The sequence below is a fragment of the Polaromonas sp. genome, from assembly GCF_030680935.1.
GTDB lineage: Bacteria > Pseudomonadota > Gammaproteobacteria > Burkholderiales > Burkholderiaceae_C > Polaromonas.
On the sequence record NZ_JAUXUP010000014.1, the window covers coordinates 1 to 56095 of the forward strand.

Here is a 56095-nt window from a genome sequence, read left to right on the forward strand (position 1 = left end):
GTGCTGTCGCGGCTGCCTACCCAGCGTGCCAGCCAGGTCGGCGAGCTGTTGCCGCACCGCTGGCAGCCGACATTTACCGTCGCCTGATTACCCAGTGCTCGGCGCGCCTGCGCGTCAATGTGTGTTCGCCGCGTGCTTACGACGCCTCAGCTCCAAACGCGACTCATCTTTCGCCCACAATGTGCCCAAATCTTCCGCGGATAGGGCGGATGCGAAAGCCATGCTGGAATTGGCTCTATTGTCTAGTCGTCTGGAGGCTCCTAGTGCCACCAGTTTGGCTTGGTACTGATACAGAATGTTAGCGACTGTGCTCGCATCCAGCCGCTTAAACCTCCAGCGGCCGGCCACTCCGGCTGGCCCTAGACGCATCAGTAGAGCCAGGCGCGTCATCCACAAGGCTCCTTCATCCAGAAGCTTGTCAAGGACAGGTGAGCCTGGCGCGTCACTGGGTAGATAGGAGGCAATCCTACGGCGCAGATCGATGCTCCGCATACTGGGTCTCATATGCGGAACCATTGTCTCCGTGGTCTCCCAGATTCCAAAGGTGCCGCCGTGCCCTAGCATCATCTGGCAGCGCAGGGCGCTGTCGACATCGAGATGCTGCAATCTTTCTAGAGGGAAGAGCGTCAGGGCTTGGCCAAGGGAAGAGTCTTGGTCAAGTGAGGACGGCATAGGCAATTTGTCGGGTGCATTCATACCAATTCCATCATGTCGGGGAGGGAACCCAATGGCAGGCCGGGCACGTAGTGCTCGCCAGTGGAAATTACATGCGCCCAGTTCCTGCGTGCTGCCAAGCTTTGGTTCAGGTCAAATTTGCGTAGGGCCATGAGGTTGTTTTTGAGTTCGATGTCAAAGTGCTCCTCGATCCATGTCTCAATCGGAAGGAAACCCTGCAGTGCCCGCAGTTCCTCCGCTCGCATGGCAATACCGTCCATCGATTCGGGCAGCAGAACCGCATGCTCGACGCACAGCATGCAGCGCTGCACATCACAGGCCCTACCCTCAGTAGCCTTAATGTGAGATGGCGGGTGGCTAGGGTCCTTGCAAGCGACCTTCATGCGGCTCTTCGGCAGGGTTCTTGCCTGAGCAAGAGTCTCTTCCTGTTCAGGCGTTACTTTTCCATAGCGGTACAAATGGGTGAGAATGGTCAAGTCGACCCGGCCCACCTCCAGTTCGTCCACCAGAATGTTGAGGAATCGCCTCGCGGCGTCGCTGGCCTCCTGGTTGAGAATGTTAGTGTTCGTATAACCACTGGCAGTGTCGAGCCGAGCATGGTTAAGGGCTTTTTTGACATGGAGCATGTTGCCATTGCCGGACCGGTATACGTAATCCGCAAACCACACCCGGAAGTGGTTCGCCACCACATGGGGAACAGCCGCAAGCAGTACTTCCGTATTCGCTTCCCGTCGTGCATTGGCGGCGAGCCGTTGCGTGTTAAGCAAGTGAACAACCTCGGCTAAATATACTGTCCCCACTCCGTTACTACTGCCAGTCATTCTGGATTGCAAGGTGAGCCAATTTACCTTAGAGAAGCGGTCGACAAACAGCCAGACGCTGCGTACTCCCTGCTCCAAAGACTTGACTTGCGCAAACAGTGCCGAGCGGACTTCGAAGTCCGCATCGTTCATTTCTTCATATTTGAGTTTCGCTTGGTCGAGTTGCTGCTTGAGTAATTCACGCAGCGGAGCGACACGCTTTAGATACGTTTTGATCAGATGACCGGGACCATCCAGGGTCTTCCATTGCCCGGTCACAAATTGCTCATTGCCGCCCGAGCGTTCTTTTTCTCCGACCAGATCGTAGGTTTCCGCGCTAAGTACGAAGCGGCGGTGAGGGTCGTTGGCGTTATCTTTAAAGTGGTCGATCAATATTCTTTTGGTTACGTCCAGGCGCCTCAACGTCGACGGGTTCCATCCGGTGTTCAACAGGCATTGATGCCACACCGCTTCTGCATCCCAGTGGGTTGGAAAGACGGATTCCCGCACAGACAATTTGAAGCTTCGCTTGGAATTGAGCGCCCACGGAGCGATACGATCTTGCAAATCACTAGGTGCGGGCAGTACCTTGCCGGTTTCTTTCTGGATGTGGCGCATGTACCTCACGTTCCGCCACAGTCCGGCTTCTTGTGGGTCGTCTGGTTCTGTGTCGCTTTGACTAAGCCGATCGGACTGCTCCCACCGCTCCAGAACTTTGCGGCAGGTACTCCTGATTGCAAACCGCACGGCGTTGCGTTGCTCTTGCGGCGGAATATGCTTTTGTACGTCCGGGTTCTCGGGCGATTCCCAATAGGTTTGGGGCTCACCAAGGGCCATGCGGGTGGTGTCCACGAGGCCTCGAAATGCTCCGAAGGCTTGACGAATAATCGCGCTGCGATATGCAAATTCGCTATGAACGTGTGTCAGGAGGCGGACATCGTCGACCCGTGTAAAGGGCTGTCCGGTCGTCGCTGCTGCTGCCTCTACTGCATCGAGCAACCGCCACCAGTCGCGAAGTGCGTTCATGTAGCGATTGACGGTTGCTTTGGCGGCATACAGAAGGGCTTCTTGAATGGCCGGAACCAGTTGGCGAATTAGTTCCGGTCGCCCTGTAAACGGAATGAATTTTGATCCACCTCCTTTTCTATTTTTTGTCACACTCTGTCCCGTGGCCAAGGGGTATAGATTGACTTCACAAGGTTCTTTCTGATGTTGCGTCCAGAACACTAATGGATCGCCAGATTCCGGGGAGTCGACTCGGATCGGGGCTGCCAGCGTGACGCCAGCGTGCTCCTTAAGGTGGTCCTTGTTGTATGTGCGGATGCTCACTCGTTGTTCGCCATGTCAAATGTCTTCTTCACTGAGCTTCTGCATATAGTTTTCATGGAAGTTCATGTTCACGCCCAGTCGGTCCGACACCCATTGCAGGTAGATCATGGTGGTCTCGCTTGAGACGTGCCTGAGTTGGCGCTGGACCGTCAATTCGATGAATCCCTCGATGTCTAGCGCCAAAATCTTGAGCACTGAGGGATTTAACTTGTTGTTGATGACGGATTCCAAAAATCCCTTTTGCTCTTCCAGGTGCTTCCACACCGTGCTACAGGCCCAAAAATCTCGCGCCAAGTGAGGTGACCATCCACGCGGGCACTGGGCGCTTTTTCTCGTCCAGAAATCATAGATTTGTTGCCCTGTGTAGCGATCTCCAGTGACGGGATTGAGGAACAAATGGACTGCGTTGTTTCGCAGGAATTCTGCTTCACGGACGTTTTTTGCCTTGCGCAGTGCAATCGTCAGCGCCTTGGGTCGAACCTTTTGACGGTACTCGTGCAGCTTGAGCGCCATTGGCATCGGCAGAAGAATGTCGCCCTCCGGGCCAATCTTGTCGCCATGAACTTTACCGTGGCCGCGCCCCTTGGTCCCGTACCGCAGCCTTACGCTGACGGCCTGATCTTTCAGCGGTCGGTCTTGGTTGACAACATCCCACTCGTCGGGATTAAGTGGCAGGGTGTCGAAACGCCATGCAGCGGCTTCTGCCCGGCGCACGGCGGTTTCTAGGATGAGATCAGCAATGAGCCCCTCAACCGCGCATTTTTCACTGACCCGAGTCAGCCATGCGCCAATGTCCTTTTCATCTGGAAGCCCAATCCGTCGCTTGCCTTCCCTGATTTTTCCGCGTCTGGCCTCCACAATCTTGATTTTCTGAGCGCCGCTGCTCCCACGACTGTCGACCGCGAACGACTTACGCACCTTTGGGATATGAAACGGTTCGCGCAGCCCTTTATCAACCGCCCACTGTAAGAACATGCAAGCGACTTCAACTCGTGAGTTAACAGTTTTTGCCGCTAGTCCAGCGTTGTCTCGCGACCAACTTCCCGCGCTCATTTCTCCCTGGTAGCTTTGAATTAGGTCGATTCTGTAATCGGCATGGAGGGGTTTTTTGCCACGAGCTTGGCAATATTCAAGATAGTTGACCAGCCAATGCGCGTAGTTGTGCATGGTTGCTTCGGTTGGCGGCATGGTTGAAGCTTGCTCAAGCCCGCGTGTCCCGACGCTCCACTCACCTAAGCCCAGATCAATGAGAAAGTGATTGGCGATCCGGTGGTAGCCGGGACGGCTGTCCATGATGAAGGGGAGGTGGGCGACCCGCCCGAAACCTCTTCCCTCAAGAAATTCTTGATTGGGATAGACCACCCGAAAAGCATAGTCGATAGAGTGTGTTGGAATTTCCATGTAGTCTGATGCTACATGGAACTATATTTAAATCAAGCGCTAATTGAACAGCTCTGTAGCGCCCGCGTTGTCCCCGCCCAGAATCACATAGTTGACCTTGCGGATGTCCATCAGTCGGGTGCCGCCTGAATAACTGATGGCACTCTGCACGTCTTCTTCCATCTCGCGCAAGGTGTCCTTGAGCGTGCCCTTGACCGGCTCCAGAATGCGTTTGCCCTCCACGTGTTTGTACTCGCCCTTGTTGAAGTCCGAAGCGCTGCCGTAATACTCCTTGAAGAGGCGGCCATCAACCTCCACGGTCTGGCCAGGGCTTTCTTCGAGGCCGGCCAGCATGGAGCCAATCATCACCATGGTGGCGCCAAAACGGATGGACTTGGCAATGTCGCCGTGTTCGCGGATACCGCCGTCAGCAATGATGGGTTTGGTCGCCACGCGCGCGCACCACTTGAGCGCCGACAGTTGCCAGCCACCCGTGCCAAAACCGGTTTTCATGCGGGTGATGCAGACCTTGCCCGGACCGATGCCAACCTTGGTGGCGTCCGCGCCCCAGTTTTCCAGGTCGATGATGGCCTCGGGCGTGCCCACATTGCCGGCAATCACAAAGGAGGAGGGGAGTTTTTCCTTGAGGTAGGCAATCATGCGCTGCACCGTGTCGGCATGGCCATGGGCAATGTCGATGGTGATGTAGTCTGGCACCAGGCCCTCGGCCACCAGTTGGTCCACTGTGGCGTAGTCGGCTTTTTTGACACCCAGTGAGATCGACGAGTAAACCCCGTGCCTGGTCATGCTTTTGACGAAGGCCAGGTTGTCCAGGTCAAAGCGGTGCATCACGTAGAAATAGCCGTGGTGCGCCATCCAGACGCAGATATCTTCGTTGATCACGGTTTTCATGTTCGCAGGCACCACCGGTATACGGAAGTGGCGGCTGCCCAGCGTGACGCCGGCGTCGCATTCAGAGCGGCTTTCCACGCGGCATTTGCGCGGGAGCAGCAAGACATTGTCGTAGTCGAAGATTTCCATGAATCCCAAGCCTTTTCAAACTGTTGATGAACAGAAGGCACTTGGACTGGACCGGTTTCTGGCTGCAGGGACTGCAGAAACACAAAACCGGGCGCAATTGCTTGGGCCCGGTGACTGATTCTAAGCGCTCTGCGGGCCGGCGCGCAGCCCCGATGGATATAGCCGCTATATGCAATGGCTGATGCGGGACTACCTCCCAGCGCAGCGCGATTGCGCTGCGGCAACAATGCGGCCTTGGGCGTCCTCCACCCAGCCGATCACGCGGACCCGGTCGGTGTTCATTCCGGGCGGAATGTCCATCGAGCGCGACTCGATGAAGTTAACCTGCTCTGTTTTTGATAGCTGCCTGCGCCCGTCCCATATGGGCTGAATAAGATTTCTAACCAGATTCCTGGCGACGGGCGTGCCTTCGGTGCCGGCAGGAATGGTTTCGACCAGCGCCAGCCAGGCGCTCCAGGGCTGCCCCGCTGCATTCGATGGCAGTTGTTTGTACGCGATCGAGGCGCCGATGTAGCCAGTGACTGGCAGGCCGTGCGCCACCCGCAGTTGGCCCTTACCGCCCGCCACCGTTGTCCTGCGGCTGCTGGCGCCTGCGGGTGGCGCTGCGCCCAGAGCTTGCAGGCGTTTGAGGCCGTCCCGAGTTGCCACGGCGGACAGCGGCGCGTCCTCGCCCTGGGTACCGGGCAACACCCAGTCTAGCGCCAGCTCGCGCGGACCTGCCCGCAAAGTCGCCGGATCGATCCAGCAATCGCGGCAATCGGCATTGATGAAGCGCTCCACCAGGGCGACAGGCCGGCTTTGGCCATCGCTAGCGCAGGATGATTGGGCGCGCGCCACGCCGGAAACACCGATACCAACAGCCAGAAGGTAGCCAGATAGCCATCCAGGCCAGGACGGGCCAAAACCTGTAATCATGAAAGTCCCGAAGAGTCCAAATCCTGCTGATGCTCGCTGAAGCTGCAAGCAGGTGAGACTTTAAGGGATTTCCATCCGCAGCCACCATGCGCCGGCCAGCATGAGCAAGCCTATCCATCCGGTGGTGAAGCCCATGAGCAAGGCAGTGCGTCGGCCCGAGCGTGTCAATTCGAGGAACGAGGTCTTCATGCCCAGGGCCGCCACACCTACAGTGAGGCAGGCTTGTGACGCCTGGCCCAGGCCTGTCTGCAGCGGGCGGGGCAGCCAGCCTAGCGAATGCATGACCGCCAAGGCGAGAAAAAGCAGCACAAATCCAGGCACCAGGGGCGGCCGGCCCGACGCTGGCAGCGCGGCACCGCCCGGCTGGCGAAAGGCCAGCGCCACACCCATGACAACCACAGCCAGCAGACTCACCCTGAGCAACTTGACGACGGACGCCGCATCCCCCGCCTGATTTCCGAGTGCATACCCGGCGACGACCACCTGTGCCACATCGTGAATACTGCCGCCGATGAACAGGCCGGCGAGGGCGGGCGGCAGATGCAGAAAGCTGGCAACCAGGGGGTAGGTCAGCATCGCCACCGTGGACAGCAAGGTGGCCAGCACCACCACAGACAGGGTCTCGCGTTCCCGCTCTGTGCTTTGCGGCAGTACGGCGGCAATCGCCATGGCGGCAGAGGCGCCGCAGATCGCGGTGGCGCCGCCCGCGAGCACACCCAGGGTGGCCGGCAGGCGCAGACGGCGCGCCATCGCCACGCCCGCAAGTAAAGTGGTGGCGGCGCCTATCACGGTGATGAAAACGGTGGGCCATCCCAGCGCGGCAATCTGGCTCAGGGTGATGCGTGCACCCAGCAGACCCACACCCAGGCGCAAAAGCGTGCCCGCGCAAAAGCGGACGCCAGGCGCCGTGCGGACTTCCGCGTGCAGGTAGTGCAGGGCCGTGCCAAAGAGCAGCGCGTACAACATCGGCGTGCCGCCATGCAGACTGGCAACAAAGCCCGCCGCCAGCGCGATCAGCGCGCACAGACCGGCCCCAGGCAAGGCCAACCCCCAGCTTTGCCAGGCGGGCATGCGCATCAGGTGCAGCATCATCGTGCGCATGCCGCGGCCGTCCTACTTGTCGACAAAAGCGCGTTCGATGACGTAGTGGCCCGGATGGCTCATGTTGCCCTCGGCCAGTCCCAGCTTGTCCAGAAACGCTCGCGTGTCCTTGAGCATGGCCGGGCTGCCGCATAACATGAAGCGGTCGCGCGCCGGGTCCAACGCGGGAAGCCCTGCCTCCCGGCACAGCTGACCCGTTTCCAGCAATGTCGGGATGCGCCCTCGATGACGAAAGGCTTCGCGCGTGACGGTGGGGTAGTAGACAAGCTGCCGCGTGACTTGCTCGCCAAACCATTCGTTGCGCGGCAGGTCGGTGGTGATCAGGCCGGCATAGGCCAGCTCGCTCACCTGGCGGCAGCCGTGCACCAGCACGACTTTTTCAAATTGCTCATAAACCTCGGGGTCACGGACCATGCTCATGAAGGGTGCCAGCCCGGTGCCGGTGCCCAGCAGGTACAGCGTGCGGCCGGGAAGGAGGTTCTGTGTCAGCAGCGTGCCCGAAGCCTTGCGCCCGACAAGGACAGCATCGCCCGGCCGGATGTGTTGCAGTCGGGAGGTCAGGGGCCCGTCAGCCACCTTGATGCTGAGAAATTCGAGCGTTTCTTCGTAGTGAGGGCTCACCATGCTGTAGGCGCGCATCAAGGGTCGCCCGTCCACATTCAGCCCGATCATGGTGAACTGCCCGCTTTGGTAACGAAAGCCCGGGTCCCGGGTACATGTGAAGGAAAACAGCCGGTCCGTCCAGTGGTGCACCGTCAGGACTTTGGCCTCGAAGAAGTTGCTCATAGGGAGCCTCCCGATGAAAGTTCGTACAGATAGGGCCAGGGGTAAATGCCGCGGTCGTGGCCGTCGCTGAACGCCAGGTTCAGCCCTTTGTCGCCCACGGGCTCGATCGCCACCAGGCGCATCGCCGGGTCGGCCTGGGTGGGAAGTGTGCCGCTGCGCCGCCGCTGCTCGCAGCCGCCGCAGCGACACTGCAATCGCAGCAAGCCGTGCGAGAGGTGGCCCACGCTGCCATCCGGCCAGGCGATTTCGAGCACCCCGCTGCTGCGGTGGTCGGTGATGTCGGAGGGGTAGATGTGGTGCATGGTTGTGGAGCCCGGGAAGCCACAACCCGAAAAGGCCGAAGCGTCTGGCGGGCCGTTTGCACGGTTAAATCAGTTCACCAACGCCTCTGGCATCAACATCGACCGCAAAACCTTCCAGACCACCGCTGTCGAGTTCGTTGCCCATGGCCGCCAGGCTTTCTTCGCGGATCAGGTTGCGCAGCTTGTGCAGCACTTGCGTGAAGGCCACAGAAGACATCATCTCGGCTGTGCGCGGTCGCGGCAAAGGGATTTCGATCTCGGCCTTGATGCGACCGGGGCGGGCCGTCATCACGTACACGCGGTCTGACAGAAAGATGGCTTCTTCGATGTCGTGCGTAATGAACAACACCGACAGCCGCATGCGCTGCCACATGTTGGTGAGGATCTGTTGCATCACCACACGGGTCTGCGAATCGAGAGCCCCGAAAGGCTCGTCCATCAACATCACCTGCGGGCTGGTGGCCAGCGCACGCACGATGCCCACGCGCTGCTTCATGCCGCCGGAGAGCTGATCGGGGTAGTGGTTCTCGAAGGCCAGCAAACCCGCCAGTCCGAGCAAGGTGCGCGCCGTGGTCTCGCGCTTGTTCTGTGCCATGTTTTGCATCTTCAGACCGAACTCGACGTTCTTGCGCACCGACATCCACGGGAACAGCGAGTACTGCTGGAACACCACACCGCGGTCTGAACCGGGGCCGGTGATCTTGCGCCCGTCGAGCAACACGTCACCCTGCGTGGCCTGGCTGAAACCCGCCACGACATTGAGCAGGGTGGATTTTCCGCAGCCCGAAGGCCCGATGATTGAGACGAACTCGCCGGGTCCAACATGCAGCGAAACATCGTTGACCGCGTGAACACGCTGCTGCGCGCTGCCAAAGACCATGCTGAGGTTTCGCACCTCGATATGGCCGCTGCTGTGGGTGGGGTTCATGAACGACCTCCGAGCTTCGAAAATTCAAGCCAGGGCATGAGAAGTTTGCCCGCGATACGAATGAGCCAGCTGCACAGCAGGCCCAGCACCCCGATGGTGATCATCCCCAGCACGATGTCGGCGTAGGCGATCAGCGAATAGGCTTCCCAGGTGAAATATCCGATCCCGAACTGGCCCGAGATCATCTCGGCTGCAATCAGCGATACCCAGGCCACACCCATGCCAACGGCCAGACCGGTGAAGATCTGCGGCGCGGCGCCGGGCAGCACCACGTGCCACATGATTTGCCGCTCCTGGGCACCCAGGCACTGGCCGGCGCGCAGCAGCACCGAGTCCACCGCCTGTACGCCGCTGACGGTGTTGAGCAGGATGGGAAAAAAGGCGCCTATGAAAGTGATGAAGACGATGCTCACCTCGTTGTCGGGCCACAGCATGATGGAGATCGGCACCCACGCGATGGCTGGGATGGGCCGCAATGCCTCCATTGCGGGAAACAGCAGCTCATGCATCCGGCGGTAGCGTCCAATCACAAGGCCGATCGCGATGCCGAGCACGCCGGCCAGCGCAAAACCGATGAAGATACGGCGCAAGCTCATGCCCACGTTGGTGATGAATTTGCCGTTGCTTCCCGCCTGCACGACCGATTGCCACACATCTGCAGGGGTGGGGATGTTGGCGAAGCGGATGTAGAAATCAACCCTGTAGGTCGTGACGAGATGCCAGAACAACACCATGCCTGCGAGCGAGCACACCGCCAGCACGGCCGCAATGCCCTGGCGCCGAACCCAATCGCCCAGCCATGCAGCAGCGCTGTTTGGCGCTACGACCAGACGGGCGCGGGGTTCGTGCCCGGTTGCCGGCTGTTTGATCACCTCGCTGAGGTGGTTCGGCGGCTCGGTCGTAACGCGGGTGACAAAGGCTTCTGCGTCGTCGACGCGGCGCAGCGGGGCAATGGACATGGTGGGCTCCGGCAAGCTGATCAGAAGGGAGCCGACGCGATCGTCAGGGCTTCGCTATAGCTGGCGAGCTTGCCGCCGATCTTGGCCGCGTGGCTTTCGGCGTCTTTCTTGAGCAGGAAAGGCACTATGACCGGTTTCTTGCTGTCGCTGGCGTTGATGGCATAGAAGGCTTTGTCGGCAAACACCTTGATACCCAGTGCGTGGTCAATCAGGTAAGCCACCCGGATCTTCTTGCCCGCACTTTCAAGCTTGGTGATGGCGCCCAGTGTGCAAAGCGGCGAGGCGTGCGGCTGCACCCCGGCGCCTTCTACCCATACTTCGCCAGCTTCCTTGGGGCGCGCGACGAGGGTCTTGCACAGCTTGTCAGAGCCAGTGATGTCGAACGACGCCATCGACTGCTTTTGCGCGTCGTAGTCGAGCTTGACCTGCTTGAATGCCTCACGCACATAGGTTTCGTTGACCCAGGCGTTGATGTCGAGCGGCTTCACGCGCTTGAGCTCGGTGAGCACGCCGTGGCCGATCTTGATCGTGTCGAGCCAGCGCGGCTTGATGGTCGGATCGAGCGTGTGAATGCCACCCGGGCCGAGGTAGAGATAGGCCACTTCCTTTTCGATCTTGGTCCATTCTTCCACCTTGGTCACTGCGCGTACCGGGTCGGCCTTGAGCCATGCGTTGGCTTCCATCAGCGCGCGGATGTACGCAACCACCACCTCGGGATACTTCTCGCCGAAGTCCTTGCGCACGATCACGCCGTGGAAGGTGGGCACGTTGGTCTGCACGCCGTCGAAGATCTTGCGTGCAAAGCCACGGTAGGGCAGCAGATCGGCGAAGGGTACGAAGTCGGCGTGCGCGTCGATCTTCTTTTCCTGCAGGTTGGTGGTGCCGACCTCGGGGCTCTGACTCACCAGGCTGAAGAAGTCGGGCGGCAGATTGCGTGACTGCAGCGCCTGCAACACCATGCCGTGCGCGGCCGAACCGAAGGGCACGGAGACGAGCTTGCCCTTGAGGTCGGCGAACTCGTAGTACGGCGAATCCTTGTGCACCACGATGCCATTGCCCGAGCCAAAGGCGTTGTAGGCAATGGTGGCGATCAGCTGGGTCTCGTTGCCCGGCTGTGACTGGCCGGTGGCGCCGGCCACCAACAGCGGGTAGTCACCCATCATGCCGATGTGGATCTTGTTGGCCATCATGCCGTTGATGATGGGCGGGCCCGAGGTGGCGTTTTGCCAGTCAAGCTTGAATTCGATGTCTTTGTACTTGCCGGTTTTGGGCAGGTATCTTTCGATAAGCTGCATTTCCTTGAGCACTACCCCACCGGTGACGGTGTTGGTGGTGGTGTTCTGGGTGCCAATGCCGATGGTCACCACCTGTTTGGCCTGTGCCGCCGCCAGGCCAGGCAGCAGCGCAAGGGCCAGAAGGAGGGTGGGCCGCCAGTGCGGCTTCGGGAGCTTGGCGTGAAAGGACGAAAGGGCAGAAATGTAAGAAGTCATCATGATCTCCAGGCTGGGTTCACAAGTGCTCGGGTTCGGTACCGCAAGATCGGTACCACGTCTGTCTCCTTCGGCAAATCAGGCGCTCTCGGTAAGCTGCGCTCTTTTGTCCTGTCGGTTTGCCCAGTCGTCGGCGTCGGGCAGTGGTTCCCGCGACTGGGTAATCAAAGGCCATTTCGCGGCCAGTTCCGTGTTCAATGCCAGGTACTCCAGCTGACCGGCGGGCAGGTCTTTTTCCTCAAGAATGGCCTCGACCGGACATTCCGGGATGCAGACACCGCAATCAATGCAGACCTGTGGGTCGATCACCAGGAAGTTCGGCCCCTCATGAAAACACTCCACGGGGCAGACAGCCACGCAGTCGGTGTATTTGCAGCGTATGCAGGCTTCGGTGACAACGTGTGTCATGGCAGGGCTCCCGTGACAATGGCTCCGCTCATCTGGATACTGGCCAGGGCCAGCTTGGCGAGCTTGCGGACATCGGGGTCGCTGTCGTGGAGGGTGCGCTCCAGGTGGGTGATCGCGCGGGGGTCTCCCACTTCGCCCAGAGCGATCACCGCTTCCTTGCGCAGGTTGCTCACGCCATGCTGCAGGGCCTGGCAGAGCACCTCGACACCGCCCCTGGCCTTGAGTTTGCCCAGGCTGCGGGCCGCCTTGACCCGAACCTGCCAGTATTCATCGTCCATCGCACGCACCAGATCGGGAACGCCCAGCGCAGAGCCCAGTTTGGCAAAGGTGGTGGCGGCTTCCTCGCGGACTTGCCAGGCAGGATCAGCAAGGGCCCGGCTCAGGGCCGGGTGGACGCTGATTTCGGACGACTCGCCGGCATAACCCAGCGCGCCTACAGCCACGCGTCGCACGTCCGGATCAGGGTCATGCACCGCAGCCTGCGTCAGGGCACCGATGGCCTGCGGATTCTTCAGGTAACCCAGCACGCCGACCGCAGCAAGCCTGACCAGCGCTTCTTCGTGTTGCAGGGACTGCAGGGCCGGATCAAAAGCTTCGTTGACCCGCAAGGCCCGCACGGCATGCAGCGCGGCGGCACGGACGCCGGGGTCGCTGTCAACGAGATAAGGCAGCAGTGGCGTGGCTGAAGCGGCTTGCTTCAACTCGGCCAGGGTGTAGGCGACGGCGTCTCGCACTTCGGCAGAACTGTCCTTGAGCAGAGGCACCAGTTTCACCAGTACTTCGGCTTCCTCGAAACCTTCCAGCGCCTTCGCGGCTTCCAGCCGGACTTGCGCATCGGTATCAGCGAGGGCTTCTGTGAGCAGCGGCGCAACGTCGTCTTCCTCGTCGGTGTAAGGCAGGTCGATCACGGCGATACGGCGTACGCCGGCATCGGGGCTGCGCAAACGCTCGTGGATGCTGGCGGGGATCGTCATGGCGTTCATGTCAGGACCTCACCGCACCAGATAAGGGATGTTGACGTGTACCGCGCCGGTGGGGCAGTCCTTTTCGCAGGGCATGCAGTACCAGCATTCATCGAACTTCATGAAGGCCTTGTTCTTCACCAGGTCGATGGCCAGAACGTCCAGCGGGCAGACGTCGACGCAGACCGTACAGCCCTTGTCGGCAATACATTTTTCTTCGTCAACAACAACGGGGGCCTGGGTGCGGGTGATGGCGATGGTCATGGGTGTTTCTCCTGGGGTGTGGTTCAGGCGGCCTGGGCAGGACGGGCGACGCGCAGGCGTTGATAGGCGGACTTTTCCTGTTCGTTGAGCTCGACCACATAGGGCTCGATGGCACGTTTTCGGAAGACGGCGTTGCCTTTTGCGTCGCTGGTGACGTTGGTGTGGCAAAACCAGTTTTCGTCGTCTTTTTCCGGATGGTCCACACACAGGTGGTACAGGCCCCAGCGGCTTTCGGTGCGAAACAGGGACGCGCGAGCCGCAAGCTCCGCGCAGTCGCGGATGGTGTGGGCTTCCATGGCACGCATCAGCTCGTGCGGGTCGGCGGCGATCATGGAATCGAGGTCTTCACGGATCTCGTCGAAGCGCTGCAGGCCGATTTCCATCTTGCGCGTGACCTTGGGCGGTTGCAGGTAATCGTTGACGATGCGGCGGGTCTTGTATTCCACCTGGAAGGGTGTCAGACCCTCGGCGCGGGACAGCGGCGCGAGAACGCGTTCGCGTTCGGCCTGAACCTTGTCCTGCTCGAAGCGTGGCTGCTCGATACCCGAGACATAGTCCGCTGCGTTTTCTCCGCAGAACTTGCCGTAGACAAAAGCGCCCAGCATGTAGTTGTGCGGAATGCTGGCGCAGTCGCCAGCGGCGTAGAGACCTGGTATGGAGCATTCGCCCTTTTCGTTGGTCCAGATGCCTGAGGCGCTGTGGCCGCTGCAAAAGCCGATCTCCGAAATGTGCATTTCGATCATGCTCTTGCGGTAGTCTGTGCCCCGACCTTCATGAAAGCGCCCGCGGCTGGGGCGCTCGTTGGTGTGCAGGATGTGCTCGATCTCCGAGATGGTTTCTTCGGCCAGGTGGTCGAGCTTGAGGAACACGGGGCCTTTGCCACCTTCGAGTTCATTGAAGAACTCCATCATCATCTGGCCGCTCCAGTAGTCGCACTCGATGAAACGTTCGCCGGCATTGTTCGAGGTATAGCCGCCGAACGGACCCGTCACATAGGCGCAAGCGGGGCCGTTGTAGTCCTTGATCAGGGGGTTGATCTGGAAGCACTCGAGGTTGGTGAGCTCGGCGCCCGCGTGGTAGGCCATGACATGGCCTTCACCACTGTTGGTAGGGTTTTCGTAGGTGCCGAACAGGTAGCCCGAAGCCGGCAGTCCCAGCCGGCCGGCAGCACCGGTGCAGATCACCACCGATTTGGCCTTGATGACGTAAAAATCGGCGGTGCGGCAGTCGAAACCCATGACACCGGCGACCTCACCAGACGGGCCGGTGAGCAGGCGCGTCATGACCACGCGGTTGGTAATCTCGACACGTGCCCGCTTGAGTTGTCGATACAACACGCGTTTCATGTGGTGGCCCTCCGGCATGGGCAGCACGTAGCTGCCCAGATGGTGAACCTTGCGTACCGCGTAGTCGCCGGTTTCATCCTTCTCAAACTTGATGCCCCATTTGTCGAGTTCTTCGATCATGGCGAAGCTGTTGGCGGCGTAGGCGTACACACCTTTCTGGTCCACCACGCCATCGTTGGCAACGGTGATTTCCTTGGTGTATTGTTCCGGGGTCGCATGGCCGGGAATGACGGCGTTGTTCAGCCCGTCCATGCCCATGGAGATGGCACCGCTGCGCTTGACGTTGGCTTTGTCTATCAGCAGGACCCGCAATTTCGGGTTCTTCTCCTTGGCTTTGACCGCCGCCATGGGACCACCTGTCCCTCCACCGACCACCACGATGTCGTACTCGAGTTCAATCGTTTTCATAGTTGCCTTTCGATTTCAAACGTGTTGGACAGGAACGCGGTCAACGCGAACCCGGTACTGGAAGGCGTCGCCGCGGTAATACAGGTGCTCGTAGTCCACGGGCGTACCGTCGCTGGTGTGGGTGGTGCGCTCGATGACCAGCACGGGTGAACCTTCCTCCACGCGAAGCTGCGCGGCAAGGGTGTCGTCCGCCAGGGTTGAACCGATCTGAAGATCAGCATGACCCAGCGACAGGCCGTAGTCGTTTTCGAGAATCACGAACACATCGCGGGTGGCGAGGTCTTCCTTGGCCAGCCGGTTGCCGAGTGCGGTCGGCAGGTAGGTGACGTCCAGCGAAATCGGTTCGCGGTTGAGGAAGCGCAGCCGCTGCAGTTCGGTGACGCGCGCTCTTTTTGGCAACTGGAGCCGCTCTTGTACCTGTGCAGTCGGCGTTACCGTGCGAATCGAGACAACACGTGCAAAGGTCTCGTAGCCCATCTGGCGCATGGCCTCGCCAAAGCCCTGCAGCCGGCCCAGGTCCTGGAAGGCTTTGGGTTTGGAGACAAAAGTGCCCTTGCCATGCATGCGAAAAATCAGGCCTTCGTTCTGCAAGTCGTTCAGCGCCTGGCGCACCGTGATGCGGCTCACATTGAAGAGCGCCATCATTTCGCTCTCTGAGGGCATCTGCTGATGCGGCTGGTAGCTGCCGTCAAGAATGCGTGCCCGCAGGATGTCCTTGATTTGTGCGTACAGCGGCGTCGGCGATTGGGGTTGCATGACTGCCTCTGTTGCGGTTAGCGAGCTCTCCGGAACCGCGTGCAGAGGGGTGTTGCGAGGCCTGGCATTCATGTGGGGGCACCAACTTGTTATGACAAGTTATGCTGAGCAAAAGGCATGCCAGCAAAAAAAGAGGTACAGATGCCTTGAAATGCCCAAAAAGGATGAAAGGCGACCGAAATTGCGCCACACCGGTGCGACTGCTCTCAATCATGGTGCGCGCGTTCCTGCCGTGGTGACCCAGGCCCGGCTTCACTCGGGCCTGTTCTTTCTACAATGGCGCATGTCTCCAGAAGTCCCCAGCTCCCCTCTCTTGCAAAACCTCAACCCGGAGCAACTCGCAGCAGTCACCTTGCCGGCCACCCATGCACTGATTCTGGCGGGCGCGGGGTCCGGCAAGACACGGGTGCTGACGACCCGGATCGCCTGGCTGCTGCAAAACGGCTACGTCTCGCCGGGCGGCATTCTGGCGGTGACCTTCACCAACAAGGCTGCCAAAGAAATGTTGACACGCCTGACCAGCATGCTGCCGGTCAATGCGCGCGGCATGTGGATAGGCACTTTCCACGGCCTGTGCAACCGGTTTTTGCGCGCGCATTACAAGCTCGCCAATTTGCCCTCCACCTTCCAGATCCTGGACACACAGGACCAGCTCTCGGCCATCAAACGCCTGTGCAAGCAGTTCAACATCGACGACGAGCGTTTCCCACCCAAGCAGCTGATGTGGTTCATCGCCGGCTGCAAGGAAGATGGCCAGCGCGCGAAAGACGTGGTGGTCTGCGATGAAGAGACGCGCAAGAAGGCCGAGATTTATGCGCTCTACGAAGAGCAGTGCCAGCGCGAGGGCGTGGTTGATTTTGGTGAACTGATGCTGCGCAGCTACGAACTGCTGCGTGACAACCTTCCGGTGCGTGAGCATTACCAGCGGCGTTTCCGGCACATCCTGATCGACGAGTTCCAGGACACCAACAAGCTGCAATACGCCTGGATCAAGATGCTGGCCGGGCAGGGTGACGATGCGGCTGCCGGGCCGGGCGTCATGCCGGGCGGCTCGGTGATCGCTGTGGGCGATGATGACCAGAGCATTTACGCATTTCGTGGCGCGCGCGTCGGCAACATGGCGGACTTTGTTCGCGAGTTCGGCGTGCAGCACCAGATCAAGCTGGAGCGCAATTACCGCAGCTTCGGCAACATCCTCGACTCGGCCAACGAGCTGATCAGCCACAACAGCAAACGACTGGGCAAGAACCTGCGCACTGAGGCAGGTCCCGGCGAGCCGGTGCGGGTGTTCGAAGCCACCTCCGACTTTGCCGAGGCCCAATGGTTTGTTGACGAGGTACGGCAACTGGTGCGCGACGGCACAGTGCGCAAGGAAATTGCGCTGCTCTACCGCAGCAATGCGCAAAGCCGGGTCATGGAAACGGCGCTCTTTAACCACGGCATCCCGTACCGGGTGTATGGCGGTCTGCGATTTTTTGAGCGGGCCGAGATCAAACATGCGCTGGCCTATCTGCGGCTGATCGACAATCCCAACGACGACACCAGCTTCATGCGGATCGTGAATTTTCCGCCGCGCGGCATAGGCGCGCGCAGCATCGAGCAGTTGCAGGACATCGCGCGCGCCTCAGGTTGTTCATTACACGACGCGGTGAGCGCCGTGCCCGGCAAGGCCGGCGCCAACCTGGGGGCTTTTGTTGCCAAACTCGATGTGCTGCGGGAGCAGACGCCGGGACTGAGCCTGCGCGAGATCATCGAGCTGGTGCTGCAACACAGCGGCCTTGAAGAACATTACAAACTTGAAAAAGAAGGCCAGGACCGGCTGGAGAATCTGGGCGAGCTGGTCAATGCGGCCGAGTCTTTTGTCAGCATGGAAGGCTTTGGCCGCGATGCGGTGGCGCTGCCGGTCGATGAACTCGGCGCAGCCCTGTCGCAATCACCCGCCAGCCAGGGGCTGGACCCGTCGGCGCCGCTGGGTGATGAACCTTTGCCGGAACTGCTCGCGCCCGACCAGGAAACCGGCGAGACGCTTTCACCATTGGCAGCCTTCCTGACGCATGCCGCGCTGGAATCTGGCGACAACCAGGCGCAGGCCGGGCAGGATGCGGTGCAACTGATGACCGTGCATTCTTCCAAGGGCCTGGAGTTTGACTGCGTGTTCATCACCGGTCTCGAGGACGGCATTTTTCCGCACGAAAATTCGCTCAGCGACGCCGGCGGCATTGAAGAAGAACGCCGGCTGATGTATGTCGCCATCACGCGTGCGCGCCAGCGCCTGTACCTGAGTCATTCGCAGACCCGCATGTTGCACGGCCAGACGCGTTACCACCCCAGAAGCCGCTTCTTCAGTGAGTTGCCCGAGGCGGCCCTGAAGTGGTTGACGCCGAAAAACCAGGGCTTTGGCCCGGCCTACGGCGGCAGTTCCAGTGCCTGGGGTGCTACGAATTCAGGAGCTGGTCGCGCAAGCGGTGATTGGGCCAAGGCCGCTTTTGCCTCAAAGAGTCTGGGCGGGGACCGGTTTCCCAACCCGGCGGTGCCGGTGCAGCGCGAGGCGCCCGCGCACGGCCTCAAAAGCGGCATGAACGTGTTTCACAACAAGTTTGGCGAGGGCCGGGTCATGATGCTTGAAGGCAGCGGCGATGACGCCAGGGCGCAGATCAACTTCACGCGGCACGGTGTGAAATGGCTGGCCCTGAGCGTTGCCAAGCTGACCCCTGTGGTCTGACCCGGTCAGCGCAGCAACTTGCCGTCGCGGCCAATCACGGTGACTTCCACAAATTTCGAGCCCACGCGGTTGTCGGGCGAAAAACTCACCTTGAAACCGCCGACGTCGTAGCTGTTCATTTTTTCGAGCTGGCTGATCACCTTCGAACGTGTCGGATCGGCGCCGCTGCGGCGAATGGCCTCGACCAGAATTTTCGCCGCAATAAACGACTCCATGCTGGCATAGGACACCACTTTTTCCGGCTGGTACTTGGCCATCAGCGTCTGGAATTCACGCGCCACCGGCGCCAGAGTCGAGTAGGGGTAGGGCATGACCTGGGAAATACCGATGCCGCGGGCATTGTCCTCCCCCGCGTTTTTCAGAAGCTCCTTGAAATTGACGACCGAGATACTGAACAGGCGCGCCTTGCTGCCCTGGACCCGCATCTTCTTGATGAAGGCGGCAGAGGCCCGGTTCACCGCGACCATGATGATGGCGTCCGGATTGGCAGGTGCGATGGCGGCCACCGCGGCATCGATGTCTTCAGGCTTGGTCCGGTCATAAGCCCCTTTGGCCACTGCCTGCATGCCCAGTTTTTGCAGCGCAGTTTCGGCCCCCGCGAGTCCGCTTTTTCCGAAAGGATCGTCCTGGTACATCACCGCGAATCGCCGCAGGCCGATGGATTGCAAATGCTCCACCATGCGCGCCGTCTCGTCGGTGTAGCTGGCGCGGATGTGGAAGATATGCGGGTTCATCGGCTCGCGCAGATCCTGCGCGCCGGTATAAGGCGCGAGCAGCGCTATGCCGGCATCCTCCAGCACCTTGTTCTTGTTGAGGGCCAGCACATTGCCGGTACCGACAAAGCCGAACAGCGCCAGCGGCTTGTCTTCGGCGAGCAATTGGCGCGTCAGTGCCAGGGTTTGGTCTGGTTTGTAGCTGTCGTCCTTGAGGACCACGCGAATTTTGCGACCGTAGATGCCGCCGTTGTCGTTGACATGGGCGAAGTATGCCGCGGCGCCCGCCACGTATTCGTTGCCGGTGCCGGCTATCGTGCCTGTCAGTGGGGCGACCTGGCCAATCACCAGGTCCTCGCGTCCGGGTGCGGCCTGGCTTGGCAGTACGCTGGCGCCCAGGCTCAGGGCCAGGACGAAGGATTGAAACTTTTTCTTGAACATGAAACGCTCCTCGTTTTCCGGGTGGATTGGTCGTTCTGCATTGCAGAACATTGTTTTTCTTCCCACCCCGATTGTGGGAGAGTGGGCAGAGGTTCACCTTATGGAATTCCCGTGTTTCATTGGTGGATTTGTCGCTCAAGCGACAAGCTTGAGTACAATGACATAATTCCGCAATGCAGAACGTACAGTCATGACCCGCACCGCTCCCGCCACTTCACCCCTTCGTGCCCATCCGAAAACCGCCAAGCCAGTGGTTGCCAAGGAAGACCGGCACTTCGTGACGGCATTGGCGCGCGGGCTCGACGTGCTCAGCGCTTTTCGTTCGCGCGACCGCACTTTGGGTAATCAGGAGCTTGCACGGCGCTGCGGCTTGCCCAAATCAACCATTTCCCGCCTGACCTACACCTTGACCAAGCAGGGCTACCTGGAGCATGCCCACGATGGCAACGGCAATGCGGGCTACCGGCTCGGCAGCGCGGTACTGGCGCTGGGCAGCGCCATGCTCGCGCGCATGGACATGCGCCAGCTCGCGCGGCCGCTCATGCAGGAACTGGCCGACAGCTCCCAGGCCATGGTGTCTCTGGGTATACGCGACCGTTTGAGCATGATTTATGTGGAAAATTGCCGCAGTGAGTCCGCGCTGACTTTGAGTCTGGATGTGGGCTCACGCATTCCGCTGGCCACCACTGCAATGGGGCGGGCCTATCTGGCCGGCTGCAGCGACAGCGAACGCCATGTGTTGATGGAGCGTATTCGAAGCCAGGACGAAAAAGCCTGGCCTCAGACCCGGGCTGAGCTGGAGCTGTCGCTGGCGCACCACCGCCAGCACGGCTGCTGCAGCTCATTTGGCGAGTGGCAAAAGGACGTGAATGCCATCGCTGCGGCTTTTCGACCTGCGGGCGGGCGGGCGGTGATGGTCATCAATTGCGGCGGGCCGGGATTCAAGCTGTCGCCGGAATTTCTGATGGCGCAGGTCCGACCGCAGCTGGTGGCGCTGGTCAAAAAACTGCAAAACGCTTCCGGCGACGGTTTTTAGAAGCACGCGCACTGATGCATCGGATCGCGACCGGCCTGCAAAGTCGTGACTTAGTGCCGCATCCAGCTGGCGTTTTGTGGCGTTAATACAATCGGCAGCAACGCCGACTTACGGAGAACCCGCGATGAACTTCAAGCCTTTTTTCCTTGCCCTGGCGGCCTGCGCCTCTTTGGCCCATGCCGTTGATTCGCCAGGCGCCATTCCCAACATGCCACGCACCTCGGTCAGCGACCGGCTGGCCACCGCCCGCACAGCCATTGCGGCCAAGGACTGGAGCCGCGCGATGTCCGAGCTGACTGCAGCCGCGCGGGAAGAGCCGCGCAACGCAGACGTACACAACCTGCTAGGGTACAGCTACAGAAAGCGCGCCACGCCTGACATCACCAAGGCCTTCGAGCACTATTACACAGCGCTGAAAATTGATCCCCGCCACAAGGGTGCGCACGAGTACATCGGTGAGGCCTATCTGATGGAAAAGCGCCCGCTGGAGGCCGAGAAACATCTGGCAGAGCTGGAAAAAATCTGTGGCAACAAGACCTGCGAAGAATACGCCGACCTGAGCAAGTCAATCGCTGACTTCAAGGCAAAGAACTGAGCGGTATCTTACTGGTGCTGCGAGGGTACGGCAGCACCTGCTGGCCTGCCTCGCAGAGGCTGTGAAGATCTCGCAGCGAGCGGGTCAGCTTGCTTTGAGGAGCGGAGCCCTACAACCGTACGATGCGCACTGCAGAGGCCGGATCGGTTCGCCCGGTAGACAGATTCCCAGCCTCTCAATACGTCATCTTGCCGCTGCCATCCTTGTTGCCTTTTCTGCCGGCAATCTGCCAGGTGGTGCGCTGATCAATCAGGCGGGCCAGAAACTCCAGCTCTTCGTCGGTGTGGTTCAGTGCCTGAGCCGGCGTCAGGAAGACCCCGTTTTTGGCCTCTGCGTCGGCCCAGAAGGCCTGGTGGTAGTCGGCTTGCGAAACCAGCTTCTGCTTGCCCGCGTCCATATCGACTGTGCCGTAGCAGTTGCAGAAATAGTTGCGGTTGTCCCGCTCTGCAAAAATTTCGGCGTACACCCCGGTGCCGCGTATGCCGGCAGTCAGCGTGGGCATGACGATCGCGCGGTTGACCCCCTTGCCCCATACACTGGCCACCGCCCCGGTGAGCAGTCGCAACAGGCTGACCGCGTTCAGGGTTGCGCCGCGTTCCACCGCCAGGCGCGAGTTTTGCCGCACCTGAAACGACGAGTTGCCAATCACAAACACCAGGTTGCTGCCGGGCCCGGTCTGGATGTCGTCGCCGGTCTGGATCGACTGCAGCGGATCAAGCCGCGCGCCATTGAGCAGGGCGTCGCCGGTGAGTTGCACAATGTTGCTGCGCTGTTGCGCCATCGCGGCTGGCAGCCCGCCCATGGCCAGCCAGGCAGCGGCCGCCTTGAGCGCATCGCGCCGCTGGTACCACAGGATCTCTTTTTCCGACCGGCTTGTGAGTAGGTGCGCTGTCATGGCGTGTCTCCTGGAGTGATAACGTTGCCGTCGGTGTCGTCGGGGGGGGTGGCATCAAAACTGCCTGTGAAAGTGAAATAGATCGAGGTTGAAAACATCGCCGCCATCAACAGCGCTGCCGGCATGACCAGTGCGGCGGCGGCTTCGGGGCTCGCCAGCATGCCGGCCAGCATGCTCACCACCAGGCCGACGACGACAAGCACCACCATCCAGGCCAGACCAAACAGCGTATAGGCCCCGGCGTTTTTGAAACACACCACGGCACTGAAAAACAGGCTTTTGACCGGCGTCACACCGTGCCAGTGCACCAGTGCAGGCGCGTGCCAGAACAGCACCGACACCGGGAGGTACATCAGCATGACAACCAGCATTACACCCTGCATTTCGGGGGCGAGGGCGCTTTCCCGGCTGACCGGAACGTCAAGGAAAAGCGGCACGATGGACACAATCAGCAGGCACGCGGCTGCATACAGAAAACCCAGCACCAGCATGGCGCGCGCGCGCTGTTGCCCGGCACGGAAGGCGCTGACAAGAATCGCCGGCATCGGAAATTTTCCTTTGGTAGCCTCCTGCGTGGCGGCCATCAGCCCCAGTGTGGCGGCGGGCACGATGGCCAGCGCCAGTACCACGCCGATGTAAGGAATCAGCGAGGCCAGTGTGGCCGCTGCCATGTACATGAAAAACAGACCGGCCAGCGCCAGCGGCTGTTTGAGGAAGGTTTGGATGCCGAGCTTGACCCATGTGATGCCGGTGCGTGCGGGGACGATGTTGAGTTTCATGGCGTGAGGTGCATATTGGGGGAATCAGATCAGCCTGGGTTCCATGGAGAGGAGAAAAAAGACTGACTCGGTGAACAATTTAACGCCGTGCCACGCAGTGTGCTTTAAAACGCACATGCGGGGCAACTTTCGGGCCTGGGCGGTATCGGCAACAACAATTGCATCAGACCGGCACACGGCTCGCATGGTTGACGCGCTGTCTGAGCACCTGCTCAAAATGGCCGGGATCATGCGCCTGCAACAGCGCTGCTTCGCGCGGCAGATGCTGGTCCCACAGGCGTGACAGCCAGAAACGCAGGGCTCCGGCGCGCAGCATGGCCGGCAACAGGCTGCGCTCTTGTGCAATCAGGGGCCGCACCGCCTGGTAGGCGCCCAGGAAGGCCTGGGTCCGTGCCATGTCCTGGGCACCAGTGGACAAGTCCACACACCAGTCGTTGAGGGCAACCCCGATGTCAAACAACCAGCTGTCCCAACCGGCAAAGTAAAAGTCAAAAAAACCGGTCAGGCGCAGTGAATCACCTGCCTCCTCAAACATCACGTTGTCACGAAACAGGTCGGCATGGACCGGGCCGCGCGGCAGCGCCCGATAGCTTGACGAGGCCGCCACATGGTTCTGGTAGGCCAGCTCGGACTGCATCAGGCGGGCCTGGTCCGGTTCCAGGTAAGGCAGCACCACGGGTACGGTCTCGTTCCACCAGGGCAGGGCGCGCAGATTGGCCTGCTGGCGCGGATAGTCGCTCCCGGCCAGATGCATGCGCGCCAGCATGTCGCCGACAGCGGCGCAGTGTGCGACGGTGGGCGCCAGTTCGCTGCGGCCCTGCAGGCGGTCCACCACAGCGGCAGGTTTGCCCTTGAGCATGTGCACAATATCGCCGCCAGACCCTGGCGCCGCGTGCGGGGCGGGCACCGGAATACCGTTTTGTGCCAGGTGTTTCATCAGGTGCAGATAAAACGGCAACTGCTCGAAAGTCAGGCGTTCAAACAGCGTCAGGACGTAGCGACCCTGGTCGGTATCGACAAAATAATTGGTGTTTTCGATGCCACCCGAACAGGCTGCGATGTGCTGCAACTGCCCCAGGCCGAGCGACTGCAAAAGCGGGGCGGCCTCGGCGAGCGAGACTTCGGTGTAAACGGCCATGCCAGAAACTAAAAACCTGAGGCGGCGGGTGCGCGACGCAGCTTAAAACTTGAGCACATTCCAGACGCGCTTGCCGCTGCTGCCGGCGCCCGAAGTAGACGGGGCCGTGCCGCCGCCTTTGGTGCCATCAGCGGGCAGCACTTCATAGGCCGGTACATTGGCTTTGGGTTGCACGGTGATGCTCTGGGTTTCTCCGCCCACACGCACCTCGTCGATACGCGAGCCGGCATCTTCAGTGCGGATGCGCTGGATGCTGGGTTCTGGCCGGCTGCTCACCGGGTTGTCGCGCGGCGTGATGGCGGGCGCTGGTACAGCGGCCGCTGTCGGAGCCGGGGCTGCCGTCTGGGAATAAGCCGGGGCACAGGCCAGTACTGCGGCGGCGCCAGCGAGCAGGAAGGAGCAAATAGGGTGTTGCATGGCTGCATTGTAGGGGGCTGGCCCGGCCGTGGATACACCCGCCAAAACGGAGACAATGGCCCCGATGAGCACAGACAAAAAAACACTCTTGCTGGTGGACGGCTCCAGCTACCTGTACCGCGCATTTCACGCCATGCCGGACTTGCGTGCCAACCCGGGCGATCCACAGAGCCCGGCCACCGGCGCGATACGCGGCATGGTCAACATGATGCAGAAGCTGCGCAAGGACGTGCGTGCCGATTACGCCGTTTGCGTGTTTGACGCCAAGGGTCCGACCTTTCGCGATGCGCTGTACCCCGCCTACAAGGCCCAGCGCTCACCCATGCCGGACGACCTGCGCAGCCAGGTCGAACCGATTCATGAGGTGGTGCAATTGCTCGGCTGGAAAGTGCTGGCTGTTCCCGGCGTCGAAGCCGATGACGTGATCGGCACGCTGGCCTGTATCGCCTCAGCGCAGCGCATCGAAGTCATCATTTCCAGCGGCGACAAGGACCTGAGCCAGCTGGTCGATGAACACATCACCGTCATCGACACCATGAACGACCGGCGCCGCGACCTGGCCGGTGTGGAGGCCGAGTTTGGCGTGCCGCCGCGCCTGATGGTCGACTACCAGGCCCTGGTGGGTGATGCGGTGGACAACGTGCCCGGTGTGCCCAAGGTCGGTCCCAAAACGGCGGTCAAGTGGCTGCTGGAGTACGGCTCGCTCGACGCTCTGGTGGCGCGGGCGGGAGAGATCAAGGGTGTGGTGGGTGACAACCTGCGGCAAAGCCTGGACTGGCTGCCCAAGGGACGCGAGCTGCTGACCATCAAGAAAGACTGCGACCTGACGGCTTACGTCGATGGCCTGCCTGCTATGGAATCGATAGCTATTGGCGCACAGCAGACGGGGTCTTTGAAGGAGTTTTATGAGAAGTACGGGTTCAAGGGGCTGGTCAGGAGCCTGGAGGCGCAGGACGCGCCGGCCGAGCTGCCAGCGGGCCCGGACAGCCACCGGGCAGACATCACCCGGCCTGCGACCAAGCCAGGCGAGCCGGGCCTGTTTGACGAGCCGGAATTTCTGTCCACGCCCCTGGCCGAGCGGGCCAGCAACCTGCGTTATGACACCGTCCTGACCTGGGAAATGTTTGATACATGGCTCACCAAAATTGAAGGCGCCGAGCTCGTCGCGCTCGACACCGAAACCACCTCACTCGACGAGATGCAGGCGCAGATCGTTGGCCTGAGCTTCAGCGTCGAGCCTGGCGAAGCGGCCTACATCCCTTTGACCCATGACTACCCCGACGCCCCGGCCCAGTTGCCGCGTGACGAGGTGCTGGCGCGCCTCAAGCCCTGGCTGGAAAACCCGGCCAAAGCCAAGCTGGGACAACACGTCAAATACGACCGCCATGTGTTTGCCAACCACGGCATCGAGGTGCAGGGTTACAGCCATGACACCATGCTGCAGAGTTATGTGCTCGAAGTGAACAAGCCGCACGGCCTGGCCAGCCTGGCCGAGCGCCATGTGGGACGCAGCGGCATCAACTACGAAGACCTGTGCGGCAAGGGCGCGCATCAGATCAAGTTCAACCAGGTCGATATCGCCAAGGCGGCCGAATACTCGTGCGAAGACTCGGACCAGACGCTGGATGTACACCGCGTGCTCTGGCCGCAGCTGCAGGCCAATGACAAGTTGCGTTTCATCTACGAGCTGGAAATGCAGAGCAGCGAGGCGCTGTACCGCATCGAACGCAACGGCGTGTTGATCGACGCGCCCATGCTGGCCACGCAGAGCCACGAACTGGGCCAGCGCATCCTGCAACTCGAAGCCGAGGCCTACGAGATCGCGGGCCAGCCCTTCAACCTCGGAAGCCCCAAGCAGCTCGGAGAAATCTTCTTTGACAAGCTGGGCATGCCGGTGGTCAAAAAAACGCCCAGCGGCGCGCGCAGCACCGACGAGGAAGTGCTGGAAAAACTGGCTGAAGACTACCCGCTGCCCGCCAAACTGCTGGAGCACCGCTCGCTCAGCAAGCTCAAGGGCACCTACACCGACAAGCTGGCGCAATTGGCCCTTCCGAGAACCGGCAGGGTGCACACACATTACGCCCAGGCTGTGGCCGTGACAGGGCGCCTGTCCAGCAATGACCCGAACCTGCAGAACATCCCGGTGCGCACGCCGGAGGGCCGGCGTGTCCGCGAAGCCTTTGTGGCGCCCGCCGGCAGCGTGATCGCCAGTGCCGACTACTCCCAGATTGAGCTGCGCATCATGGCCCACCTGAGTGGAGATGAAGCGCTGTTGCGCGCTTTTACCGATGGTCTGGATGTGCACCGCGCCACCGCCGCCGAGGTGTTCGGCGTCGCGGTCGATCAGGTCAGCAGTGAGCAGCGGCGTTATGCCAAGGTCATCAACTTCGGGCTGATTTACGGCATGAGCAGTTTTGGCCTGGCGCGCAACCTCGGCATCGAAACCAAGGCCGCAGCCGCGTATATCGACAAATATTTTCAGCGTTACCCCGGCGTCAAAAACTACATGGAGCAGACCGTGGTTTTTGCGCAGGCGCACCACTTTGTCGAGACCGTTTTTGGCCGGCGCCTTTACCTGGCCGAGATCAACGGTGGCAACGGTCCGCGCAAAAAAGCCGCAGAGCGGCAGGCCATCAACGCGCCCATGCAGGGCACAGCGGCAGATCTGATCAAGCTCAGCATGGTCAAGGTGCAGAACGTGCTTGATGCTGAAAAACGCGCCACCAAAATGATCATGCAGGTGCATGATGAGCTGGTGTTTGAAGTGCCCGAGGCCGAGGTCGAATGGGTGCGAACCGAGATTCCACGCTTGATGGCCGGCGTGGCCGAGCTCAAGGTGCCGCTTCTCGCAGAGATAGGCATGGGCGCCAACTGGGAAAAAGCCCACTGATCCCGGCCCGGTACCAGCCCCGGCACCCGCAGGAATTTCTGCGGGCGCATAAACTCAACTGTCCGTCCACACCCTGAGAGAAATCCCCATGCTTAACAGTGACCAGAAATCCGAATTTGACTCGCTGCTCCCTGGCCAAAGCACCGAAAGGGGTTCCACCCGGCGTACTGCCCTGAAGGCTGCCCTCGGTATCGGTTATGCCGCCACCGCTTTACCCATCATGGCGCAGACCGCCATCAAAACTCCGACCGACGACCTGAGGGCAGGGGAGACCACGTTTGAAGTCAATGGCTTCAAGGTGCCGGCCTATTACGCCGCGCCCGCTGGCAAGACCGACCTGCCGGTGATTTTGGTGATCCAGGAAATATTGGGTGTGCACGAATACATTGCCGACACCGCCCGGCGTTTTGCCAAGGCCGGTTACTTGGCGATTGCGCCAGAGCTTTTTGCCCGCCAGGGAGACCCGTCCGAATACGGTGAGATGGCCAAACTTATGGCGGAAGTGGTCTCCAAAGTGCCGGATGCGCAAGTCATGGCCGACCTGGACGGCGCCGTCAAATGGGCGGGCGCCAATGGCGGCAATACCGCCAAAGTAGGTGTCACCGGCTTTTGCTGGGGCGGCCGCATCACCTGGCTGTATGCAGCGCACAGCACCAGCGTCAAGGCCGGTGTGGCCTGGTACGGCCGCCTGGTGGGCGACAGCAGCCCGCTGACACCCAAACACCCGGTGGAGATTGCACCGATTCTCAATGCACCGGTGCTGGGCCTGTACGGCGGTCAGGACGGCGGTATCCCGCTTGACACGGTTGATAAGATGAAAGCTGCGCTTGCCAGCGGAAGTGCTGCGGCCAAGGTATCGCAATTTGTGGTGTACCCTGATGCCCCGCACGCTTTCCATGCCGACTACCGCCCCAGCTACCGCAAGGAAGCGGCAGAAGACGGCTGGAAACGCGCCGTGGCGTGGTTCAAGGCCAACGGCGTCGCTTGATGTAAACAAGCGGCGACGCTTTTGATCTGGCCGCCCCACAGCAATGTGCGGCGGCTTTTTACCGTCCTTGAGCGAAATTTGTATAACCTTATTGGGCCTCAGCCCTTATAGAACGGGCGTAAACAGCTATGACATTGATAGCAATTTTGACCGGCACCCTGGCCGCTGGCATTGGCAGCGTGTGGCTGGCGGCGCTGCTCAGCTTTGGTCTGCTGGCGCGCTACACCACCCACATGCTGAGTCTGGCCGCCGGGGCCCTGCTCGCCACCGCCTTCATGCACCTGCTGCCCGAAGCTTTTGAAAGTCAGGCTGGCGCGCAGGAGTTATTTGCAACCTTGCTGGTGGGGCTGGTGTTTTTCTTCCTGCTCGACAAAGCCGAGCTGTACCACCACGGTCACGAGCACCATGACCACCACGGCCCCGGTGCTCACAACGGCCACCATGACCACAGCCACGCCGGCAAGTCGGGGAGCTGGGCGGTGTTGACTGGCGACAGCGTGCATGCCTTCGGCGACGGTATTCTGATTGCCTCGGCCTTTGTGGCGGACATGCGCTTGGGTGTTATCACCGCGCTGGCAGTGCTGGCGCATGAGATACCGCACCATATGGGCGATCTGGTGGTGCTGCGCGCCACGTCCAGCAACCAGCGCGCGGCGCTGGTCAAAGTGTCGCTGGCGGGGGCGGTCACCGCGCTGGGCGGCTTGATTGGCTACGCGCTGGTGGACATGCTGCACGACTGGCTTCCCTATTTTCTGGTGGTCGCGTCCAGCAGTTTTGTCTATGTGGCGCTGGCCGATTTGATTCCGCAGCTGCAAAAGCGCTTGAGTGCCGGCGAAACCGTGGCGCAGATTGCCTGGCTGGGGGTCGGTATTGGCCTGGTCACTCTGGTCAGCGCGCTGGCTCACGGCAGCTGACCTGTCGGCGTGTCAGCCGCAGGCTGACACGAACAGTGCCTTGCTGCCTATAACTGCGTCTCCTGCCGCAGGTCATCATGGAGGCAATCAATCAAGGATGCGCCATGAAACTGCTCACCCCCCAAAATCGCCCCGCCAAACCCCGCCGAGCCCGCCGTCTGATGGTGGCCTACATTGCCTACTTCACCACCGTGTGTGCCAGCATGGCCGCTGCGGCGGCTGTAGTCACCGAATCCGCGCCCATCGTGCTGGTCGCGGCTGGTCTGTGACGATGCACGCAGAACCCCAAACATGGCCGGAACAGGTCACTGCGGCGCCCGGTAACGACAGCAACACCGACCCGACGCCGCCCTTGCCGGTTGATACGGGCCGCAATGCTGGCAAACGCGATCCCTCGGGCTCAAAGGGGCGAACTGCACGTCTCATGAGCGAGGAGCAGGAGTTCAACCACCACGAGCGCGATATGACTTTGGACAGTCGTGATCGCGAGGGTATGATTCGCGACCTCGACAATCCCGCTGTGGATCTGGAAGACAACCCGAAGGGCCATGGCCATGGCCACTGATCCCAACGTGCCTCCGCCGGAGCCGGTACAGCCACTGGCGACCCCGCCCAACCCCGGGCAGGTCCAGCCGACCCCCGTCCCCATGTGATGCATGACCCACTGATCAATAGCGGATCGCGCAATCAGGACAAGGGTTAGAGGCGAATTTATCTTCCGAAACCGGCGGTCAGCAGTTCCGCCCGCGTGGGCAGGCCCTCGCTGTCACCCAGCACCTGTACTGCACGCGCGCCTATCCACGCACCCCGGCGGACCGCCGCAGGGACGTCCTGCCCGGCCAGCAGTGCGCTGATCACGCCAACGGCAAAACCGTCCCCCGCACCCACCGTGTCCACGACCTTGTCCACCGGGAATCCGGGTACCTGCCCTTTGCCCTGAGCTCCCTCAAAATACGCGCCTTGCGCGCCGAGCTTGACCACCACCAGTTTTGCACCCCGCGCACGGTAGAAGGCGGCAATACCTTCGGGGCTGCTCTCCCCGGTCAATAGCCGGCCTTCCTCCAGTCCTGGCAGCACCCAGTCGGCGCGCGCGGCGAGTTCATTGATGGCGTCAACCATGATTTGCGGCGATGCCCACAGGGTGGGGCGCAGGTTGGGGTCAAACGACACGCTGCGCCCTGCGGCCCGCATGAGGTCCATACTGCGCCGCGCCAGCCCCAGCGCTGTGGCCGAAATTGCGGGGAATACACCCGTGGTGTGGAGGTGGCGCGCCGACAGCAACCAGTCGGGGTCGATGTCGCCGGCACCCATGTGGCTGACGGCCGAGCCCTTGCGGTGGTATTCAACGGGCGGATCGCTGCCGTCGACCACGCTGCCCTTGATCATGAAGCCGGTGGGTTGCGCGCTGCTCAGCGCCACGTGTGAACAGTCAATGCCTTCGGCGACCATTTCGCGGATCAGGTAGCGCCCCATCATGTCCGTTCCAAGACGGCTGGCCCAGCCGACTTTCAGGCCCAGGCGGCTCAGACCGATGGCGACATTGGTTTCCGCGCCGGCCGTGCGTTTGTGGAAAGAAGCGGCTTCTTCCAGCGCGCCGGGCCGGTCGGCCACCAGCAGCATCATGGCTTCACCGAAGGTGACAACATCCAGCGCGTGGGTCATGCTTGATACGGGGAGAGTACAGGATTCGTAAATCGTAGCACCCTGCACACGCTATCTGGTTGATAGCTTCATACGCTTTCTGGACAATGGCCGGAGGACGTTTGGCCTTCGTCGACAAGCAGGGTGCGACATCTCCGTGCTGTCCTACACCAAGATCAACGGCGTCTGACACAGGGCAAAGTGCGCTCTGCCTAAATTCGCTTTTGTGTCTGGCACCCGTCAGCCATGCAGCGCCACCGGTGCTGTGAGTGACCCATCCACTTATCCAGGAAGCCCACCATGAGCAAAGCACCTCCCAAGATGAACGATGCCGTCGACCTGCTCGATGCGGACCACATCGCCGTCAAGAAACTGTTCACCCAGTTCAAGAAACTCGCTGAAGCCAAAGCACCCGGCACAGAGCGCAAAGCGCTTGCCGACAAAATCTGCAAAGAGTTGACGGTGCATGCGGAGATTGAAGAGCAAATCTTCTACCCCGCCGCGCGCGAAGCCATCGGCGACGTCGCACTGCTCAACGAAGCTGAAGTCGAGCACGCCAGCGCCAAAGACCTCATCGCGCAAATTTCCGGCATGGACGCCGATGAAGAACTGTTCGACGCCAAGGTCATTGTCCTGGGCGAATACATCGACCACCACGTGCAAGAAGAACGTGAAGAGATGTTCCCGAAAGCCCGCAAGAGCGATATGGACCTCAAGGGCATGGTCGCCGAGCTGAAGGCGCTCAAGCAAGAGTTGCTGGCCAACTACGAAGCGACGGCCTGAGTGCAGATCTGCCCGCGGGACTTGGGGCTTGCTGCCGGATGTGCAGCAAGCCCTGCAAAGGACAGACCAGGCATCCAACCCCTGGCCTACGCTGCCTCAGGCAACAGACTCAGTCGGCCGTAGCGCTCCCGCGCGGATCAAAAGAAAAATAGAAACTTGCGCCTGCGCCTTCGACCGACTCGGCACGTATCGTGCCGCCGTGGCGTTCCAGAATGCGGTGCACAGTAGCCAGTCCTACGCCACTGCCTTCAAATTCGCTGTCATGGTGCAGGCGGTGGAAAGGCTTGAACAAACTGCCAGAAAAAGCCATGTTGAAACCGGCGCCGTTGTCTTTTACCAGCAACATGCGGCGGCCGTCTTCCCTGCGCGGGAGGGCGCTGAAGCTGATGCTGGCGTCGGCCCGATCCCGGGAGTACTTCCAGGCATTGCCCATCAGGTTTTCCAGGATGATGCGGGCAAACTTGCTGTCGCAGCGGGCAATGATCCCTGGCTCTATCTGCACCTGCACCTGCCGCTTGGGGTCGTGCTGCCGAAGCTGCGCCACCACGCTGTGCACCAACGCACTGAGGTCGACATCTTCCAGCACCAGCTGGCCCTTGCTGGCGCGCGCCAGGGCGAGCAGGTCGGTGATCAGTTCGTGCATACGCACCACGTTGCTGCGTACACGTTCGAACAAGCGCGACTCTTCCTCACTCAAACGCCCCTTCAGGCGCCGCGCCAGCAACACGGTGAACCCCTCGATGCTGCGCAGTGGCGACTGCAGGTCGTGCGAGACCGAATAGCCAAAAGACTCCAGTTCGGCGTTGGTCGCCTGAAGCTCTTCGGTGCGTTCGCGCACACGTTGCTCCAGGGTTTCGTTGAGACGGCGGATCTCGCGGTCCCGTCGCAAGCGCACCAGCTCGGAGGCGATGCGGCTGGCAAAAATCTGCAACAGTGCGTCCCGGTCCGGGGACACGGCTTGCGGCTTGCGCCACATGGCGTTGACGATGCCAATCGGCGTTCCATCGGCGTCGCGCAACGCCGCGCCGGCGTAGGCATGAAAGCCGCCATCGGCCAGGAAAGTGTCCTCCGGGAAAAGCTTCTGGATTCCCTGGCCGTAGACGCACAGGTCACCCTGGCCGATAGCTGTGTCGCAAGGGGTGCCCGACAGCGCGTAACTGATGTTGGGCTGCATCACGCCGTCCTGAATCATCGCCAGCGACGCGACGTTCTGGTTGTCCGGCGTTTCCCCGACCATCACGAGGTCGGCCCCCAGTGCCTTGCCAAGTTGTTGCACCGCCGACCGGAAAAAGGCCGTCCCGGTATCAGCCGCCAGACCCTTGGCCATGTCAATCAGCAGGGCTTCGCGGCGTTTTTGGTCACTGATGTTGACGGTTGAACTGAGAACGCAGGGCTCGCCGCTGATCTCCACAATCACGGCCCACATGCGGCAATCAATGAGGCGGCCGTCCTTGTGGCGCATCTGCGTTTCGAGACCGTCGACCCGGCCCCGCGTGCGCAGTGCTTCAAGAAATCCCTGACGATCCGCTTCGTCGCGCCAAACCCGCGCTTCGACCGAGGTCCGGCCGACCAATTCATCTGCGGTATACCCGTTTAACCGCCCTTCGACTGCATTGACCGCGATATAGGTTCCGTCGGAGACACGGGTGATGGCCATGTCGATGGGACTGAAGTCAAAGGCTTTGGAGAACAGTTCCGCCGACTGGCGCGCCGCTTGTCGGGCCTGCATTTCGGCGGTGGCATCGGTGATGGTGGACACCACAATGCGGGCGTCGCCTTTGCCTTCGATTTCGCTGGACAGCAGGATGTACATCAGGCTGCCATCGCGCGCGCGGGCCTGAGTAGACAGGTTGAGCACGCGTCCGGTTTCGGCCACCTGGCGATGAAAAGCCTTGCGATCCCGGGCCTGGGCCCACAATGCCTCATCGGTACGGCCGAGAATGTCGGCGCGCGCATAGCCATAGAGGCGTTCGAATGCGGGGTTCACGTCCAGCACCATCAAATCCTGTAGCGACTGCACCACGATGGCTGCCGGGCTGCTGCGGAAAATACGCCGGAAGCGGTCTTCACTGATCGCCAGCGCATGTTCTGCCTGCTCGCGCCGCTCGAGCTCTGCACGCTGGTCGTGCAGAGCCCGCAAGACAACCTCGCGGCTGGAATAGATGCCTATGCCGGTTCCGACCATCAGCATCACGTGCAGCAACCAGAACCGCAGGCCCACTGCCAGGTCGGGCTGGGCCATGACGCCTGCCTGCTCAGCCCAGGTCAACGCGCCGAGCGCTGCCGCACTCAGTGCCACCGCCGCAATGAGGGCCTTTTTGCCCAGCGCCATGCCTGCCGTCACCACCGCCGCGGTGAACCCCACCACGACAGCGCTGCGCACAGAGCCAAAGGCGTAAATACCCGCCGACGTACAGATGATCAATGAAAAAACCAGCAGATGGCCTGCCCGCTGGTAGTGGCCACGACGCAGCAGCCCGTGCGCCCCAACCGCAGTGACCAGGGTCGCAAAAAGAATGAAGACTTCGATCCACGGGCGGTTTTGCAGCAGCGAGACTGCCATCAGTATCGGCACCCCGACCAGCAGCACCAGCGTTACGGCCTGAAGGCCTCGTGCGTGGCGTTTTTGAATCAGCTCTTCGGGTAGAAGGTAGGCCGACTCCGGCGGCGGAGTGGAGGGCATGGAGGGCATGGTTTACCGCTTGATACTAGCGCGGTGTGGAGCAGTTTCAGCTATTTTTTTCAATCACACGCCGCGCGCCACGGGGCGGCGGCTGTCGCTGCACCAGTCGCTCCAGCTGCCCGCGTACAGGGCGCTGCGGCCCAGCCCTGCGATTTCCATCGCCATCAGGTTGGGCACAGCGCTCACGCCGCTGCCGCAGTGGTGCACCACGCTGGCCGGGTCGCGACCGTCCAGCAGCGCCAGAAATTCCTCACGCAGTTGTTCGGCCGGTTTGAACTTGCCGTCCGGTCCCAGGTTCTGGCTGAAAGGGCGGTTCAATGCGCCCGGTATGTGGCCGGCTACCGGGTCAAGGGGCTCAACCTCACCGCGAAAGCGCGCGGGCGCTCTGGCATCTATCAGCGTCTGGCCGGTTTGTGCCAACCGGGCGGCAACCGTCTGACCATCGACCAGTGACGCTTTCTCGGGGCCGGGAAAAAAGCTCGCCTGGAAATGCGCCGGCTCTTCACCGTTGTTCACCACGCCCCCCGCCGCCTGCCACGCCTGCAGACCCCCATCGAGCACAGCCACCGCCTCATGGCCGGCCCACTTGAGCATCCACCACAGGCGACCGCAGTAGTTGGCACCCTGGCGGTCGTAGACCACCGCCTGCATGTCATTGGCAAAACCCACGCTGGACAGCCAGATGGCAAATTTTTCGCGGTTGGGCAAGGGGTGGCGCCCGCCAGAAGCCGGCTGGTCGGCGCCCTCATGCGCCGTCAGCACGCCATGTGCGCCGGGTACGCCGTGTTTGGCGCTGAGGTCGGTATCGAGGTTGGCGTAGATCGCGCCGGGGATATGCGCCTGAAGATACTGCTGGCGCCCCGCCTGCGGCTGCATCAGGTCAAAGCTGCAATCAAAAACCCGGCAGCGACCGGGGCTGGCCAGCAGTGTTTTCAGCTGTTCGGCGGAAATCAGGGTGGTGTACATGGCGACTCCCAATCGGTGGCGGACAATTTCTCAGTGTTCTTCGGCTGGCGACCCTGGCGCCGCGCGGGCGCGCAACACCGTAGCTGCAATGCCGCTGGCCACAATCAGTGCCATGCCGGCCCAGCCGATCAGGGGGATGGTGTCGCCAAACAGCACAAGGCTGTAAACCGAACCGAACACGATGCCAGCGTACTGCAAATTGGCCACCACCAGCGTGGCGCTGCGGGTTTTGGCCAGGCTGTAGGCGCGGGTCATGCACAACTGGCCAAGCGAGGCGAGTACTCCCATAGGGATCAGCCAGAGCGCCGGCCTCCAGTGCCATTCAGACAGGCCGGTCACCAGCATGCCCAGGGCACCGGCCAGCGCAGATCCGACCGCGAAGTAAAACACCGTGCGCACTTCAGGCTCACCCACCCGCGCCAGCGCCATGACCTGCATGTAGGCAAACGCTGCGAGCATGCCCGACATCAGGCCTATCAGTCCGGCAAAGGCCTGGTTCTGTTCGATCGTGGGCCTGAGCATCATCACCACGCCGATGAAGCCGGTGATCACGGTCAGCACCAGAGGACCTTGTGACTGAAAGGTGCCGGCTGCGGTTTTTCCGCTGGCCGGCAGCAGTCCCATCAGCAAGGCACCGCCGACCAGAAAGGCCGCAATCCAGACGCTGCTCATGTAGTTGAGTGTCATGGCGGTGGCCAGCGGCAGGTGGGCGATGGCATAAAACCAGGCGCCCAGCGAGATCACGCCGACCAGACTGCGCCACATGTGCATGCCGGGATACCGCGTGGCCAGGCCCACGCCGCGCCCCCGCGCCCAGACCCACATGAACAGCACACCGAGCAGGCCGCGGTAAAACACCAGCTCGGCCATGTTGAAGTGGGCCGATGCGAACTTCACACAGACCGCCATCGTGGCAAAGAAAAAGGCCGCGGCCAACATCCAGAGGGCTTGCATGGTGTTGCTTTCGCCTTAGAGGTAAAAACGGGCGTCAGCCCTTGTGTGGCAAGCGCAAACAGCTACGAAAGTGATAGCGGATGGGGTGCGGGGTGCAGGCATCAAAGCATTTGTGTGGTTTTGCTCGCGCCCATTTCGCGGCGGTACCACTCGTGAAAATGCTGCATGCCGTCTTCCATCGGGCTCTGGTAGGGGCCAAACTCGTTGTCGCCGCGCTGCATCAATGCCTTGCGTCCGGCGTCCATGCTGAGCGCAATTTCGTCGTCCTCGACGCAGGTCTCCATGTAGGCGGCTTGCTGCGCGTCCATGAACTCGCGCTCAAAGGCGCAGATTTCCTCAGGATAGAAAAACTCCACCACATTGAGCGTCTTGTCCGGTCCCTGGGGGTGCAGGGTACTGACCACCAACGCGTGCGGGTACCACTCGACCATCACATTCGGGTAATAAGTCAGCCAGATGGCGCCGTATTTGGGGGGCACGCCGTGGCGGTATTGAAGCACCACGTCGTGCCATTTTTTGTAGATGTCGGTGCCGGGCTTGCCGAGTTTGTCGGAGACACCGACGGTCTGCACCGAGTAGTGCGGCGTCAACTCCCAGCGCAGGTCGTCGGTGGTGACAAAGGCACCCAGGCCCGGGTGGTAGGGGCCAACGTGGTAATCCTCCAGATAGACCTCGATGAAGGTTTTCCAGTTGTAGTTGCACTCATGCAGGTGAACGCGATCCAGCTGGTAGCCGGTGAAATCGAGGTCGGGCATGGCGCCCAGTGGCGCCATCTCGGCACCGATGTCGCGGCCATTGTCTTCAAACACCAGACCGTTCCAGGTGCTGGTTTTGTAGCGGTTCAGGTTCAGGCAGGGGTCGACCTCAAAATGCGGCGCGCCTATCAGCTCGCCAGTGGTGTTGTAGGTCCAGCGGTGCAGCGGGCAGACAATATTGTTGCCGGTGTTGCCACGGCCCTGCAGCATGGTGGACTGGCGGTGCCGGCAGACGTTGGAGATCAACTCGACCCCGCCGGCATTACGCACCAGCGCGCGGCCGCCGAGCTCTTGGGGCAACGCATGGTAGTCACCCAGATTCGGCACCGACAGCTCGTGCCCCACATAACGCGGACCGCGGGCAAAGAGCTTTTGCTGTTCCCGCTGGTAGAGGCCGGCATCGAAGTAGCTGGAGATCGGAAGCTGGCTGGTGGCCTGCAGGTGGCGAAGGCTTAGATCAGACATGCGGTGGCCGAAACAGGGGGTTTCGGTAGAGGTAGGTCAAGAAACTGTCAGCCGGTCACGGGGGCGAACGCTGCGGGCGGGAGGAGCGGGTAATTGTACTGCGCCGACCCGCCTGCCCGGGCCATGCAGCTCGCCCGCCACAACGGCCTAAAATCAGCGCTGCGACAAATAGCCATGGCCAAAACATCCTCCCCCCCCGTCCCCGCCGCCCCGGTCAGTTACGAAGCCGGCCTGGAAGAGCTTGAAGCCCTGGTGGCCCGCCTTGAGTCGGGCCAGTTGCCGCTGGATCAGCTGCTGACGGGCTACCAGCGTAGCGCTGAGCTGCTCAAGTTCTGCCGCGACCGGCTGGAAGCCGTCGAAAACCAGATCAAGGTGCTTGAGGGCGGTGAGCTCAAGCCCTGGAACCCCGAGTAAATCCGTGAGTCCATACACCTCTTTTGCGCTGGACGCCTGGAGCGCCCGGCAACTGGGCGCGGTGGAACACGCCCTGCAGCGCTGGGTGGCGCCGCCCGAGCCGGTGCCAGCCCCGGCGGGCCTGGGCGATGCAATGCGTTACGCCGTGCTCGACGGCGGCAAACGCCTGCGCCCGCTGTTGGTCATGGCGGCTTGCGAGGCGGTGGACGGCAACCCTGCGGCGGCGCTGCGTGTGGCTTGCGCGGTGGAGCTGATACACGCCTATTCGCTGGTGCACGACGACATGCCGTGTATGGACAACGATGTGCTGCGGCGCGGCAAACCCACTGTCCATGTGAAGTTTGGCCAGGCGCAGGCCCTGCTGGCCGGCGACGCCTTGCAGGCGCTGGCGTTTGAGCTGTTGACACCGGACGACGGATCGGTGGATCCGGCGGTACAGGCGACCCTGTGCCGCATGCTCGCGCAGGCGGCCGGCCACCAGGGCATGGCCGGCGGGCAGGCGATTGACCTGGCCAGTGTCGGCAGGGCCCTGACTTCAGAACAGCTGCACGACATGCACCGGCTGAAAACCGGCGCCTTGCTGCAGGCCAGCGTGATGATGGGCGCGTCCTGTGGCGTCGCTCCGGCGGCGGCGCGGGACGCACTGCGTGACTATGGTGCGGCGGTAGGCCTGGCCTTTCAGGTGGTGGACGATATTCTCGATGTGACCGCCGATTCCGCCACTCTGGGTAAAACCGCAGGCAAGGATGCGGCCCAGGACAAGCCCACTTTTGTGTCGCTGATGGGGCTGACGGCGTCGCGCAATTACGCGCAGGAGCTGCTGTCGCAAGCGCATCACAGCCTGAAGGCCAGTGAGCTCGGGCACATTGATGCACTCAGCGCCCTGGCCGATATGCTGGTGAACCGCAACACTTGAGCAGCCCCTGAGATTCGCATAGAAACTGCTACCTCCGACACCCCACATCAGCTACAAGACCCCACGATGTACCCTTTGCTTGAAACCATCCACAGTCCCGCAGACTTGCGCCTGCTGCCAAGGGCCCAGCTCAAGGCGCTGGCCGACGAGTTGCGGGCCTATCTGCTGCACAGCGTGTCGCAAACCGGTGGGCACCTGAGCTCGAATCTGGGCACGGTTGAGCTCACGGTCGCCTTGCATTACGTGTTCAGCACGCCCGATGACCGGCTGGTCTGGGACGTGGGCCATCAGACCTACCCGCACAAGATCCTGACCGGCCGGCGCGACCGCATGGGCAGCCTGCGCCAGATGGGTGGTCTCAGCGGGTTTCCCCGGCGCGACGAAAGCGAGTACGACACCTTCGGCACCGCCCATTCGTCCACCTCGATATCGGCGGCGCTTGGCATGGCGATGGCGGCCAAACAAAAGGGCGAAGAGCGCCATGCGGTCGCCATCATTGGCGACGGCGCCATGAGCGCTGGCATGGCGTTTGAGGCGATGAACAACGCCGGTGTCTGCGACTGCAAGCTGCTGGTGGTGCTCAACGACAACGACATGAGCATCAGTCCGCCGGTCGGTGCGCTCAACCGCTACCTGGCGCAGTTGATGAGCGGGCAGTTTTACGCCTCGGCCAAAAACGTCGGCAAGCAGGTGCTCAAGGTCGCGCCGCCGCTGTTTGAGCTGGCCAAGCGACTTGAATCCCACGCCAAAGGCATGGTGGTGCCGGCCACCCTGTTTGAAAATTTCGGATTCAACTACATCGGTCCGATCGACGGCCACGACCTTGAGTCGCTGATCCCCACGCTGGAAAACATCAAACACCTGATGGACAAGGGCGAGGGCCCTCAGTTTTTGCATGTGGTGACCAAAAAAGGCCAGGGCTACAAGCTGGCCGAAGCCGATCCGGTGGCCTACCACGGGCCCGGCAAGTTCGACCCCGCCATGGGGCTGCAAAAATCAAGCGCACCCGCCAAACAGACTTTCACCCAGGTGTTTGGTCACTGGCTTTGCGACATGGCTGAACAAGACCAACGTCTGGTCGGTATCACCCCGGCGATGCGTGAGGGCTCGGGGATGGTCGAGTTTCACCAGCGTTTCCCGGATCGTTATTACGACGTAGGCATTGCCGAGCAGCACGCCGTCACCTTTGCAGCGGGCATGGCCTGTGAGGGGCTGAAACCGGTGGTGGCCATTTATTCCACATTCTTGCAGCGCGGCTACGACCAGCTGATCCACGATGTAGCGCTGCAAAATTTGCCTGTGGTGTTTGCGTTGGACCGCGCCGGCCTGGTGGGCGCCGACGGTGCCACGCACGCCGGTGCCTACGACATACCGTTTTTGCGCTGCATCCCGAACATGAGTGTGGCCTGCCCGGCCGATGAAAACGAGTGCCGCATGTTGCTCAGCAGCGCATTTGCGCAAAACCACCCGGTGGCGGTGCGTTACCCGCGCGGCGCCGGTGCGGGTGTGGCCACGCAGCCCGGCCTGGAGGCACTGCCTTTCGGCAAAGGCGAGGTGCGCCGTGAGGGCAAGGGACTGGCCATTCTGGCCTTTGGCACCCTGCTTTATCCGGCGCTGCAGGCCGCCGAAAAACTAGGTGCCACCGTGGTCAACATGCGATGGGCCAAGCCAGTTGACACGGAGTTGTTGCTGCGGGTTGCGGCTGGCCATGACGCGCTGGTCACGCTCGAAGAAGGCGCGGTGATGGGCGGTGCGGGCAGTGCGGTCGCCGAGGCATTGGCGGCGGCCGGCGTCAGCAAGCCGCTGTTGCAGCTGGGCCTGCGCGACGAGTTCACCGAGCATGGCGACCCCGCCAGATTGCTTGCGCTCCAGGGGCTGGACGCAGCCGGCATTGAACAATCCATCGTGCAGCGTTTTGGTGTGTTGCCCGCACCGGCCCAGCGGCCGCTGAAATCGGTCGCATGACCTGCCACGGGTATGACAAACCAGATGCAGGGTGACAGCGGCGCTGCCGCCATGCCGGATGTGCGCAATGGCAGCTACCGGGTGGATGCCACCCACTTTGAGTAGATTCATGCGCGCGATGTGTACGCCGTCATCGAGCATTGCAAGGATGGGTGCTGATCAGCATTGCTGACAGAACGCTGAGGGCGGCGCTGCGCAGGCGCCGTTTTGAGGGAAAACCCGCGCGAGTCACCTGAGGGACATCCCTACAATCCGCGCAACAACTGCTTGATACAGGCCGTTGTGCCTGCGGTTTGCGTCACTGGGGTTAAGCCTCGGTGGGTAATTCCCGATGCGAGAGGAGGGAGTGGCTTCTACACTCGCAGGTGGTTGTACCTTATCAATTCTTTCACTACTGAGGAGCTTGCTCATGGATCGTCGTTCCCTTATCAAAAACGCTGGCATTGCCGGCGTACTGGCCGCCGGCATTGCGCCAGCGGTGCACGCGCAGGGCGCTGCCATTCGCTGGCGCCTTGCGTCCAGCTTCCCCAAATCGCTGGACACCATTTTTGGCGGTGCTGAAACCTTCGCCAAAAAAGTGAGTGACATGAGTGGTGGAAAATTCACCATCAGCACCCATGCTGCTGGCGAGTTGATGCCCGCGTTCGGTGTGGTCGATGGCGTGCAAAACGGCACCGTTGAGTGCTGCCACACCGCGCCCTACTACTTCTTCGGCAAGGACGAAACCTTTGCACTCGGTTGTGCGATTCCTTTCGGCCTGAACAGCCGCCAGATGACGGCCTGGATGTACCAAGGCAATGGCATGACGCTGATGCGCGAGTTCTACGCCAAGTACAACATCGTCAATTTCCCGGCTGGCAATACAGGTTGCCAGATGGGCGGCTGGTACCGCAAGGAAATCAAGTCGGTCAAGGACATGAAGGGCCTGAAGATGCGCATCGGCGGCTTCGGCGGCAAGGTGCTGGAGCGCATGGGCTCCGTGCCGCAGAACATTCCTGGCGGCGAGATTTACCAGGCCCTGGAAAAAGGCACGATTGACGCAGCCGAATGGGTTGGCCCTTACGATGACCAGAAGCTCGGCTTCAACAAGGTCGCCCCGTTTTACCACTATCCTGGCTGGTGGGAAGGTGGCCCCCAGCTGGACGTGTTTGTCAACAACAAGGCCTACGATGCGCTGTCCGCAGACAACAAGGCCATCGTCGAGGCGGCTGCAGCGTATGCCCACGTCGAGATGCAGGCCAAGTACGACGCCAAGAATCCGACCGCTTTGAAGCAACTCGTTGGCAACAAAACCAAGGTTGTGCCTTTCCCCAAGGACGTGCTGGATCTTGCCTTCAAGGAGTCCATGGCCCTGTATTCCGAAATCAGCGCCAGGAACCCGGCCTGGAAAAAAGTGTACGAGGACTACGCTACTTTCCGCCGCGACCAGAACCTGTGGTTCCGTTTCACGGAAGCCCGTTTCGACAACTTCATGCAGGCCCAGAAGCTCTGAGCCGGTTGCTTCTTTGCTTCTCCAAAAGCCCCGCTCTGCGGGGCTTTTTTTATGCCCGCAGCATGCGCGCTCGCTGGAACCGGCAGCCACCCACAGGCTGACTGCTGCGAGCAGAGTGCGGTGCAGGTGAATGAAGACAATCCCGACGTCCTGAGGGCGCGCTGGTTGAGCGTAGTGGCTGACCATTGGCATGGGGGGCAGACCTGCACTCAGGGGAATTCATAGCCGGCGCCTTGGTGGAGGGCATGCCCTTGCATGCGCGTACCTCAGGCCCGACGATATCGCGGGCGTCACTTCCTGATGGACGGAAAAGCGTCGGCGCCGCCATATGAGGAGGTGGGGTTAAAAAAAAGCCCCGGCATGCGCCGGGGCTTTTTGACCTTGCAAAGCGACCGCCTTGCGAGGGCGGGTGGACCTTACTTCTTGTCCTTGGCCATGGAGTCCTGCATGGCTTTCATCGGGTCGTCATCGGCAAGCTTCTTCTCGGCATCGGCTTCCGCCGCACTGCCAGGCGCTGGAGGGGCTTCCACCGGCTCTTCCTGAACCTGCAGGATGACCTTGTCCAGGTCGATCTTCTCGACCTTGTCCAGGCCGCTGGACACAATGCCCGGGAAGGCAATGATCAGGCCGACCATGACGACCTGGATCAGGACAAAGGGAACGGCCCCCCAGTAGATCTGCATGGTGGTCACTGGCTGAATCAGCTTGTTGGTGACCTTGTCGGTGTATTCCTTGATGGGCGCGACGCTGCGCAGGTAGAACAAGGCGAAACCAAAAGGCGGGTGCATGAAGGAGGTCTGCATGTTGACAGCCAGCAATACGCCGAACCAGATCAGGTCAATGCCGAGCTTTTCGGCTACCGGGGCCAGCAGCGGCACCACGATGAAGGACAACTCAAAGAAGTCCAGGAAGAAGGCCAGGAAGAAGATCAGCACGTTGACCACGATCAGGAAGCCTACCTGGCCGCCGGGCAGGCCGCTGAGCAGGTGCTCGACCCATTTCGGTCCGTCCACGCCCTGGAACACCAGGCTGAAAATCGTCGAACCGATCAGGATGAAGACCACAAAACAAGATAACTTGGTGGTGGTGTTGAGTGCCTGCTTGAGCAGCGAGAAGCTCAGGCGGCGGCGCACAAACGCCATGATCAGCGCGCCGAGTGCGCCCATGGCCCCGCCTTCGGTCGGCGTGGCAATGCCGAGGAAAATCGTGCCGAGTACCAGGAAGATCAGTAGCAGCGGCGGAATCAACACAAAGGTCACGCGTTCAGCCATGCGCGACAGCAGTCCCAGGCGGGTAACCTTGTTGATCACAGCGATAAGCAGGGCCAGCAGCACGCCTGCGCACATGGAGACCACGATGGTCTCATCGAGAGGCACCGAGGCGACGGTCTCGCCTTTCCACCAGGTCTGGACGTCGGCATAGTGTTTGGCGAAATAGATTGCGCTGCCGGACGCAGCGATCGTCAGCAGCAGCAACGACAGCAGTCCGGCCTTGCCGTCGTCCTCGCGGATGGTGCGCGCCTCGGGCGGCAGCGCGGGCACCCATTGCGGCTTGATGAAGGCCAGCACGAAGACGTAACCCACATACATGCCGGTCAGGATAAAACCGGGGACGAAGGCGCCCTTGTACATATCGCCGACACTGCGGCCCAGCTGGTCGGCCAGGATGATCAGCACCAGCGAAGGCGGAATGATTTGCGCCAGGGTGCCGGAAGCGGCAATCACCCCCGAGGCGATGCGCCTGTCGTAACCGTAACGCAGCATGATGGGCAGTGAAATCAGGCCCATGGAAATCACCGATGCCGCGACAACGCCAGTGGTGGCCGCCAGCAGGGCGCCGACCAGAATCACCGCGATGGCCAGGCCGCCGCGCAGCGGACCGAAGAGCTGGCCGATGGTGTCCAGCAGATCTTCGGCCATGCCGCTGCGCTCCAGTACCAGACCCATCAGCGTGAAGAAGGGGATGGCCAGCAGGGTATCGTTCTGCATGATGCCGAAGAGGCGCAGAGGCAGGGCCTGTAGCAGGGCTTCCGGCAATACGCCGAGTTCAACACCGATGAAACCGAAGAACAGGCCGCAGGCGCCGAGGCTGAACGCCACCGGAAAGCCCATCAGCAGAAAAACGATCAGCCCCAGAAACATGATGGGGGCGAGGTTGGAGATGAAAAATTCCATGATGTGTCCCGATCAGCCGGCGTTGGTTTTGGACTCTGCGAGGCGGCGGATGGCCTCGGTGAGTTCTTCTTCGGCCGTCTTTTCGACTTTCTTGGTAGTCGGGTCTTCGATCAGCCCTTTCAGGAAAGCGACGCGCTTGATCAGCTCGGACCAGCCCTGCACCATCAGCAAGGTAAAGCCCAGAGGAATCATGGCGTAGACCGGCCAGCGGATCAGCCCACCGGCGTTGCCCGACATTTCACCCGAACGATAGCCTTGCAGAAAAAACGGAATGCCGTAGTACAGGATGGTCAGGCACACCGGCGTCAGGAACACTGCGAAACCGATGATGTCGACCCAGATCTGGCCGCGTTTGGACAGCTTGCTGGAAACCACATCGATCTTGACGTGTTCACCATGGAGCAGGGTGTAGCCTGCGGCAAGCAGAAAAGCTGCCGCGAACAAGTACCACTGCACCTCGAGGTAGGCATTGGAGCTCATGTTGAAGGTCTTGCGAATCACGGCGTTGACGCCGCTGATGATGGTGGAGGCCAGGATCAGCCAGATCACATATTTGCCAATCTGGGCATTGAGCCAGTCCACGGCGGTTGAGAATTTCAGCAAGGCGCGCATTTTGTCTCCAGAAAAAAGAGTCCACGCATAAAAATCATCCGGCAACCCCTGTTAAAGGGCGTGCCGGATACAGTTTGGCGCGTGGGGGATTTTATAGAGCACTATAGAAGGCAAGCTGACAACTTTGTGACGGTGTTATCCCGTAGCGGTCAGGGCGCTTGGCGACCAGTGTCACAATGGGCGACAGACATGGCACCGGTACCGTGTTTTCAGACCGCGTATCCCGCGGGCGTGACGGCGCTGGTGATGATGAGGACCACTGCCTTGGCTTCAGACGCACCCCCCCCACCTTCTCCGCTGGTGCCAGACCGCAATCGGGTCGGCCAAGTCGACTCACCCTCCATGCGCAGCGCGGGGCGCGATGCACTGTCGCTGGCGCTGATGGATGCGCGCAACCACACCCTGCGCCTTTTTGGCCAGTACCAGCTGGCGCTGGAGGGAGTAGATTTTGTGGTGCCCCAGTTGTCAGTGCTCAACCCCCCGGTTTGGGAGCTTGGCCATATCGCCTGGTTTCAGGAGTGGTGGATTGGCCGCAATCTGCAGCGCGCCTTGGGTGCCACCAGTGATCCGGCGCATGCGCGCCTGGCCTCCATCGAACCTGCTGCCGACCGCTGGTGGGACTCGACCAATGTGCCGCATCAGCAGCGCTGGTCGCTGAATTTGCCCACTGTATCGGCCTGCCGCGCCTACCTGCTGGACACCCTGGAGGGCACGCTGGAGTTGCTGGAAAAAGCGGGTGACGACGACGCGGCCCTGTACTTTTACCGGCTCTGCCTGTTTCACGAAGACATGCATGCTGAAGCCCTGACCTACACCGCGCAGACGCTGGGGCTGGCGCTGGACAAACCCTTGCTGCAGGCCTTCACACCTGCGGCCATGACGCTGCGCGAGCCCGTGCTGGTGCCGGCCACTGTGTGGCATCTGGGCAGCGCGGCCCAGGGCCAGGGCGCCGGATTTGCATTTGACAACGAGCAGGGCGCGCACGAGGTCCGGGTGCCCGAGTTTGAAATCGACGCCCAGCCGGTCAGCTGGGCCCAGTTTGTCGAGTTTGTCGATGACGGCGGGTACGACCGCCCCGAGCTCTGGCAGGCTGGCGGCCGGGACTGGCTGCAGCAGATCGTCAGGACCGAGGGCCGGCGCGGCCCGCGTTATGTCGAGCAGATTGGTGTCGCCAGCGGCGCGGTCATGCAGACCCGCTTCGGCACACCCCGGCGCATGCTGGGCAATCAGCCCGCCATGCACATGAGCTGGTGGGAGGCCGACGCCTGGTGCCGCTGGGCCGGGCGCCGCCTGCCGGCCGAGGTCGAGTGGGAGGTGGCGGCGCATACAGCTGCGCGCCGGGGGTTCTATTGGGGCGATGTCTGGGAGTGGACGGGCAGCACCTTCCGCGCCTTCCCGGGCTTTGTGCCCGGTCCGTATGCCGAGTATTCTGCGCCCTGGTTTGGCACGCACAAAGTGTTGCGCGGCGGTTCGCTGGCGACGCGCGGACGTATGAAACACCCCAAGTACCGCAATTTTTACCTGCCCGAGCGCGACGATATTTTTTGTGGCTTCCGGTCTTGCGCGCTTTAGTCAGTAAGCCTGAGGTGAAGAGGAGCAGGGCGCCGCCGCCGGACATCGGCCGTGATTTCACGGGCGCTTAGCGCTGATCGCGCAGGCCGGAAGCAGGCATCAGGCAAAACACAGTGCGTGGATTTTTTAAAGCTTGCCACCAACCATGAAGCTGTCATAATTACCTGTAATTACAGGTAATTGATTACCGCCTTCCGCCGGGAATTTACCGGTCGTGGTTTGAAAAGCTGGTTTCTGCCTGCAGTCCGCGTTGCAACTTGCCCGACCTTCACCGCTCTCCATCCTCATGCGACTTGTCCAGAATTCATTGCACCAGGAAGTGGCCGCCACCTTGCGGGAGCAGATCTTTGCCGGTTTGCTGGCGCCCGGCAGTTTTCTGGATGAGCCGGTGCTCTGCGAGCGGCTGCAGATCTCCCGCACGCCGCTGCGTGAGGCGCTCAAGGTACTGACGGCAGAGGGCTTGCTGCGTCATGAGCCCAGGCGCGGCTGCTTCATCAGCGAAGTGACTGAAAAAGACCTGGACGATATTTTTCCGGTGATTGCGCTGCTGGAAGGGCGCTGCGCCTTTGAGGCGGCGCGCAACGCCACAGATGCCGACCTGGCGGCGCTAACCACCCTGCATGAGCGACTGGCCGGTCACGCCAAGGCGGGCCGCATCAACGACTATTACGACACCAATTTCGCGATTCACGAGGCCATCATCACACTGGCAGACAACCGCTGGCTGGCCGTGGCGATTGCCGATCTGCGCAAAATCCTCAAGCTGGCGCGGGCGCAGCAGCTGCACGCACCTGGCCGGCTGGCGCAAAGCCTGTCGGAGCACATGGCGGTGTTTGCCGCGCTCAAGGCCAGGGACAGCGAAGGCGCCGACGCCGCGATGCGCACCCACCTCACGCGCCAGCGCGAGGCCTTGCGTGAACTCGCCCGCAACCAGCGCACACGGGTGACATCATGAACACCTCTGACTGGCTGGCACGCAGCGTGTCGCGTTTCTCGACTGGCAAAAAAACAGAAGAAAAAACGGCTGCGGCCGTTACCGGTTCTGCGCAACCAGCTATTAAAAAAATAGCAAATGGTGTGCTGCCCGATGGCGTGCAGCCGCAACGCTCCACCCGGGAGCGGCTCAAGGCCACGTTGCGGCAGAAAGAAGAGGCCCTGTCGCCGCGCGTCTTGCGCCGCACCCTGGAAGAGCTCAAAGCCATCGTGGACCCGCAGGTCAGCGAGGTCGAAGGCGGCCGGCGCGCCAGCGGAGTGGCGGGCTGGTATGCCCGCGCCTCCCTGCATGAAAGGCGTGACATGTGGCTGTTGATGAGCGAGCAATTTGTAGCCGATGCGCAGAAGGTCAAACTCGCCCAGGCCCAGTTTGCCGCAGCCGTCGGCACGCCCGACGAAGCCGTGGCCGAGGTGCGTTACCGCCGAGCCACCGTTTCACCGCGTCGCAGATTATTGCAACGCTTCAGCGCGTTTCCGGAAGGTTTTCGTTTTCTGGTCGATCTGCGTGCCGACATGTTGCCGCACCTGAAGGCCGACAAGCGACTTCAGGCGCTCGATGTCGAGATGGAGTACATGTTCTCGACCTGGTTCGATGTGGGTTTTCTGGACCTGCGCCGCATCAGTTGGGACTCGCCGGCCTCCTTGATTGAAAAGCTGATCCGGTACGAGGCGGTGCATGACATCAAGAGCTGGTCCGACGTGAAAAACCGGCTCGACAGCGACCGCCGTTGCTACGGATTTTTCCACCCCCGCATGCCCGACGAACCCCTTATTTTTGTCGAGGTGGCACTGATGGACGAGATGGCCGCCGGCATCACGCCGCTGCTGGATGAGTCGGCGGCGCCGGCCGATCTGAAGAAGGCCACGACCGCGATTTTTTACTCCATCAGCAACACGCAGAGCGGTTTGCGCGGTGTGAGTTTTGGCGATTCGCTGATCAAACGGGTGGTGGAGACCCTGCATGCCGAGTTCCCCCGGCTCAAACACTTTGCCACCCTGTCACCGATTCCGGGCTTCCGTCAATGGCTGGGCAAAAATGCGGCTGCCATGCTGCAGCAGCTTGGCGACAAAGAGCGCAGCGCGCTGGGACTGGCGCTCGGTTTTGAGCCGCCCACTGCGCAACATCTGCTCACGGCAGCAGACAACCTGCCGCTGCTGGACGACAGATCGCCGGTGCGCCGCATGTTGCTGGCGTGCGCGGCGCATTACCTGGGCCGCGTGCTTGAAGACGGCAAGCCCCTGGACCCGGTTGCACGTTTTCACCTGGGCAACGGAGCCCGGGTAGAGCGCCTCAACTGGCTGGGCGACCCTTCACCCAAAGGCCTCAAACAGTCATGCGGTTTGATGGTCAATTACCTTTACGACCTCAAGCGCCTGGACAAGCACAGGGCGCTGCTGGCGCAGGGGAAAGTCCCGGTATCGGGGGACATCGAAGGTTTGTACATTTAATAAGTATGCGTTGCATTTTTCTTTCAACAACGACAGGAGACAGACATGACATCAACCCTTGACAGACACGCGACCCGACGCGACGTGTTGCGAACGGCGGCTGCCGGTGCCGCGGTGTTTTCCCTGGGCGCTTATGCCCAGCCGGGCTGGCCCAACAAACCCGTCACGATGATCGTGCCCTTTCCGGCCGGTGGCGGTACTGATGCGTTTGCGCGTCCGATGTCGGCCCAGTTTGCACGCCTGACAGGCAAACAGTTGATCATCGACAACCGCGGCGGCGCGGGCGGCACGCTGGGCGCCAGCATTGCGGCCAAGGCGCCAGCCGATGGCTACACCCTGTTCATGGGCGCTGTGCATCACACCATTGCGCCCAGCATGTACCCCAAGCTCGATTACGACCTGGAGAAGGATCTGGTGCCGCTTATTCTGGTGGCCAGCGTGCCTCAGGTGGTGGTGGTCAACCCACAGAAGGTACCCGCTGCCAACTTCAAGGACTTTCTGGAGTTTGCCCGCAAGAACCCGGGCAAGCTCAACTACGGCTCCGCAGGTGCTGGCACCTCGCACCACCTTGCTGGCGAGTTGTTCAAGCAGCAGACCAAAACCTTCATCACGCACATCCCGTACCGGGGTGCAGGCCCGGCGTTGCAGGGCCTGATCGCGGGCGATGTCGAGATGATGTTTGACGGTCTCGGCTCGTCGGCAGCCCACATTGCCGGCGGCCGCATCAAGGCGCTGATGGTGTCCGGCAACAAGCGCAACCCGGCGATTCCCGACGTGCCCAGTGCCGCCGAAATGGGCTTGCCCGAGTACAACGTCACCACCTGGTACGGCGTCTGGGGACCCAAAGGCATGCCGGCCGACGCGCAGGCCCGCGCCATCGAAGAAATCCGCAAAGCCTGCACCACCGACGAAGCCAAAGCAGTCTGGGCGCGCCAGGGGGCCGAATTCACTGGTCTGGCCGGCCCGCAGTTTGGCAGCTTCATCAGCGCTGAGGTCAAAAAATGGGCGCAGGTGGTCAAGGCTTCCGGCGCCAAGCTCGATTGAGCGCTTCAGGACCTACATGACGGGAAAGGTTCTGCTGGCGGTTGAGGGCCCGGTTGCGCAGGTCACCCTGTCCCACCCGGGCAAACTCAATGCCATGTCGCGAGCCATGTGGCGGGCCCTGCGGGAGTTGTTTGCCGACCTGCAGCAGCGCAGCGATATCGGTTGTGTGGTGTTGAGCGGGCAATCGGGCAACTTCTGCGCAGGCGGTGACATCGCTGAATACCCGGACTTCCGTTTTGACGAGGCGGCCCTGCGCGATTTTCATGAAAACGAAGTCTGGGGCGCCTTGCAGGCCATGCTCGACTGCGACCTGCCGCTGCTGGCGCAGATCGAAGGCGCGTGTATGGGGGCCGGCATGGAGATTGCCAGCTGCTGCGACCTGCGTTTTGCTGGCGCCTCTGCCAGGTTTGGTGCGCCAATTGCCAGGCTGGGCTTTCCCATGGCGCCGCGCGAAGCGGCCTTGGTCATGCGCGCTGCCGGCGAGTTGACAGCGCGCGAGATGCTGCTGACCGCTGCCACGCTGGATGCGGCCACCCTGCTGCAGCGCGGTTTTCTCAATCGTGTGTTTCCTGACGATGAAGTGGCCACTGAAGCGCGGGCCATGGCCGAACGTGTGGTCAGCCTGGCGCCAGGCGCCGCACGCCTGAATAAACAGTGTTTTCGGGCTATGACCCTGACTGGATATGCGCAGCCAGCTCCTGATTTGATAGCAAATTCCTTCCGCTATGCGGCTTCTCCTGAACACCGTGAAGGTGTGACGGCCTTTGTTGAAAAACGTGCGCCGCAGTTTCAGCTGCAGCGCAAGCCCTGAGCTTTTGATTCCAGCCCACGCCATGAAAAACCACAACCTGTATGCTGCCTTGCGCGCGGCCTTTCCTGAAGACCTGGATGCGGTGGCGGTGGAAACCGACGACGGCCTGATGTACTCCTGGCGCGACCTGGACCGGGGCACGGCCATGTTGGCCAATTTGCTGGAGTCCATGGGCCTGCCTCAAGGCGCACGGGTGGCCGTGCAGGTCGAAAAATCGGTCGAGGCCATGATGCTGTACCTGGCCACTCTGCGGGCCGGTTACGTGTTTTTGCCACTCAACACGGCCTACCAGAGCGCCGAGATTGAATACTTCATCGCTAACGCTGAACCGTCAGTCGTGGTTTGCAGCCGCAAGAACTTCGGCTGGGTCAGCAAGATTGCCTTCAAGGCCGGTACACAAAACGTATTCACGCTGGACGATGACCGCAGCGGCTCGCTCCTGGACCGTGCGGCACATTGCAGCGACCAACATGAGGTGGCACAGTCCGGCGCTGACGACCTGGCGGCCATCCTGTACACCAGTGGCACCACAGGTCGTAGCAAGGGGGCCATGCTGTCGCACGGCAACATGCTCAGCAATGCGCTGGTGCTCAAGGACTACTGGGGCTGGAAGCCGGGCGATGTGCTGATCCATGCGCTGCCGATCTTTCATGTGCACGGCCTGTTTGTCGCCATCCACGGCGCACTGATCAACGGCAGCAAGATGATCTGGCTGGCGAAGTTTGACCCGAAGCTGGTGGTGCAGAAACTGCCCGAGGCCACGGTGTTCATGGGTGTGCCCACGTTGTATGTGCGCCTGCTGGCCGAGCAGGGCCTGAGCCGGGAAAGCTGCCGCAACATGCGGCTGTTTGTTGCGGGCTCGGCACCACTGCTGATTGAAACCTTTGCCGAGTGGCAGCAACGCACTGGTCACACCATCCTCGAGCGTTACGGCATGAGCGAGACCGCCATGCTGACCTCCAACCCCTACGACGGCGAGCGCCGCGGCGGCACCGTTGGGTTTGCCTTGCCCGGGGTCAGTCTGCGCGTGCAGGACGACGATGGGCGGGCCTTGCCGACTGGCGAGATAGGCGGGATTCAGGTCAAAGGCCCGAATGTGTTCCAGGGCTACTGGCGCATGCCGGAGAAAACAAAGGAAGAATTCACTGCCGATGGCTATTTCAAGACCGGCGACGTCGGCAAAATCGACGAACGCGGCTACATCACCATCGTTGGGCGCAGCAAGGACCTGATCATCAGCGGCGGCTACAACGTCTACCCGGCCGAGATCGAGAGTTTCATCAACGACATGCCGGGTGTCGCGGAAAGCGCGCTGGTCGGGGTACCGCACGCGGACTTTGGCGAGGTCGGCATCGCCATCGTGATCGCCAAGCCCGGCAGCACGCTGGACGGCGACGCCATCATTGCCACGCTGAAGTCAGGGCTGGCCAACTTCAAGATTCCCAAGCGCTGTTTTGTGGTTGGTGAACTGCCGCGCAACACCATGGGCAAGGTGCAAAAGAACCTGCTGCGCGAGCAGTACAAACAACTGTTTTCCGCCCGCTGAGCCGGGCGGGCCGCGCCTCAGGGCGCGTGACGGACCGCCCTCAGTTCGAAGGCAGTTTCGGCTGCACAGCGGGCCTGGCACGTTCGGGCACGGTGGCCAGCACCACACCCGCCAGCGCCAGCACAAACGCTGCCAGTTGTGCGCCGCCCATGGCTTCGCCGAGCACAAACACACCCACCAGCGTCGCGCTGATGGGTAACATCACAGTGAACACACCGGCGCGGCTGGCGGGCACGCTTTTGAGTCCGGTCATCCACAGCCAGACCGTCCAGATGCTGGCGGCCAGCGCGTAAAACAGCAGCAGCAGCCAGCTACCTGGCGCCACGGCGGCAAAGTCAAAACTCCAGGCCAGCCACAGGCCCATGGGTGTGACCAGCACAAAGCCCCAGAGGTTGATCAGCGCGGTGATGCGTCTGGCGCCCAGGGCGCCGGTGAGTTTTTTGCCGATCACCGCATAGGCGGCTTCACAAAACACCGCGCCCAGCAGCAGCAGATTGCCCAACCACGCATTGTTTGAAGCCAAATCGGCCTCCAGCCCATGCCCGGTATGCGTGGACAGCTCTGTTTTTGATAGCGAAACCAGCGCGATGCCCAGCACTGCACAGGCCACCGCCAGCCCCACGCGCAGGCTGATACGCTCGCGCAGGAAGAACCAGCTCAGTAGCGCCACCACGGCGGGAATGGCGGCCATGATGACGCCGGCCGCCACCGCGCTGGACAGGCTGACGCCGTACAACATGCAGATGGAAAACAGGAAATTGCCGAGAAAGGACTCGAGGAAGACCAGTTGTCGGGTCTGCCGCGTCATAGTCGCTTCGCCGGCGGGTTTTTTCAGCCAGTGCAGCATGGCCGCGCCGCCGATGCCGAAGCGCAGCCAGGCCAGCAGGAACACCGGGAAAATCGCGACCAGGGGTTTGGACAGCGCCACATAGCTGCCGACCAGTGACATGCTGAGCGCGAGGCAGGCGTAAGCCAGAATGCGGTTCATTAAAACGGGGGTCTTTCCGGAAGTGATGCGGCGTTGCTGCCGGGACTGCAACAATGAGCGGAAATGATGCCTCAATTCCAGCGCTGAACCGATGCCTGCTTGCGCCCTCCGTCATGTTTTCGTCTATGGCACGCTGCGCCGCGGGGATGTGCGTGACATCACGCGCCTGCAGCCGGCTCCGCAATTCATCGGCATGGCCAGCGTGGCCGGCGTGCTTTACGACCTGGGCCCCTATCCGGGGCTGCTGCTGGGCGGGGAAAGCCGGGTAACCGGCGAGGTCTACGCCATCACCACCGAACTGGAGCGCCTGCTCGATCAAATCGAAGAGGTCTGGCCACAGCAAACCGGCGAATACAGCAAGCGCGAGCTGGCGGTGCAGATGGATGAGGATGGCGCGCGGACCGTTGCCGGGCCTGTTTGCCTGGTTTACGAAATCAATGCATCACGCGTGGACGGCTGCCCGGTCATCCCCTCTGGCGATTGGCGCCGCCGGACACTGGCTTCCTGAGTCGCTCGACGCCAGCTGCTCACGCGGGCGAGTTCCCAAATCCCTTGCGCCTGGAAACTCGCAAAGTGGGCGTGAAGCGGGTGCAAGGCGTATTTCACAATCCAGAAAAACTATTTCATATGGTGGGATCTGAAAATGCTGCGGCGCGTCAAAATTTCTCAATACGAGAAATCATTTTCCGTATTATAAAAAAGCGACAAAAGAACATTGATTTTATTGAAGAAGATTTTTATCTTATATAAGACATAAGAGCTTCACAAAGTCTTGTAGAAGACTTAAAGTAGAGCCCAGAGCAAACAGCGCACACACACAAGCAAGTTGCAGCGCGGTTTGGCCCCCTTTTTAATTCAACTTCCGGAGTGACCCCATGCCACAGACCCTCACTGAACAACTGAGCCGCGAACAGCAAATTGCCGCTCTCGAAAAAGACTGGGCGACCAACCCCCGCTGGAAAGGCATCAAGCGCGGCTACAGCGCCGCTGACGTGATCCGCCTGCGCGGTTCCTTTCCGATCGAATACACCCTGGCACGTCGCGGTGCTGAAAAGCTCTGGGATCTGGTCAACAACGAGCCCTACGTCAACTGCCTGGGCGCGTTGACCGGCGGTCAGGCCATGCAGCAGGTGAAAGCCGGCGTCAAGGCGATTTACCTGTCGGGCTGGCAAGTCGCTGCTGACAACAACAGCTATTCGTCCATGTACCCCGACCAGTCACTGTACCCGGTGGACTCCGTGCCGCAGGTGGTGGAGCGCATCAACAACACCTTCCGCCGTGCCGATGAAATCCAGCACTCCAAGGGTATCGATGCTGGCGACAAGGGCTACATCGACAACTTCGCACCCATCGTGGCCGATGCCGAAGCCGGTTTTGGCGGCGTGCTCAACGCCTTTGAACTGATGAAAGCCATGATCAAGTCGGGCGCCGCCGGTGTGCATTGGGAAGACCAACTGGCCTCGGTCAAGAAGTGCGGTCACATGGGCGGCAAGGTGCTGGTGCCGACGGTGGAAGCCAACCAGAAGCTGATCGCCGCGCGCATGGCTGCCGACGTCTGCGGCGTGCCCACTCTGGTGATTGCCCGCACCGATGCGGAAGCTGCCGATTTGCTGACCAGTGATTACGACGAGAACGACAAACCCTTTATCACGGGCGAGCGTACCTCCGAAGGTTTTTACAAGACCAGAAAAGGCATAGACCAGGCCATCAGCCGCGCGATTGCCTACGCTCATTACGCCGATCTGGTGTGGTGCGAGACCGGCACGCCCGATCTGGCCTTTGCCAAGAAGTTTGCCGATGCCGTGCACAAGGTGCACCCTGGCAAGATGCTGGCCTACAACTGCTCGCCATCGTTCAACTGGAAGAAAAACCTCGACGATGCAACCATTGCGAAGTTCCAGAAAGAGCTGGGCGCCATGGGTTACAAGTACCAGTTCATCACGCTCGCCGGCATCCATTCCATGTGGTACAACATGTTCGACTTGGCCCAGGACTATGTCAAACGCGGCATGACGGCATACATCGAGAAGGTGCAGGAGCCCGAGTTCGCAGCACGTGACCGTGGCTACACCTTTGTGTCGCACCAGCAGGAAGTCGGCACGGGCTACTTCGACGAAGTCACCACCGTGATCCAGGGCGGCAAGTCCAGCGTGACCGCGCTGACCGGCTCGACCGAAGAAGAGCAGTTCCATTGAACTGAGTCCTACAGGCGCCCATAGCCCGGCTGAAGCTACCCCGCTTCGCCCGGGCTTTTTTTGTTGGGCATCCGGTATTTTTCGCGTAGAGTGCAGCTGATTGAAATTCACACGGTCAGGAGCACGTCATGTCAGAGGCCACCATGGGGTTCAAACGGACACCTTGCCCCGACTGCAATGGCACGGGTGAACTGCGCATTGACAGCGAAAACATCAATGAACACTTTGAGGTGGAAAAGCAGACGGTGATCACCGAGTGCCCGCGTTGCCTGGGCCTGGGTTTTCTGCTGCCCGGCACG

The 56095-nt window shown here is 61.2% G+C and carries 50 protein-coding genes; 22 read left to right on the top strand and 28 right to left on the bottom strand.

What is annotated here, in order from left to right; genetic code table 11:
- Window positions 1-692: 692 nt before the first annotated feature.
- The 15 genes from Q8L50_RS04355 to Q8L50_RS04425 all read right to left on the bottom strand — a co-directional run bounded on the left by Q8L50_RS04355 (window position 693) and on the right by Q8L50_RS04425 (window position 15850).
- Window positions 693-2804, bottom strand: coding sequence for a hypothetical protein (locus tag Q8L50_RS04355; RefSeq protein ID WP_305347434.1), 2112 nt, complete (start codon window positions 2802-2804; stop codon window positions 693-695).
- 15 nt (window positions 2805-2819) lie between these two features.
- Entirely contained in the window at window positions 2820-4205 is a 1386-nt protein-coding gene (locus tag Q8L50_RS04360; protein WP_305347435.1) for a hypothetical protein, read from the bottom strand.
- A gap of 39 nt (window positions 4206-4244) precedes the next feature.
- The gene (locus Q8L50_RS04365; protein ID WP_305347436.1) at window positions 4245-5225 is read right to left on the bottom strand and encodes a GMP reductase; all 981 of its coding nucleotides are present in this window, start codon (window positions 5223-5225) and stop codon (window positions 4245-4247) included.
- Between the two features lie 189 nt (window positions 5226-5414).
- Window positions 5415-6140: a hypothetical protein gene (locus tag Q8L50_RS04370; protein ID WP_305347437.1), complete on the bottom strand. Its 726-nt coding sequence runs from the start codon at window positions 6138-6140 to the stop codon at window positions 5415-5417.
- Window positions 6141-6200: 60 nt separating this feature from the next.
- Window positions 6201-7241 carry a YeiH family protein gene (locus Q8L50_RS04375; RefSeq protein ID WP_305347438.1) on the bottom strand — a complete coding sequence of 347 codons (1041 nt, stop codon included), beginning with the start codon at window positions 7239-7241 and terminating at the stop codon, window positions 6201-6203.
- Window positions 7242-7253: 12 nt separating this feature from the next.
- A complete protein-coding gene (locus Q8L50_RS04380; protein WP_305347439.1) occupies window positions 7254-8027 on the bottom strand; it encodes a ferredoxin--NADP reductase in 774 nt (257 codons plus the stop codon).
- Window positions 8024-8329 carry a DUF971 domain-containing protein gene (locus Q8L50_RS04385; protein WP_305347440.1) on the bottom strand — a complete coding sequence of 102 codons (306 nt, stop codon included), beginning with the start codon at window positions 8327-8329 and terminating at the stop codon, window positions 8024-8026. Before Q8L50_RS04385 ends, Q8L50_RS04380 begins: the two co-directional genes overlap by 4 nt.
- 64 nt (window positions 8330-8393) lie before the next feature.
- Window positions 8394-9257, bottom strand: coding sequence for an ABC transporter ATP-binding protein (locus Q8L50_RS04390; RefSeq protein WP_305347441.1), 864 nt, complete (start codon window positions 9255-9257; stop codon window positions 8394-8396).
- Window positions 9254-10216 carry an ABC transporter permease gene (locus Q8L50_RS04395; protein ID WP_305347442.1) on the bottom strand — a complete coding sequence of 321 codons (963 nt, stop codon included), beginning with the start codon at window positions 10214-10216 and terminating at the stop codon, window positions 9254-9256. Before Q8L50_RS04395 ends, Q8L50_RS04390 begins: the two co-directional genes overlap by 4 nt.
- Window positions 10217-10236: 20 nt before the next feature.
- Entirely contained in the window at window positions 10237-11706 is a 1470-nt protein-coding gene (locus Q8L50_RS04400; protein WP_305347443.1) for an ABC transporter substrate-binding protein, read from the bottom strand.
- Window positions 11707-11784: 78 nt separating this feature from the next.
- Complete coding sequence (fdxA, locus tag Q8L50_RS04405; RefSeq protein WP_305347444.1) at window positions 11785-12114, bottom strand: ferredoxin FdxA; 330 nt, start codon at window positions 12112-12114, stop codon at window positions 11785-11787.
- The gene (locus Q8L50_RS04410; protein WP_305347445.1) at window positions 12111-13097 is read right to left on the bottom strand and encodes a HEAT repeat domain-containing protein; all 987 of its coding nucleotides are present in this window, start codon (window positions 13095-13097) and stop codon (window positions 12111-12113) included. The genes fdxA and Q8L50_RS04410 overlap by 4 nt, the downstream gene beginning before the upstream one ends.
- A gap of 9 nt (window positions 13098-13106) precedes the next feature.
- Complete coding sequence (locus Q8L50_RS04415) at window positions 13107-13340, bottom strand: ferredoxin family protein (protein WP_305347446.1); 234 nt, start codon at window positions 13338-13340, stop codon at window positions 13107-13109.
- A 23-nt stretch (window positions 13341-13363) separates the two neighbouring features.
- On the bottom strand, window positions 13364-15094 hold the full coding sequence (locus Q8L50_RS04420; protein WP_305347447.1) for a fumarate reductase/succinate dehydrogenase flavoprotein subunit: 1731 nt from the start codon (window positions 15092-15094) through the stop codon (window positions 13364-13366).
- 15 nt (window positions 15095-15109) lie between these two features.
- Window positions 15110-15850, bottom strand: a complete 741-nt coding sequence (locus tag Q8L50_RS04425; protein ID WP_305347448.1) for a GntR family transcriptional regulator — start codon at window positions 15848-15850, stop codon at window positions 15110-15112.
- Window positions 15851-16133: 283 nt separating this feature from the next.
- Between Q8L50_RS04425 and Q8L50_RS04430 the strand changes: the two genes are divergently transcribed.
- On the top strand, window positions 16134-18572 hold the full coding sequence (locus Q8L50_RS04430; RefSeq protein ID WP_305347449.1) for a UvrD-helicase domain-containing protein: 2439 nt from the start codon (window positions 16134-16136) through the stop codon (window positions 18570-18572).
- 5 nt (window positions 18573-18577) lie between these two features.
- On the opposite strand, the gene Q8L50_RS04435 is transcribed toward Q8L50_RS04430, so the two are convergent.
- A complete protein-coding gene (locus tag Q8L50_RS04435; RefSeq protein WP_305347450.1) occupies window positions 18578-19726 on the bottom strand; it encodes an ABC transporter substrate-binding protein in 1149 nt (382 codons plus the stop codon).
- Window positions 19727-19916: 190 nt separating this feature from the next.
- On the opposite strand from Q8L50_RS04435, the gene Q8L50_RS04440 reads away from it, so the two are divergent.
- On the top strand, window positions 19917-20762 hold the full coding sequence (locus Q8L50_RS04440) for an IclR family transcriptional regulator (RefSeq protein WP_305347451.1): 846 nt from the start codon (window positions 19917-19919) through the stop codon (window positions 20760-20762).
- 124 nt (window positions 20763-20886) lie between these two features.
- Entirely contained in the window at window positions 20887-21357 is a 471-nt protein-coding gene (locus tag Q8L50_RS04445) for a M48 family metallopeptidase (RefSeq protein ID WP_305347452.1), read from the top strand.
- A gap of 175 nt (window positions 21358-21532) precedes the next feature.
- Here Q8L50_RS04445 and Q8L50_RS04450 read toward each other — a convergent pair whose 3' ends face one another.
- The 4 genes from Q8L50_RS04450 to Q8L50_RS04465 form a co-directional block, all read right to left on the bottom strand.
- Window positions 21533-22252, bottom strand: coding sequence for an iron dicitrate transport regulator FecR (locus Q8L50_RS04450; RefSeq protein WP_305347453.1), 720 nt, complete (start codon window positions 22250-22252; stop codon window positions 21533-21535).
- Entirely contained in the window at window positions 22249-23031 is a 783-nt protein-coding gene (locus Q8L50_RS04455) for a BPSS1780 family membrane protein (RefSeq protein ID WP_305347454.1), read from the bottom strand. Before Q8L50_RS04455 ends, Q8L50_RS04450 begins: the two co-directional genes overlap by 4 nt.
- 163 nt (window positions 23032-23194) lie before the next feature.
- Window positions 23195-24169, bottom strand: a complete 975-nt coding sequence (locus Q8L50_RS04460) for a homoserine kinase (protein ID WP_305347455.1) — start codon at window positions 24167-24169, stop codon at window positions 23195-23197.
- 42 nt (window positions 24170-24211) lie between these two features.
- Window positions 24212-24586 (bottom strand): hypothetical protein, encoded by a 375-nt coding sequence (locus tag Q8L50_RS04465; RefSeq protein WP_305347456.1) that lies wholly within the window; start codon window positions 24584-24586, stop codon window positions 24212-24214.
- A 64-nt stretch (window positions 24587-24650) separates the two neighbouring features.
- On the opposite strand from Q8L50_RS04465, the gene polA reads away from it, so the two are divergent.
- The 5 genes from polA to Q8L50_RS04490 all read left to right on the top strand — a co-directional run bounded on the left by polA (window position 24651) and on the right by Q8L50_RS04490 (window position 29943).
- A complete protein-coding gene (gene polA, locus Q8L50_RS04470; RefSeq protein ID WP_305347457.1) occupies window positions 24651-27476 on the top strand; it encodes a DNA polymerase I in 2826 nt (941 codons plus the stop codon).
- Window positions 27477-27564: 88 nt separating this feature from the next.
- Entirely contained in the window at window positions 27565-28464 is a 900-nt protein-coding gene (locus Q8L50_RS04475) for a dienelactone hydrolase family protein (RefSeq protein WP_305347458.1), read from the top strand.
- Between the two features lie 128 nt (window positions 28465-28592).
- Window positions 28593-29378 carry a ZIP family metal transporter gene (locus Q8L50_RS04480; RefSeq protein ID WP_305347459.1) on the top strand — a complete coding sequence of 262 codons (786 nt, stop codon included), beginning with the start codon at window positions 28593-28595 and terminating at the stop codon, window positions 29376-29378.
- 104 nt (window positions 29379-29482) lie between these two features.
- Window positions 29483-29647 (top strand): hypothetical protein, encoded by a 165-nt coding sequence (locus Q8L50_RS04485; RefSeq protein ID WP_305347460.1) that lies wholly within the window; start codon window positions 29483-29485, stop codon window positions 29645-29647.
- A 2-nt stretch (window positions 29648-29649) separates the two neighbouring features.
- Complete coding sequence (locus Q8L50_RS04490; RefSeq protein WP_305347461.1) at window positions 29650-29943, top strand: hypothetical protein; 294 nt, start codon at window positions 29650-29652, stop codon at window positions 29941-29943.
- A 146-nt stretch (window positions 29944-30089) separates the two neighbouring features.
- Here Q8L50_RS04490 and Q8L50_RS04495 read toward each other — a convergent pair whose 3' ends face one another.
- Complete coding sequence (locus Q8L50_RS04495) at window positions 30090-31040, bottom strand: sugar kinase (RefSeq protein ID WP_305347462.1); 951 nt, start codon at window positions 31038-31040, stop codon at window positions 30090-30092.
- A gap of 279 nt (window positions 31041-31319) precedes the next feature.
- On the opposite strand from Q8L50_RS04495, the gene Q8L50_RS04500 reads away from it, so the two are divergent.
- Window positions 31320-31802, top strand: coding sequence for a hemerythrin domain-containing protein (locus Q8L50_RS04500; RefSeq protein WP_305347463.1), 483 nt, complete (start codon window positions 31320-31322; stop codon window positions 31800-31802).
- A gap of 109 nt (window positions 31803-31911) precedes the next feature.
- Here the strand turns inward: Q8L50_RS04500 and Q8L50_RS04505 are convergent, their stop codons facing one another.
- The 4 genes from Q8L50_RS04505 to Q8L50_RS04520 all read right to left on the bottom strand — a co-directional run bounded on the left by Q8L50_RS04505 (window position 31912) and on the right by Q8L50_RS04520 (window position 37625).
- Entirely contained in the window at window positions 31912-34485 is a 2574-nt protein-coding gene (locus Q8L50_RS04505) for a PAS domain S-box protein (protein WP_305347464.1), read from the bottom strand.
- A gap of 63 nt (window positions 34486-34548) precedes the next feature.
- Window positions 34549-35451 (bottom strand): sulfurtransferase, encoded by a 903-nt coding sequence (locus tag Q8L50_RS04510; protein WP_305347465.1) that lies wholly within the window; start codon window positions 35449-35451, stop codon window positions 34549-34551.
- A 30-nt stretch (window positions 35452-35481) separates the two neighbouring features.
- Window positions 35482-36405: a DMT family transporter gene (locus tag Q8L50_RS04515; protein WP_305347466.1), complete on the bottom strand. Its 924-nt coding sequence runs from the start codon at window positions 36403-36405 to the stop codon at window positions 35482-35484.
- Window positions 36406-36506: 101 nt separating this feature from the next.
- On the bottom strand, window positions 36507-37625 hold the full coding sequence (locus tag Q8L50_RS04520; protein WP_305347467.1) for an aromatic ring-hydroxylating dioxygenase subunit alpha: 1119 nt from the start codon (window positions 37623-37625) through the stop codon (window positions 36507-36509).
- 174 nt (window positions 37626-37799) lie between these two features.
- On the opposite strand from Q8L50_RS04520, the gene xseB reads away from it, so the two are divergent.
- The 4 genes from xseB (at window position 37800) to Q8L50_RS04540 (ending at window position 42412) form a co-directional block, all read left to right on the top strand.
- Window positions 37800-38039, top strand: coding sequence for an exodeoxyribonuclease VII small subunit (gene xseB / locus Q8L50_RS04525; RefSeq protein WP_305347468.1), 240 nt, complete (start codon window positions 37800-37802; stop codon window positions 38037-38039).
- Between the two features lie 4 nt (window positions 38040-38043).
- Window positions 38044-38955, top strand: a complete 912-nt coding sequence (locus Q8L50_RS04530; protein WP_370869750.1) for a polyprenyl synthetase family protein — start codon at window positions 38044-38046, stop codon at window positions 38953-38955.
- A 66-nt stretch (window positions 38956-39021) separates the two neighbouring features.
- A complete protein-coding gene (gene dxs / locus Q8L50_RS04535) occupies window positions 39022-40920 on the top strand; it encodes a 1-deoxy-D-xylulose-5-phosphate synthase (protein ID WP_305347469.1) in 1899 nt (632 codons plus the stop codon).
- A 409-nt stretch (window positions 40921-41329) separates the two neighbouring features.
- The gene (locus Q8L50_RS04540; protein WP_305347470.1) at window positions 41330-42412 is read left to right on the top strand and encodes a TRAP transporter substrate-binding protein; all 1083 of its coding nucleotides are present in this window, start codon (window positions 41330-41332) and stop codon (window positions 42410-42412) included.
- Window positions 42413-42828: 416 nt separating this feature from the next.
- Here the strand turns inward: Q8L50_RS04540 and Q8L50_RS04545 are convergent, their stop codons facing one another.
- On the bottom strand, window positions 42829-44586 hold the full coding sequence (locus Q8L50_RS04545) for a TRAP transporter large permease subunit (RefSeq protein WP_305347471.1): 1758 nt from the start codon (window positions 44584-44586) through the stop codon (window positions 42829-42831).
- A 12-nt stretch (window positions 44587-44598) separates the two neighbouring features.
- A complete protein-coding gene (locus Q8L50_RS04550) occupies window positions 44599-45198 on the bottom strand; it encodes a TRAP transporter small permease subunit (protein WP_305347472.1) in 600 nt (199 codons plus the stop codon).
- A 246-nt stretch (window positions 45199-45444) separates the two neighbouring features.
- On the opposite strand from Q8L50_RS04550, the gene senA reads away from it, so the two are divergent.
- From senA to Q8L50_RS04580, 6 genes are all read left to right on the top strand, one after another.
- A complete protein-coding gene (senA, locus tag Q8L50_RS04555; RefSeq protein WP_370869751.1) occupies window positions 45445-46770 on the top strand; it encodes a selenoneine synthase SenA in 1326 nt (441 codons plus the stop codon).
- 286 nt (window positions 46771-47056) lie between these two features.
- Window positions 47057-47725: a GntR family transcriptional regulator gene (locus Q8L50_RS04560; RefSeq protein WP_305347473.1), complete on the top strand. Its 669-nt coding sequence runs from the start codon at window positions 47057-47059 to the stop codon at window positions 47723-47725.
- A complete protein-coding gene (locus tag Q8L50_RS04565; RefSeq protein ID WP_305347474.1) occupies window positions 47722-49212 on the top strand; it encodes a malonyl-CoA decarboxylase in 1491 nt (496 codons plus the stop codon). Before Q8L50_RS04560 ends, Q8L50_RS04565 begins: the two co-directional genes overlap by 4 nt.
- A 45-nt stretch (window positions 49213-49257) precedes the next feature.
- Window positions 49258-50256, top strand: a complete 999-nt coding sequence (locus tag Q8L50_RS04570) for a tripartite tricarboxylate transporter substrate binding protein (RefSeq protein ID WP_305347475.1) — start codon at window positions 49258-49260, stop codon at window positions 50254-50256.
- Between the two features lie 16 nt (window positions 50257-50272).
- Entirely contained in the window at window positions 50273-51067 is a 795-nt protein-coding gene (locus Q8L50_RS04575) for an enoyl-CoA hydratase/isomerase family protein (protein ID WP_305347476.1), read from the top strand.
- 22 nt (window positions 51068-51089) lie between these two features.
- A complete protein-coding gene (locus Q8L50_RS04580; RefSeq protein WP_305347477.1) occupies window positions 51090-52613 on the top strand; it encodes a malonyl-CoA synthase in 1524 nt (507 codons plus the stop codon).
- A gap of 40 nt (window positions 52614-52653) precedes the next feature.
- Here Q8L50_RS04580 and Q8L50_RS04585 read toward each other — a convergent pair whose 3' ends face one another.
- Window positions 52654-53601 carry a DMT family transporter gene (locus Q8L50_RS04585; RefSeq protein ID WP_305347478.1) on the bottom strand — a complete coding sequence of 316 codons (948 nt, stop codon included), beginning with the start codon at window positions 53599-53601 and terminating at the stop codon, window positions 52654-52656.
- Between the two features lie 91 nt (window positions 53602-53692).
- Here Q8L50_RS04585 and Q8L50_RS04590 point away from each other — a divergent pair, with 91 nt between their 5' ends.
- The 3 genes from Q8L50_RS04590 (at window position 53693) to aceA (ending at window position 55796) form a co-directional block, all read left to right on the top strand.
- On the top strand, window positions 53693-54109 hold the full coding sequence (locus Q8L50_RS04590; protein ID WP_305347479.1) for a gamma-glutamylcyclotransferase: 417 nt from the start codon (window positions 53693-53695) through the stop codon (window positions 54107-54109).
- A gap of 44 nt (window positions 54110-54153) precedes the next feature.
- Window positions 54154-54351 carry a hypothetical protein gene (locus Q8L50_RS04595; RefSeq protein ID WP_305347480.1) on the top strand — a complete coding sequence of 66 codons (198 nt, stop codon included), beginning with the start codon at window positions 54154-54156 and terminating at the stop codon, window positions 54349-54351.
- Between the two features lie 125 nt (window positions 54352-54476).
- Window positions 54477-55796 carry an isocitrate lyase gene (gene aceA, locus Q8L50_RS04600; protein WP_305347481.1) on the top strand — a complete coding sequence of 440 codons (1320 nt, stop codon included), beginning with the start codon at window positions 54477-54479 and terminating at the stop codon, window positions 55794-55796.
- The last annotated feature ends 299 nt before the right edge of the window (window positions 55797-56095 follow it).

Bases quoted from the DNA above. Each gene is read 5' to 3' on its own strand.
- Q8L50_RS04360 (WP_305347435.1), bottom strand. From the start codon at position 4,205: ATGGAAATTCCAACACACTCTATCGACTATGCTTTTCGGGTGGTCTAT.
- Q8L50_RS04365 (WP_305347436.1), bottom strand. From the start codon at position 5,225: ATGGAAATCTTCGACTACGACAATGTCTTGCTGCTCCCGCGCAAATGC.
- Q8L50_RS04370 (WP_305347437.1), bottom strand. From the start codon at position 6,140: ATGATTACAGGTTTTGGCCCGTCCTGGCCTGGATGGCTATCTGGCTAC.
- Q8L50_RS04375 (WP_305347438.1), bottom strand. From the start codon at position 7,241: ATGCGCACGATGATGCTGCACCTGATGCGCATGCCCGCCTGGCAAAGC.
- Q8L50_RS04380 (WP_305347439.1), bottom strand. From the start codon at position 8,027: ATGAGCAACTTCTTCGAGGCCAAAGTCCTGACGGTGCACCACTGGACG.
- Q8L50_RS04385 (WP_305347440.1), bottom strand. From the start codon at position 8,329: ATGCACCACATCTACCCCTCCGACATCACCGACCACCGCAGCAGCGGG.
- Q8L50_RS04390 (WP_305347441.1), bottom strand. From the start codon at position 9,257: ATGAACCCCACCCACAGCAGCGGCCATATCGAGGTGCGAAACCTCAGC.
- Q8L50_RS04395 (WP_305347442.1), bottom strand. From the start codon at position 10,216: ATGTCCATTGCCCCGCTGCGCCGCGTCGACGACGCAGAAGCCTTTGTC.
- Q8L50_RS04400 (WP_305347443.1), bottom strand. From the start codon at position 11,706: ATGACTTCTTACATTTCTGCCCTTTCGTCCTTTCACGCCAAGCTCCCG.
- fdxA (WP_305347444.1), bottom strand. From the start codon at position 12,114: ATGACACACGTTGTCACCGAAGCCTGCATACGCTGCAAATACACCGAC.
- Q8L50_RS04410 (WP_305347445.1), bottom strand. From the start codon at position 13,097: ATGAACGCCATGACGATCCCCGCCAGCATCCACGAGCGTTTGCGCAGC.
- Q8L50_RS04415 (WP_305347446.1), bottom strand. From the start codon at position 13,340: ATGACCATCGCCATCACCCGCACCCAGGCCCCCGTTGTTGTTGACGAA.
- Q8L50_RS04420 (WP_305347447.1), bottom strand. From the start codon at position 15,094: ATGAAAACGATTGAACTCGAGTACGACATCGTGGTGGTCGGTGGAGGG.
- Q8L50_RS04425 (WP_305347448.1), bottom strand. From the start codon at position 15,850: ATGCAACCCCAATCGCCGACGCCGCTGTACGCACAAATCAAGGACATC.
- Q8L50_RS04430 (WP_305347449.1), top strand. From the start codon at position 16,134: ATGTCTCCAGAAGTCCCCAGCTCCCCTCTCTTGCAAAACCTCAACCCG.
- Q8L50_RS04435 (WP_305347450.1), bottom strand. From the start codon at position 19,726: ATGTTCAAGAAAAAGTTTCAATCCTTCGTCCTGGCCCTGAGCCTGGGC.
- Q8L50_RS04440 (WP_305347451.1), top strand. From the start codon at position 19,917: ATGACCCGCACCGCTCCCGCCACTTCACCCCTTCGTGCCCATCCGAAA.
- Q8L50_RS04445 (WP_305347452.1), top strand. From the start codon at position 20,887: ATGAACTTCAAGCCTTTTTTCCTTGCCCTGGCGGCCTGCGCCTCTTTG.
- Q8L50_RS04450 (WP_305347453.1), bottom strand. From the start codon at position 22,252: ATGACAGCGCACCTACTCACAAGCCGGTCGGAAAAAGAGATCCTGTGG.
- Q8L50_RS04455 (WP_305347454.1), bottom strand. From the start codon at position 23,031: ATGAAACTCAACATCGTCCCCGCACGCACCGGCATCACATGGGTCAAG.
- Q8L50_RS04460 (WP_305347455.1), bottom strand. From the start codon at position 24,169: ATGGCCGTTTACACCGAAGTCTCGCTCGCCGAGGCCGCCCCGCTTTTG.
- Q8L50_RS04465 (WP_305347456.1), bottom strand. From the start codon at position 24,586: ATGCAACACCCTATTTGCTCCTTCCTGCTCGCTGGCGCCGCCGCAGTA.
- polA (WP_305347457.1), top strand. From the start codon at position 24,651: ATGAGCACAGACAAAAAAACACTCTTGCTGGTGGACGGCTCCAGCTAC.
- Q8L50_RS04475 (WP_305347458.1), top strand. From the start codon at position 27,565: ATGCTTAACAGTGACCAGAAATCCGAATTTGACTCGCTGCTCCCTGGC.
- Q8L50_RS04480 (WP_305347459.1), top strand. From the start codon at position 28,593: ATGACATTGATAGCAATTTTGACCGGCACCCTGGCCGCTGGCATTGGC.
- Q8L50_RS04485 (WP_305347460.1), top strand. From the start codon at position 29,483: ATGAAACTGCTCACCCCCCAAAATCGCCCCGCCAAACCCCGCCGAGCC.
- Q8L50_RS04490 (WP_305347461.1), top strand. From the start codon at position 29,650: ATGCACGCAGAACCCCAAACATGGCCGGAACAGGTCACTGCGGCGCCC.
- Q8L50_RS04495 (WP_305347462.1), bottom strand. From the start codon at position 31,040: ATGACCCACGCGCTGGATGTTGTCACCTTCGGTGAAGCCATGATGCTG.
- Q8L50_RS04500 (WP_305347463.1), top strand. From the start codon at position 31,320: ATGAGCAAAGCACCTCCCAAGATGAACGATGCCGTCGACCTGCTCGAT.
- Q8L50_RS04505 (WP_305347464.1), bottom strand. From the start codon at position 34,485: ATGCCCTCCACTCCGCCGCCGGAGTCGGCCTACCTTCTACCCGAAGAG.
- Q8L50_RS04510 (WP_305347465.1), bottom strand. From the start codon at position 35,451: ATGTACACCACCCTGATTTCCGCCGAACAGCTGAAAACACTGCTGGCC.
- Q8L50_RS04515 (WP_305347466.1), bottom strand. From the start codon at position 36,405: ATGCAAGCCCTCTGGATGTTGGCCGCGGCCTTTTTCTTTGCCACGATG.
- Q8L50_RS04520 (WP_305347467.1), bottom strand. From the start codon at position 37,625: ATGTCTGATCTAAGCCTTCGCCACCTGCAGGCCACCAGCCAGCTTCCG.
- xseB (WP_305347468.1), top strand. From the start codon at position 37,800: ATGGCCAAAACATCCTCCCCCCCCGTCCCCGCCGCCCCGGTCAGTTAC.
- dxs (WP_305347469.1), top strand. From the start codon at position 39,022: ATGTACCCTTTGCTTGAAACCATCCACAGTCCCGCAGACTTGCGCCTG.
- Q8L50_RS04540 (WP_305347470.1), top strand. From the start codon at position 41,330: ATGGATCGTCGTTCCCTTATCAAAAACGCTGGCATTGCCGGCGTACTG.
- Q8L50_RS04545 (WP_305347471.1), bottom strand. From the start codon at position 44,586: ATGGAATTTTTCATCTCCAACCTCGCCCCCATCATGTTTCTGGGGCTG.
- Q8L50_RS04550 (WP_305347472.1), bottom strand. From the start codon at position 45,198: ATGCGCGCCTTGCTGAAATTCTCAACCGCCGTGGACTGGCTCAATGCC.
- senA (WP_370869751.1), top strand. From the start codon at position 45,445: ATGATGAGGACCACTGCCTTGGCTTCAGACGCACCCCCCCCACCTTCT.
- Q8L50_RS04560 (WP_305347473.1), top strand. From the start codon at position 47,057: ATGCGACTTGTCCAGAATTCATTGCACCAGGAAGTGGCCGCCACCTTG.
- Q8L50_RS04565 (WP_305347474.1), top strand. From the start codon at position 47,722: ATGAACACCTCTGACTGGCTGGCACGCAGCGTGTCGCGTTTCTCGACT.
- Q8L50_RS04570 (WP_305347475.1), top strand. From the start codon at position 49,258: ATGACATCAACCCTTGACAGACACGCGACCCGACGCGACGTGTTGCGA.
- Q8L50_RS04575 (WP_305347476.1), top strand. From the start codon at position 50,273: ATGACGGGAAAGGTTCTGCTGGCGGTTGAGGGCCCGGTTGCGCAGGTC.
- Q8L50_RS04580 (WP_305347477.1), top strand. From the start codon at position 51,090: ATGAAAAACCACAACCTGTATGCTGCCTTGCGCGCGGCCTTTCCTGAA.
- Q8L50_RS04585 (WP_305347478.1), bottom strand. From the start codon at position 53,601: ATGAACCGCATTCTGGCTTACGCCTGCCTCGCGCTCAGCATGTCACTG.
- Q8L50_RS04590 (WP_305347479.1), top strand. From the start codon at position 53,693: ATGCCTGCTTGCGCCCTCCGTCATGTTTTCGTCTATGGCACGCTGCGC.
- aceA (WP_305347481.1), top strand. From the start codon at position 54,477: ATGCCACAGACCCTCACTGAACAACTGAGCCGCGAACAGCAAATTGCC.